Consider the following 57,509-nt stretch of genomic DNA (forward strand, 5'->3'; position numbering starts at 1 on the left):
AAGAAGACCATTTTTCTAGTATCTCTTTATTGTGACCTAATAATTGTTCAAATGGTGTAAGTCCTTCTTGTGAAAAAGTTATTCTTGCCATAGTATCTCTCCTTTATAAATATATTTTATTAACAATTAATATTATACAAAGTGTAGTAGTAATATTGTATTAGATATGAAATGTAATATAATAATAAATGTATTATTTAAAATGATAATTGAGAGGATAAGTTATAAATGAAAATTGATGAAATAGACCTATCAATTTTAGAAGAGTTACAAAAAAATAGCAGGTTATCTATAAGAGAATTATCAAAACGTATAAATCTTTCAGCACCATCTGTTGCTGAAAGAGTAAGAAGACTTGAAGATGATGGAATTATTGAAGGTTATACAATTAAAATAAATAAAAAGAAACTTGGATTGTCTATAGATTGTATAATTAAGTTAACTATGAAAAATGGAGGGTATGAAAAATTCAAGGTATTTATTAAGGATTATAAACGAAGTGAATGGTGTTACAGAATTGCTGGTGATGGATGTTTTTTAATTAAATTATCCATTAAATCTCTAAATGAGATAGAAGAGTTTATAAATGAGATATCTGAATATGCAATAACAGAAACTATCATAGCATTTTCAGAAGTAACAATAAATAATAACATTGATAAATTTTTAAGAGAATAAAACAAAATTATATATTTAAGTCTATAAAACCTAAGCAAGTGCTTAGCTGTTCTATCTTTAACAAAAAATAATACATAATATGACAGTATTATGAAAATAGATATTGACAACCTTCATATATTTTGCTATCTTTACAGTAAGAAAACCGAATATATGTATTTAAAAAGTTTTATAGGGTTCCGCAGTTTGAAATTAGAAACTGGTCTGGTCCAAGATAAAACGCACAGTTAAGCTGTGTTCACGGAAGGACAAAAGCCTGGGAGATATTTTAATATATTGTTCTAGGTTTTTTTATTTTTTGATTTTTAATGAAAGGAGAATAGTTAATTAGAATACTTAAAATTAGAAGGAGTGAAAATTATGCAATGGTTGTTTTTAATTATAGCAGGAGTTTTTGAGGTGGCTTGGGCTATCGGTTTAAAGTATTCATATGGATTTACAAAACTTGTACCAAGTGTGCTCACCATATTAGGGATGATAGCGAGTTTTTATTTTCTATCATTAGCCATGAAAAACATTCCATTAGGAACTGCATATGCAATTTGGACAGGAATCGGTACTGTTGGTACTGGAATTTTAGGAATAATATTATTCAATGAATCTATAAACCCAATTCGATTAATTTGCATTGGATTTATATTAATAGGAGCTATAGGATTGAAATTAGTATCTTCTCACTAATTTATATTTTAGTATGTGAAAATTTAATTATGCAACTCTTTTATTTGTATAAATAAAAATTATATAATTAAGATGTTGACATGAAGCTCCAATTTATTTTAGTGAAACATGTTCATATAAGCCATTTTCTAAAGAGCGAGCAATTGTAGACATTGATGGTAAGGAATTTAGATTTGCCAAGAGAAAAGCTATTTAATATGTATCTTGATGGGAGGATTAATTAAGACGTGAATTTCAAAAGTATTAGGGGAACATTTGAATCATTTGAACAATTACTAATTACCATGGAGAATTTACAAAGAAAGCAGTCAACCCTTTTGGTGGGAATAGATGGTTGTGGAGGCTCTGGTAAAAGTACATTTGCAAAAGAAATTGCAAAACTAAGCCCCCAAATAACAATTGTACACATGGATGATTTTTATTTGCCATCATATTTAAGAATAAATGGCACATCAGAAGAAAAGCCTATTGGTGCAGATTTTTATGATTTTAAAATTTTTGTTGATTGTCCAAAAGAACTGAGACTAAAAAGAGGAATTGAACGTGATGGAGAAGAAGCAAAGGATATATGGGAGAAAATCTGGATGGTAGCAGAAGATAAATATATGATGGAGCATAAACCCTTTGAAGGAGCAGATTTAGTGGTAGATGGCTGTGGAGATAATTAATGGCTATTGCTCAATATTATTAAAATATAAATTAATGGAAGTTGATAACAACTTCCATTAAAAATCTATAAATTTTCAACACTATAGAAGTACTAGGTCGAAAGCTAACTTATACAACCGGATATGTTTTTAAGCTTCGGTACGTTAAAAACTTTTAGCCAGTTTAAAGTTTTTTTATTCTTAATTAGATATTTAATTATTTTGACCAATATGTAGGTCGAGTCAGTGACATCGGTAACCTTGTATTGGAATCGCCCTTCGCCGTGTTGATCTGGGCTTGGGTAAGAAAAATACTATTTGTAAGGTTTGCACCTCTGAGGTCAGCATCTCTCAAATCAGCTCCAATAAGATCAGCTCCACTTAAATCCACTCCTCTAAGGTTAGCAGCAATAAGATATGATCCTCTTAAGTCTGCACCTCTTAGATTAGTTTTTCTAAGGTCTGCACCAATGAAGTCTAATTTTTTAGAGATAGTCTTTTGACGTTTTGAAGGAGTTTTATCTTCTCTACGGGCTTTAGTTCTTACAAGATCGCTTGTCTGTGAAAGTAGTGAGTTAACTTTGTTTCTATGTGCTACCAAATCAAGTTCTATAAGAGAGCTAGGACTAAGATGAGTAAGACGTTCCGTCTCGCTGATCATGAAGCTAATCTCATCTTTGATATGAAGGTCTGTTTGTAACGTAAATGCTTCTGCCAGATACCATAACATTTCATGGAGTTGCCTCATAATCAGGAAGACTTCAAACATTTCCTTCGCTGATTCTGGAGCTTGTCGCCAGTCATGCCCGCCATATGTAACTTGAGCAACCTTTTGTCCTGCTCCAAAGCAGTCATAAGCAGTGCAGCCCTTAAGTCCCTTATTTCTAAGATTTTTGTGAACAGAACAGCGAAAATCCGATTGTAGGTTTATGCAAGGCTTGCCAGCATCTTTGTCCTTTGGGAAGCCTTCAGAAGCTGAAAAGTACAAAGCAACACAGCACAAGCCGAAACACTTTTCGCAATCAACTCTAAGACTACGTAGACTTGTGCCCGGAAAAGATATTGAACCTCCATGATTTTCAGATAATTGTTTATCACCATTATCCCCATGTGTATATGTCATATTCATTCACCTCATAATTAGAAAATATAAATAATTTTTACTTTAAAATTATATCATAGATGCCATATTATTCAACTGATAAAGAATACTTATGCCGTAATTTAATTATATAACTCCTTTATTTGTATAAACAAAAACTATATAATTAAGGTATTGGTATAAAGTAACAATTTATTTTAGTGAGATATGGTTAATCAAAGTTATTAGCGATTATAGGTGATGGTACGTTGATTTTAGAAATAGTAGTAACGACTATTAAAGATTTGATTAGAGTTCACAAATTTAATGATTAATACAATGGTAGGACAGGCGGGTTATTTATATAAGGAAAGTGTCTCAATGGTAAAAAAGTATGAAGAAAGTTTTTTAGGAGGTATAGAATGAAACGAATGTCATTTAAGCGACCAACCAATCATTATGATGAAAGAATTAAGCAAATAGATGAAAAAATTTGCGAATTAATAAAGCAACGCAAGGAAATTTCAAACAATAACCCAGGATATCCTCCTTTTGAATACATTTCTAACTGGGTAGAAAAATTTGATTTATACGACGAACTATTAAAATCAATATTTGCTTCACTATGGGATGATAAAATATATAGACCTTTAATTGAACCAGAAGGATTTCAGAGGAATTTACCAGTACTAAAGTCAATTGAAATAGGTAACAGGCTTTTTTCTGTAGTTTCTATTCGTCAGTATTCTAACTCCAGTATTGTAAATTTTAATATAGATTGGGATAACACAAGTGATTCATCAGAACGTCAGTCACGGCATACTCATTTTGAATTGTCTATAAGTGAAAAATATGATTGTCGAATGATGAATGGAACAGGTGGAGATGGACATTTTCACTATAACTTCATTATATCACCACCACTACCAGACAATATTTCTGGAATTGAATTAGTTTTTAAAGAATATAATCCGCCATTTACAGATACATCAATAGGTCACGATGTTATAATACAGCTGTAATAGATAATTTGAGTTGGTTTAGTTCGCATCTTTCTTATTATGTTCATTAACTTTAAAATAGCGATAATTATACAATAGTAAGATTATGTGTCACAACTGTAAAAAAGTAAGAAGGTGTTAGTTATGAATAAAAAGTATCCTAATAAAGATGTTGCAATAAATGTTTTAAAAGAAGCAAATGGACTAAATAAAGGAAAATGGGTAAAACATTCAGAGTATGTGGCTTTGGCTTGTAAAAATATTTCTAAATGCTGTAATGATATGGATAGCAATAAGGCTTATATTTTAGGATTATTACATGATATAGGTCGTAGAGTTGGTGTAGTACAAGAAAGACATACAGTTGAAGGATTTAAATATTGTAGCAATCAAGGCTGGGAGGATGTAGCTAAAATATGTATTACTCATTCATATAGTATAAAGGATATAAGGTCTGTAATTGGTAAGTTAGATGTAACTAAAGAAGATTATAATTTTATAAAAAAATATATTGATTCTGTAGTTTATGATGATTATGATTTATTAATTCAATTATGTGATGCTTTAGCAGTACCAACAGGATTTTGCTTGATGGAACAACGATTAATTGATGTGACACGCAGATATGGTGTGAATAAATATACTGTTATGAGGTGGGACAAACTCTTTGAAATAAAAAAATATTTTGAAAGAAAAATGAACCGCTCAATTTATGAAGTTTTACCAAATATAATTGAGAATACTTTTTCTTATGATAAAAGATAACATATGTTAAATTATGAATATTCTAATTAAGCGTTATAACAGTAATCTATAATATTTAGACATTAGTAAGATATGACGAAGAAAGTATTATCAAAGAATGTATAGTAAAGGAAGTGAATATATGCGAAGATTTTTATTAGGCAGCACTCTTAATACGCGTGATTTAGGTGGGTATCCTATAGATTGCGGAAGAGTAACCGCATATAAGGCATTTCTGCGTAGTGATGTGCCAATTCAAGTATCAGATGATGATATAGAGCTATTATTATCAAATAATATAACAACAATTGTTGACTTGAGGAGTGATGATGAGACTCAAAGTAAACCTTGTGCTTTGAAAAATCATAAAAATTTTGAATACTATCATTGCAAAATATATGGGGATGGATATTTACCTAAAAGCATTGAAGAAGTTCCTATTTCGTACTTTAAGATGATAGACGAGCAAAAAACTATACTTAATGTCATGAGAGTATTTGCAAAAGCTAAGGGTGGAGTCCTTTACCATTGTACAGCTGGGAAAGATAGAACAGGAGTAATTTCAGCATTGCTAATGTTATTAGTTGGTGTTTCTAAAACAAATATTTTAGCTGATTATCAAATTTCACAAGTATATTTAGATTCTATGCTACAACAGTTCTGTAAAAGCAATCAGAATGTTGATATAAATATTATTACTCCTAAAATAGAGTATATGGAAAAATTTTTGGACATGTTTCAACAAAAATATAATTCAGTAGAAGAATATTTTTATCAAATTGGTTTAAATGATTATGAAATATTGCGATTAAAAAAGAAATTAATAGACCGTGTAAGATAAGCATAATATTTATAATTCAGTACACATCCTTCTTATAAAACTACATTGTAAAGGTGGATTTATATGAACATCAAGAATAAAGGTTCATTTGCTTTACCAATAATTATTATACTGTTAAATTTGATTGAATTATTTTTATTTATTTATGTTAACAATGTAATTTACTCAGGAGTAATAAGATACAGCGTATGCTTTGGTAATATTCTTGTACTGATGTTTTTTTCAATATCAAAAACCAACAAAAAGTCTAAGGAAAAAAACATCGATTACCTAATTATAACTTTATTATTAATAATTATTATTCCAGTTTTACTTTGGCATAATAAACCCGCCTACACATATAATCAAGCAATAGAAAAAATAAAAAACCAAAAATCTATTATTGTTATACCTACTAATGCTAAATCTCTTCAAATGATTAATAGCCCCAATATATTCATTAACAGAATATATTTAATTAGAGTTAAAGAATCTGGTGAAGTAAAAACTTATGGATTCAATCCAATTAATGGAAGTTGCTATCTTTCTGAAAATACTAATTAATATAATGTTTATTACAAAAACATAAAAAACAACAATTTTAGTGTTTCTATAGTTAAATAAATTTACATCTTAAAAGGAGATAACTTAAATGAGTGAAAAATTAATTGGAATTTTGGCTGGAATGGGACCAAGGTCAACAGCACCATTTGTTGATTTAGTTGTTGATGAATGTCAAATTCAATATGGAGCAAAATACGATGATGAGTTTCCTAAAATGATGATATACTCTTTACCTACTCCATTTTATATTGGCCGCCCAATAAATCATGAACTTATGAAAAAAACTATAATTGAAGGATTACAAAAGCTTGAATCAATTGGTGTGAGTTTTATTTCAATGCCATGTAATTCAGCACATATATATTTTAAAGAATTGAAAGAATCAATTAATGTTCCTTTATTAAATATTGTAGAGGAGACTGTTAAAAATTTGCCTGTAGCTTCACAAAAAGTAACTTTATTTTCAACAAGCTCAACATTTGAATCTACAATTTATCAAAAAGGTATAATAAATAGTGGCCATGAATTTATTTTTAAAGATGAATGGCAAGTAAAATTAAATAATCTTATTCAAAACATAAAAATAGATAAAGAAAATACACAGAATATTGATATTTGGAATGAACTTATTGAAGATGTAAAAAAGGAATCTATTGAAAATATAGTAATAGCTTGCACTGATTTAAATGTAGTATTAGAAAAAGCACCTCCTTCAATTAATATTATTGACTCATCAAAATGCTTGGCTAAATCAGTTGTCAGTAAATATTTAGAATTGGACAAATAAAGTAATAAGGAGTTACCAATATTCTAAGATAGAAAGAAAGTGAGTATTTTAGTGGGTTTAATGATTATAATACTATTGCCCACTAAAGATAGCTTATGAAACCTAAGGTATATATAGCAAGAAGAATTTCCAGGGAAATACAAAATTATATCTCAGAATTTATAGAATATGAAATGAATGAAAGTAATGAGATCTTACCAAGAGAGGAAATAATAAAAAAGTATAGTTACATAGATGTGCTAATAACTGCAGGAACAAAAATAGATAAAGAATTTTTACAGGCAATGCCTAATTTAAAGGTAGTAAGCAACATGTCTGTAGGTTATGATAATTTTGTAATTAAGGATATGAAAGAAAGGGGAGTTTTAAGTACTAATACTCCAGATGTTTTAAATGATACTGTAGCAGATTCAACTTTTGTACTTATACTAGCTGCAGAAAACATGGTTATGGCGCTCGCTGGTAAGGTACCTAAAAACTTAGTTGAGGAGTTAAAGTAGAATTATTGATAAATGTAGGGAAGTGAGCATCCTAAGTGCTTCACATCCCTATTTTACATAAATAATTCTAAAACTAAGCAAAAATATTCACCAAAGCAATTGCTATAAACATTAAACCACCTATTAGATCTGCTTTTTTCTTTAGTATAAGTCCAAGTTTTCTGCCGATGAGTATTCCAGTAAAAGCCGTAATAAAGAAGGTAATTGCTAGTATTACTAATACTTCCACAATGTTAACTTGGAAAAGACCAAAACTTAATCCGGCAGCAAGTTCATCAAAGCTGACCAGCAGTGCCAAAATAGGGAAAAACTTATTGTCTAACTCTTTAGATTCATAATTCTCTTTTTTTCTTTCTTTAATATATTGAAAAATCATTCTTACTCCAATAAATATTAACAGCCCAATAGCAAATAAACTGCTATACTCTGCTATATAACCTTTAAATTTTGATCCTAAAAACCATCCCAAAGCTGCTACAGTTGTTTGCACAACGCAAAAGTACATGCCTATAGAAAAAGCACTTTTCAATTTTTGCCGCTTTGTTAAAATCCCACCAGTAAAAGAAATTGTGAAACCATCAATTGATAGACCAAGTGCTGCGAGGAATATTACAAAAATACTCATAAATTTCCCCTCCGCTCATTTATTAATCTTGAGTAAATCTTTTATTAAAAAGCTTGTCTTAAAGTTCAGTTTATACTATTGAGAAATGTTAGAAAATGTTACAATATATGATGAGAAACTTTGAGCAGCTAAGGAATAAACTGGATTATAAGTAGTAACTCTAAGAAATATATTCTATTAATCATATAGGTTTTTGAATATATAAAAAGTAGTATTTATCTATTTTTTTACTAGTTTGAAAATAATGTATTTTCAAACGAAGAGTTCCAATAAGTGTATATTTATGGTAGGATATACTAGATGTATTTTTACAACCTAAGGGGGGATTCAAAATTGATGTTAAGTGATACTATAAGTCTCAATTCAAGAAACTTTATGAAACCTTTAATAACAAAATTTTTAACAATTTTAATTTTATCCTTTTTTACTGCAATGTTTATACATAATACAGTTGTAAAATATCTAAATGTATATTATACGGTTTTAGAGTTAACTTGCGTATTCATAGCTTTATCAATATTCATATCTGTATGGTACCTATATAACCGCAACTCAGTAAGCTATAATGTATTAGGCTTTGGATTTTTAGCAGTTGCTATTTTTGATGTTTTACACATCTTTTACTATTTAAATCTAAATTCAGCTTGTGATCTATACTTGGACATTTGTTCAAAATTTTGGGTATTGGGTAGGGCTGCCGAATCTATAGTCTTATTTTTATCCATAGGATTAGTTCGAATAAAATTAAAAAAGTGGATAAGTCTCTTTATTACCTTCAGTATAGTTTTAGGTGTATCCTGCTTTGTAGTCGTTTATAATGATTATTTGCCTATACTACTAACTAATCACGGAGTTACACCTATAAAGATAATACTAGAGTGTGGAGTTATATGTATGTATGCAATGAGTTTGTATGCGATAAAAGATAAGATAGATTATGAAGGCGTAATAACATATAAGTATATTTTTATATCGCTGCTTATGAGCATTTCCACTGAATTTTGTTTTACTCTAGACACCACAGTGAATTCAATTTCATGGACTATTGGGCACATATTGAAAGTTACATCTTACTATTTTCTTTTTAAGGGTATTTTTATCAGTACAATACTTTATCCCTATGAACAACTGGAAACAGAGCATAAAAATTTAGAGAAAACAACTAAAGAGTTAAAGTATACTAGTGAGACTTTAAAAGATTTACTTGACGCACTTCCAATAGCGGTAGAGGAATATGATCTCAATGGAAAAGTAAGATATGTTAATAAAAGATTTGAAGGATTATTTGCCTGTAACAGAGATGAATTATACGGACTTACAGAGGAAGAGTTTTCAAAGAAGTTTCCAAGTAAATTACTTGAGAATAGAAAAGACACAAAAAATATTGTCAGAACTTATAAAAACCTAAAGGGTGACAATATTAAGCTTTCAATAAATTCTAAAAGAGTTAGAAATGGTCTATTAGTATTTTTTAGCGAAACAAAGAAGGAGCAGGAGCTTGAAAATTTACATATACAAACGGAAACAATACTTAAATCTATAGACAACTGTATATTAATGTTTGATAAAGGTGGAAAGGTTGTTCTTTGTAATAAAGCATTGGAGGAAGTACTTGAAACAAGTAGAGAAGATATTATTGGCATGAATATAGATAAATTAAAGCAATTGGTAAAAGTTAATGTTATAGAACCTTCTGACTTGACCTTAAAAGATAACACAAAAAAACAGCTTTCTCAGGTATCATTATATTCTTTGAAAGGTAATAAAAAAGATATGCTGCTTGATTTAACTGATATTAGAAATGTTGATGGAGATATAATTGGAAGCATAAGCATAGGCACCGATATAACGGAATTTAAAAAGGAGCAGCAAAAACTAATACAACAGGAAAAGCTGGCGTTGCTTGGACAAATGGGTGCAGAGATCGTTCACGAAACTAGAAATTTTCTTACAACAATTAAAGGGAGGAGTCAATTAATAAGTGCCGTTACACAAAAACAGGATGTTAAGAAACATGCTTTAAAGATAAATGAAGAAGTTGATGAAGTGAACAGAATTATTAGCGAATTCTTATTTCTATCAAAGCCAAGAGAAACTGAGCTGATGGAAGTTTCCATGATTGATATATTTCAATCCATAAAAAGTATGGTTAAGTCATCCTCACTTGTAAAAGGCATTGATGTTGATTTTCAGTTATCCAAAGAAGAGCGTTATGTTATGTGTGATGAATCAGAATTGAAACAGGTTATATTAAATATCTGTAAAAATGCTGTAGATGCAATGACTGATAAAACCAATGCAAAACTCAAAGTTGAAACTGGTTTTAATGAATCAGCAAATGAAATGTTTATAAGAATAACGGATAACGGAGTAGGCATATCGGAAGAAAATTTAAAGAAAATAGGTACACCGTTTTTTACATCCAAAAGTAATGGTACAGGTTTAGGATTGAATGTTTGTTATAAAATAATAAAGGAACATAAAGGGAAAATAGAAGTAGAAAGTATTCTAGGAAAAGGGACAACTTTTTCTATTATATTGCCTTGCATAGAGGATATAGACGATGATGAATTGACATAAAGTTTTCCGAGACTTATCATTTAGTATGCTAAAAGAATTAAGATATCTCTTCTGAAATTAATGGATAAACTAAGTCCGGTGTATTATTATATTAAATAATGAGCATACTAGAGAATAGATGAACATCATTAACAAAAAGTTGTTCAATACAATATATAACATCGCGGGGTGGAGCAGCTGGTAGCTCGTTGGGCTCATAACCCAAAGGCCGTAGGTTCGAGTCCTACCCCCGCAACCAAAAAGTATTGATAACAAATTATAGGAAGCTCTATAGCTTAGCTGCATATTAAGGAAACACTAACAAATTGAAGATTTGAGGTGTCTACTTATATGATACTATTTGAAAGCTGTATAGAGATAAAAACACTAAGTGTATGCTTGGTGTTTTTTTATTAAATGTTCAGTCTACAGGGATATCTTTAGCGGAATATATGAGTGATTTTAATATTGGAGTATCTGTTGAAACTGTTTATGAGGTTAAGAAGATAGATATTTATTACTTTATTGAAGAATAATTTAAAAAAACACTCAGGTAAAACCTAGTGTTTTCAATATGCGACCAAGTCTATAAGCCGAGTTCTGTATTTGACAATCATCTATCTAGGCCTACTGTTACCAGTAGACTCAAGCGATACTAACGAGAAGTGGAACGGGCCGCCCCTTGATACTTCTCAATCTTGCTCCAGGTGGGGTTTACATAGCCGCAAAGTCGCCAATGCGCTGGTGAGCTCTTACCTCGCCTTTCCACCCTTACCGAAACTAGTTTCGGCGGTATATCTCTGTTGCACTTTCCTTCAGGTCACCCTGACTGGGTATTACCCAGCACCCTGCCCAATGGAGCTCGGACTTTCCTCTCCTGTGTTACCACAGCAGCGATTGTCTGACTTACTCGCAGATATTATAATACCACAGCATATATAAAATTGCAAACAGTGTTTAGTGCCAGTATTAGATAATACTAGCTTTATTTCTATTTATCTAAAATAACAATATAGCAAATTACAACTTATTTATACTCACTATGTTGAAGTGTTGTATTAGTTATTATAAAATGGGGATTAATAAGTATGAATTTAAATTAGGGAAGAGGGTAATTGTATGGATAAAGCTAAGTTACAAAGAGAGTGGTTGAAATCTAATTTTAATTTACTTAATAGTATTGAAACAGATCAAAAACAAAAACTACCACAACCGCCACTCCAAAAGTTTGTAGAAGAAGATGCAGAAATAATTGTGCTTCCGAAAGTAAATAAGGATGTAATAACTAAAGAGAATATTTTCGATTGTTTAATGGATAGGAAAAGTAATAGAATTTATACTGAAGAAAGTCTATCCTTAGAAGAACTTTCATTTTTACTATGGAGTACTCAGGGGGTAAAAAAGGTTGTTGGAAAAGTAAATTTTGCAACCTTTAGAACAGTGCCTTCAGGTGGAGCAAGACATCCCTTTGAAACTTATTTAGTGATAAATAAAGTAGAAGGACTAAGAAAAGGAGTATATCGTTATTTGTCTTTAGATCATAAACTTGTCTTTCTGTTTGATAAAAATAACATGGAAGAGGAAGTAACAGAAGCTGTTTCAGGACAAAGATTCCTTGATAGTAGTGCAGTTATATTTATTTGGAGTTGTATCCCCTACAGAAGTGAATGGAGATATGATATATCTGCTCATAAGACCATTCTTCAAGATTCAGGACATCTTTGTCAAAACTTATATTTGGCATGTGAAGCTATAGGCTGTGGAACTTGTGCAATAGGAGATTATAATCAAGAGATAATTGATAAGTTTTTGATGCTTGACGGTAAAGATGAATTCGTTATTTATGCTGCACCGGTAGGAAAGGTTAAAACTGAATGATGTAAGCAAGTGGTGCTGTAAAAGGATAGATAGGGGGAAACTTCACTATTTAACTGAAAACTAAATCTGGTGTATCATGGTGTATCATATAGAAGCTATTGCATCCAGGGATACTTCCATTGATGTTTCCAAGGTTAAAAATTTTTCCGCATGTAGATATTGGCACTCATAAAAAGCTTCCACATATAGTCACAGATAAAGACTTATAGAAACATAATTCCGAATTAGAAAGAATACGTGGTTTTTACATAAAAGGTTTATCTAGAAAGGATTTATCAAGTGATATGAACATTTTTGGTAAAATAAAATATAATATACCAGGAAGCGAACAACAAGTACGTTTCTAAGCATGCTTCATAATTAAAAAGGAGGAAATATCTATGGATTATAATATAGAGACAACTCTTCAACAACAAGGTTGCCCAGAAACAAGTCAAACACATGTGCATGAATTTGCAGAAAGCGTTAAATTAGCTGAACAAGGAGAGGATAGGCACAATCACCGTGTTGCAGGAGTTACAAGTGAAGTTATACCAATTGAAGGAGGCAGACATGTGCATGCATTTGGTATAGTTAATACAGATTTTCTTGATCACCACCATGAAATAGGAGGAACAACTGAGCCTAATGTTCCTATTCCTGGTACCAATAAACATGTACACGTTATTAGAGGAACTACAACATGTAATGATGGCCATACTCATGATTTTCTTTTTACTACTCAAATTGACAGCCCTCTTGTATAAGCTAGTTTAAAAGTGATATGTGGATGGCTATTCAAAAGCCATTCCTTTTTATGAACTGGGACTGATTAAGCAGACATTATTTAAAGAAATGTTATTTATTAAGGAAATTCATTTATTTTTCCATTACGTCATATAATATCAATTTATTTTCATAATTAATATAAAACTTATGTATTTTATAAGCAGATAGAGGTTTATTATGTTAAATAAAAGCTATGATCAGAAAAAATGGTCATAGCTTTCATATTTTTTTAGGAAAGCAAAGATCCTGTGGATAATTTATACAGCTTTGTTGTTTTAACCTCTATAGCAATGCTATAATGTATTATAAAATTGGTCAATTTTGAGGTGTTTTATGAAAGAAAAATTAAATAAAAGGTTTAAAATCTGGTTTTCCACGATTAAGCAAAAAGTTAAAAAAATAAAAAAGGAGATTGGAGCATTATATTTGGCATATAAACGACCTGACGTACCTTTTTATGCAAAATTAGTTTCAATATTAGTAGTAGGTTATGCTTTAAGTCCAATTGACTTAATACCTGATTTTATACCTGTCTTGGGATATCTTGATGATTTGATTATAATACCACTCAGTATTAATTTTGCTATAAAATTAATACCCAATGATATTATGAATGAATGCAGACAACAATCAGAAAATATTTTTAATGAAGGTAAGCCTAAAAACTGGGTTGCTGGATCCATTATAATATGTATTTGGATTATATTATTCAGCTACATTTTAATAAAGATAATTTAAAAGTTGAAACCGAAAATACGAATAATTTAATTCAAAAAGCACGAAAGTCGGATACACCTATAATCTATGTCCAGCATACTGAGAGTGATGGTTCATTTATAGCAAAGGGAACTCCATTGTGGGAAATTCACCCTCAGATTAAGCCAAAAGAGGATGATATAATAATCCTAAAATACCATGCAGATCCTTTCTATGATACAAGCTTGCATGAAAAATTAAAAGCTTTAGGTATTAATAAGTTAGTAATAACAGGAGTTCAAACAGAGTTTTGTGTAGATACTACATGTAGATGTGCATTTAGCTTAGGGTATAAAAATGTACTTGTCAGCGACGGACATAGTACTTATGATTCGGATATTCTTTCTGCCTCTCAAATTATTGAACATCATAATAGAATAATAGGCGGACAGGTTCCCTTTGCTGAATTAAAAGAAACTAGTAGTTTAATTTAATAGATCCGTTAATTAAAGAAACAGTGAAGCTGCACAATATACAAGCAGTAGTGCCAGAACAGTGTTGACGACTTTATAATTTTTTGTAAGGAACTTTTGAAATAAGGAACCAAACAACGACCAACAGCAGGTTGCTACTAAGGTAGCGAAAGCAAGAATCATAGAAAAAACTGAAAGCATTGGAACAGATTTGTAATATGGTACAACAAATGTTGAAACGGTTGTAACGCAGTAAATTATAGAATTTGGATTGACGAACTGTAAAAGCAATCCGGATAAAAATGTGTTTGTATGCTTTTGATTCACCTCCTCATTTTGAGGTTTGCTTTTATAGGTCTTCCATGCAAGCCATAGTATATAGGATGCGCCAATATAGGACATGACTGATTTGATTGATGGTATAAAGCTGTAAAGGGCCATGCTGAAAGCACTACATAGAGCGACTAGAACAAATACACCAGAGAATACTCCTACATTAAACATTAAGCTTTTTTTAAATCCGTACTTACTGGCATTTGACATTGATATAATACTATTTGGTCCTGGTGAAAAGTTTGAAATAAGGATATAGGATAAAAATGCTGCAAAATTTGGCATAAGTGTTTACCTCCCCCATCATTGTATGATATAATACACAAAAAGAACAATATATTGCATTGTGCAGTATAATAATATCATTTGTGCATTATACTGTCAATGAGTTGGAGGGAAATTTTTGGATAAACTTAATTTTATTATTGCTGAAAACTTAAAAAGGTTTCGTGATAAAAAGAAGCTTAGTCTTGATAAGGTTTCAAAGTTAACCGGTGTAAGTAAAAGTATGCTCGGCCAAATTGAACGTTGTGAGGTAAATCCTACAGTGTCAACGATATGGAAGATTGCAAATGGACTTAAAGTATCATGTACTGAGCTTATGAGTATGCCAGAAGCTGATTTAGAAGTTGTAGATAAATCTCAGGTAGAGCCACTTGTTGAAGATAACGGAAAGGTCAGAATATTTCCTGTGTTTCCTTTTGACAGTGCAAGGAGATTTGAGATGTATTCTCTTGAGATTAACACTGATGGTTATCTATCTACGGAAGCGCATCAACAAGGTACACAGGAGTTCATTACGATATTTTCTGGTAAGCTTACTATTAGTATAAATGGCGAAGATTTTGTTATAACAGCTGGTAATTCTATACGATTTAAGGCAGATAGCACTCATTCATATAAGAATAATGATGATACGACTTGCTCATTAACTATGGTTATTTACTATCCAGTATAGAAGTTCATTGACAAAATTAATTTGATAGGGAAGTGAGTTGATTACTTTGAACTATAGGTTACTTGAAAAGTCAGAACTTAAACTATTAGGTGAAATTGATAGGAAAGAAATAGTAAATGAAGTTTATTACTTTAAAAATAACAAGCTCCAAATAGTAAATGAATTTTATAATATAGAGGGTTGGAATTTAGAGGAACTTAATGATTATATCAATAGATTACACGATATATATGAGAGAAATGGAACTGTATATGGTGCATTTAATAATAATCAAATGGTAGGCTTAGGGGCTTTGGAAAGTAAATTTATTGGCAGAAATAATGATCAACTTAAACTTGATATGTTGTATATAAGCAGCAATTATCGGAAAAAAGGTATAGGTAAAAATTTAGTGAATTTGCTATCTAAAAAAGCAGAAGAATTAGGTGCTAAAAGTCTATATATATCGGCTACACCCTTCAAAAATACAGTAGAGTTTTATTTTGCAGTAGGTGCAAAATTAACAGATGAAATAAATGAAGAATTGTATAAATTAGAACCCTATGATATACATATGGTGTTGGAATTATAAGAAGAGAGTGTCGCATTTAGTTATGATGAGACACTCTCTCTTTAACTACATTATTTAGCGATAAAAGCTCTTCGATAAAACAAAATTACTAAAGGCATAAGTGCCAAAAGACAAAAATAACACAACAGCGATTAAAAATAGACTTATAAGATCATATTTTACATACATTTTTTGTTTTATTGCCAAGCTATTCAGTGACAGTATTTCGATGCCTAAAGATATAAGAATCAAAGGCCAAAATTTTAAAATTTCTCCTTCAAAGGATAAATTAAAAAAGGTGGATAAAAAGAATATTACTCCTATAGAGATTAATACAATGCCTAGAGTCAAAGTTCCTACTCTTCTTGACTGCATAATTTATCACCACTCTTCTTCACGTTGACTTTTTTACTCTTTAGAAGCGTAAAGCCAATAACAATAAAGATGAAAGATATTATGAGAGATTTAACATACATAATTATTTGATAATCGAAATAATCTCTCAATATAGGCAGTGCAATATTGTTTATTAGTGAAAGAACTCCCATAAGGATTAAGATATAAGCAATATATTTCTCAGCAGGTTTATTTTTAAAGATGTCATCCATAGAATTTACATCAGAAAAAATAGGCAGATTAGTGTTTGGTAAAGGATCTTCACTTAAACTTTTGCTTCTTGTATCAAAAATACTGTAAAACCAAATTACAGGAAGAAAAACTGCTAAAAATTCTAAATCAAAAGAAGCAGCTATAAAAAAAGTAGAGAAGAATAATACCATAAGTTGAATGCCTTGACGTGTAAGACCTAAATACATATGGCCTGCTCCTGGCACTAATGAAAAAAATGTGGCAACCCTTTTTGAATGTTTCAAATTAAATCACTCCTTGTATTAAATAATTCCTAATCACATAATTAAGTTTACTAGGGAAATCTTAAAATAAATGTAAGTAATTTCTTAAATTATTCTTAAATTCTAAACCAGTGCATATGTTTACACAAAATTGCAAATTAAGTAAAATGAGTATTAGAGATGGAAATCAAGGAGAGAAAAATAACATGAGGATTGGATTAATTGGATATGGTGGAGTAGGTAAAGCTTTTACAAAACTAATTGTAGATAAGAGTTCTACACTGAAAGAAGAAGGTATTGACATTGAAGTAATATATATTATGAATTCTAAAGGGGGAATTTATAATCCAAAGGGAATAGACTATGATAAATTATTAGCTTTTGCGAATGAAGGAAAAAGTATAATTAAAGACAATAATGAAAATAAAAAAATTACCCCTGATTTTATGTTAGAAAGAAAAGATATAGATTTAATGATAGAGTTAACATCTACAAATAAGGAAACTGGGGAACCAGCGTTGACCTATATTTTAAAAGCATTAGAAAATAAAATACATGTGGTGACAGGAAATAAAGGACCAATTATACATGGTTATAAAAAACTAGAAAAGATAGCGAGAAAAAATAACGTACATCTGGGAATTGGATGTACTTGTGGAGGAGCATTGCCTTCTATCAATGGAGGGGTAATAGAGATGGCTGGTTCTGAAATTTCTTCAATAGAAGGTATTTTAAATGGCACAACAAACTACATTCTAAAAGAGATGGAGGACACTGGTTGTACTTATGATATTGCACTGAAAAAAGCAAAGGATTTCGGAATAGCAGAAGCCAACCCTAGCTTTGATGTAGAAGGATGGGACACTGCATTTAAACTGCTTATACTTACGAATGTAATTATGAAAGAAGAAAAAAATTTGTCTGATATAAAAATAGATGGAATTACAAACTTGAAGCCATATGATATAGAAAGTGCTTTAAAAGAAGGAAAGAGATACAAGCTTATTGGACGAACATCTAGATCTGGAAAAGAATTAAATATGCTTGTTAGATTAGAAAAGGTAGATAAAGAACATTCTTTTTATAATGTAGATAGTAAAAATAAGGCAGTTAGATATATTTCAGATACATTAGGGGAACTAACATTGATTGGGGGAGCTTCAGGTACTACAGCTGCAGCAGCTTCTATATTAAGAGATATAATATATATCAATAGGGTAGCTGGAGTATAATATAATACTCAACGTAAATACAATAAAAGACACTAAGTTAACACTTGGTGTCTTTTATTGCTTTGAGTTAGTTTTATTATATAGAAATATATTATTTCTGATTACTGGCATTTATATAAACTTGCATTACTTTTTTTGAAATATAATTTCATAATTTTAAATTTATATTGAAATGATATTTCAAAAAGTGTATAATAGAATCATGAAGTAAATCAGAAACAGAGGTGGTAGCATTGAAAAGGATTAACCTTGAACAATTAGTCACAGAAGGAGTCAATGAAAATACTAACAATATAGACAAAGTTTCTACATTAGAAATGCTAACTATGATAAATGAAGAGGACAAGAAGGTAGCCTTCGAAGTTCAAAAAGAACTGCCGAATATAGCAAAAGCTGTTGATGAAATATCAAAGGCTTTTGAAAAGGGTGGAAGACTTATATATATAGGTGCAGGGACAAGCGGAAGATTAGGTATACTAGACGCTTCGGAATGTCCACCCACTTACGGTGTATCTGAAGATATGGTTCATGCAATCATAGCTGGTGGATATGAGGCTATATTTAGGGCGAAGGAAGGAGCTGAAGATAACTTAGAGCTTTGTGAAGAAGATCTAAAAAACATCGATTTTTCAGCAGATGATGTCTTAGTTGGACTTGCAGCCAGCGGAAGAACCCCTTATGTTATAGGAGGACTCAAATATGCAAAGGAATTAGGAGCTGTAACTGTAGGAGTAACTTGTAATCCTAATTCAGAAATATCTAAACTTGCAGATATCTCTATAGCCCCTGTTGTAGGACCAGAAGTAATTACAGGTTCTACAAGAATGAAATCAGGAACTGCACAGAAAATGGTATTAAATATGCTGACAACGGGATCAATGATTAAAATAGGAAAAGTATTTAATAACCTTATGGTAGATGTAAAGGCTTCTAATGAAAAACTTGTAGAGAGAGCTAAGAGAATAGTTTCTTTAGCAACAGGAGCAACAAGAGAGAAGGCTACAGAAGTGCTAGAACAAACTAGCTATAATGTAAAGCTTTCCATATTGATGCTTGAGTCAGGACTTTCAAGAGAGAAAGCTTTAGACTTGTTAGAAAAAAATAAAGGGTATATATCAAAGGCTTTGGATAGTATAAATAAATAATTATTAAGATAGGGGGATTAGTTATGTCACAAAAATTATCACCAAAAGATATTGCTCAGCAAATTTATCAAGTAGTTGGAGAGAAGCAGAACTTATCACAGGTTGCTCACTGCATGACACGTTTAAGACTTAATATACTAGATATGGGACTTGTAAAGATAGAGGAAATCAAGAAGATTGATGGGGTAATGGGAGTAGTAGAGCAAGGTGGACAACTTCAGATTATACTTGGACCAGGAAGAGTAAATAAAGTTGCATATGAATTTGGTCTACTTTCCGGTATAAGCATAGGTGAAATGGATGAGGCAGCTGCGAGAAAGTCAGAAGTAAATGCAAAAAATGCTACACCATTTAAACTGTTCCTTAAAAAAGTATCAAATATATTTATTCCACTAATACCTGCTTTTATAGCATGTGGTCTTGTAACTGCTATATTAAATATTGTTCTTAAATATAATCCAGGCTTTGGAGCAGGAACTGTTGGAGGAATATTAAAGGTTGCAGGTAATGCTGTGTATTTTGGATTAAACCTATTTGTAGGTATAAACGCTGCCAAGGAATTTGGCGGATCAGCTGCACTTGGTGGAGTAATGGCTGCTGTTATCACTCATCCAGATTTAGCAAAGGTAATGCTTGGTGGAAAAGCACTAGTACCTGGTAGAGGCGGTATTATCGCAGTATTACTTGTTGTTGCATTCTCAAGCTGGCTTGAAAAGAAATTGAGAAAGATTGTACCTGAAGTATTGGATTTATTCCTTACACCACTTATAGTATTGCTTGTTTCAAGTTTTGTAGCAATTTTCGCACTTCAACCTGCTGGTGGAATTATATCTGACGCTATAGGAAATGCTACGAAAGCAGCTATTTCTGGTGGAGGAGCTGTAACTGGTTTTATACTTGGTGGAACATTCTTACCTTTAGTACTTACTGGATTACACCAGGGATTAACTCCAGTTCATGTGGAATTACTTAAATCAACAGGATTGAATCTCCTATTACCTATACTAGCTATGGCTGGAGCAGGCCAAGTTGGATCAGCAATGGCAGTATATGTAAAAACTAAGAGCAAGAAAATGAAGAAGACAATTATTACTGCATTACCAATAGGAATCATGGGAGTAGGAGAGCCATTGATATATGGTGTTACTTTACCTCTTGGTAAACCATTTATTGGAGCATGTATAGGTGGTGCATTTGGTGGTGCTGCACAAGCATTATTTAAGGTTGGATCTACAAGTATGGGGCTTTCTGGTATTCCACTTTCAGCAATAACTAACACTCCATTATTATATATAGTAGGTGTTTTAATAGCATATGGAGCAGGCTTTATGGCCACATTAATATTAGGTTTCGATGATATAATAGAATAGTTCATATAAGAGAGTCTTTCTTTATGGGGAAGGCTCTTGTTAATTAAGAATTAAGGGTGGAGGTTTAACAATTATGGGAAAAGGTATTTCTATATTTATGGGTTTAAACTATAGTCTAGAGGACAATATTAGATACATAAGGGTTGCTAGAGAAAAGGGGTATGACAGAATATTTACTTCACTTCATATTCCTGAAGCAAATTATGATATAATTATAAATGAATTTACCTCAGTAATAAGAGAAGCAAAGACTTTAGGTATGGAAGTAATAGCAGATATCTCTCCAAAGGGTTTTGAATATTTAAATATACAGCAAAATGATCTAAAGAAGATTAAAGAATTTGGAATTGATGTACTTAGAATTGATTATGGGTTTTCGCCAGAGGAAATAGCTGAGTTCACAAAAAATGAGTATGGACTTAAAATTGAGATAAATGGAAGTACTGTAACAGAAAAGTTTTTGAGAGAGCTTGAGAGTTACGGCCCTTGCCTTGAAAATATGCAGGCATGTCACAATTATTATCCTAGAATGAATACAGGTATATCTATTGAGGGTCTTCTTAGAAAAAATGATATGTTAAAAAAATTTGGTATGGAAATATCCGCATTTATACCATCTTTAATAAATAAGAGACCTCCTCTTCAGGAGGGGTTGCCTACACTTGAAATGCATAGATTTTTAAAACCGGAAATAAGCGCCAAGCATCTTTATGCTTTAGGAGTAGATAACGTATTTTTTGGAGATAGTATACCATCTGATGAGGAAATATATGAGGTCGGTTCAATACCAGAGAATATTATTGAGTTACAGGTGAAGCCTAAGGTTTCTGATAACATGTCCATGAATATGCTGAACTATGAAAGTTATACTAATAGAAGTGATGGTGCTGAGGATCTAGTTAGAGCTGTTGAAAGTCGAATGTGCATGAACTTCGGTGTAGTTAAACCTGGATATATAACTCATAGAAAAAAAGGCTCAATTACTGTAGATAATGAAGGCTATCTAAGGTATATGGGTGAATTACAGATATGCAGGCGAGATTTAAAGGAAGATAGCAGAGTCAATGTGATTGGAATGGTAATTGAAGAAGAATTATTCTTGCTGGATTATATAAAAGATGAGAGTAAATTTAGATTTAAAATAGTATAGAAGGGGAAAATGTATGAACTGTTCGCTAATAATAAAACAAAGTTTTGAGAGTATGACTGATTCGGAGAAAAAAATAGCGGAGTATGTTTTAAATAATACAAGTGAAATTTATAAGCTTTCTGCTGCAGAATTAGCTTCTTTCACGGATACCAGTGGAGCTAGTGTCATTAGATTTGTAAAGAAAATAGGATTTGAAGGTTTTCAAGAATTTAAAATTGCTCTTGCCAAGAATGATGTTGAGGAAAAAGGCGAAGAAGTAGATTATGATTATATAGATGTGAAAGATACAGTTAGAGAGGTAATGTCTAAAACGGCAAGAAAGAATATTAAAACCATTGAAGATACTCTCGAATTACTGAATGAAAAACAAGTTGAAGAAGCTATTGATGCTATTCAAAAGGCGAAGCATATTTATCTCTTTGGAGTAGGTGCTTCAGCGTTAATAGCACTAGATTTTCAATACAAGTTACTGAGAATAAATAAAAATGCATTTATGCATTTAGATAGTCATATGCAGCTTTCAATAGCTGCACACATTGAGGCTGAGGATGCTGCTATTGCAGTATCCTATGCCGGGAAAACAAAGGAAGTTTATAGTGCTTTATCGAAGGCAAAAGAAAAAGGAGCAAAGTGTATATCTATAACAAAATACGGCTCCAATCCTGTATCTTCAATAGCAGATATAAAACTTCAGGTGCCAAGTATAGAAAAGGATTTGAGAGTAGGGGCCATATCTTCAAGAATAGCGCAGTTAACATTAATTGATATATTATTTATTGGAGTAGCAAAGAATAACTTTGGACAGATTGACAGGTCTTTGAGAGAAACTAGAAAAATGGTAGAGGAACTTAAATTTAAATAATAACGGGAGAACGTATTGGAGAAAACCAATACGTTTTTTTATTTTATAAAATTAAATTAAATAATTTAAGATATTCAAATTATCGCTAATTATGGCTCTAAAGTATAATTTAATAAAGCTTAGAGCATATTAAACATACAAATAATTATCAGTTACATAAGGCGTCTTCAAAAAAATAACTAGTCAGTATACTAGTCTATTTTAAGCCATACTACGTCAGCAGAACCCGATAGGATTCACTATCTGCGGAACCTGCTTCCTTGTCTGGCACAAAATATCCGTCACATCTTTGACTTGCTATTTTCTTTCAGATGCCTAAGCAAAATTTACGTATGCAAAGACATAAAAATAGCAACAATAAAATAGAAAATTGAAAAATATAATAATTACGCTAGAAGGTGATAAAATGTCTAATCAGAAAAAAAATCAGTTTACTAAAGAGCAGCAAGAATATCAAAAGTTTGCAAAGGATAGAGAGCCAAAAAGGCAAGTTTTAAAAAACTGTATTAGAGCATTTATATCAGGAGGATTTATATGTCTCATTGGGCAGGGACTGCAGTGGATTTATGTCAATTATTTTCACTTCAAAGAGGAAGCAGCAGGTAATCCAACTTCAGCAACACTAATTATAATTTCAGTTTTACTTACCGGTTTTGGAGTTTACGATCACATTGCACAATGGGCTGGTGCAGGAACAGCCATTCCTGTTACTGGTTTTGCTAATTCAATGGCTTCTGCAGCTATTGAACACAAAAGTGAAGGATATGTGCTTGGAGTAGGTGGAAATATGTTTAGAATAGCCGGTTCAGTAATTGTCTTTGGGGTTTTTTCCGCTTTTGTTATGGCTATTCTAAGAATTACTATGGAATGGTTAGGTGTGATGTAGATGCTTATAGGTAATCAATCTTGGATATTTAACTCTAAACCTGTAATTTTAAGTTCAGCAGCTGTTGGAGGCCCTTTTGAAGCAGCTGGAGCTATAGCTAAAGATTTTGATATCTTGCATAAAGATACATGGATTGGTCAAGATAGCTTTGAAAAGGCAGAAAGAAGGCTCTTGGAAGAAGCAGCAGAAATAGCTATACAAAAATCCGGTTTAAAAAAACAGGATATTCAGTTTTTTATAAGTGGAGACCTTTTAAATCAAATAATTAGTAGTAGCTTTACTGCAAGAACGCTAGGATTGCCTTTTTTAGGTGTATTTGGAGCCTGCTCTAGCTCTATGGAAGGATTAGCGCTAGCTGCAATGATGGTAGATGGCAATTATGCTAAACATGTTATCTCAGGTGCTTCCAGTCATAATTCAACAGCAGAAAAACAATTCAGATATCCTACTGAATATGGTGGACAGAAACCACCTACTGCTCAATGGACTGTTACTGGAGCAGGAGTATCACTTTTAGGTAGAAGTGGTAAGGGTCCTAGAGTTACATCAGCAACTATTGGAAAAGTTATTGATATGGGAATTTCTGATCCTTTTAATATGGGAGCAGCTATGGCTCCAGCAGCTGCAGATACTATAAAAGCGCATTTTAAAGATCTAAATATTGATCATTCATATTATGATATTATTGCAACAGGGGATTTAGGCTCAGTAGGATATAAGATAGCAAAGGATTTATTACAAGAACAAGGTATAATTATTCCGGAAAATAAGTTTACAGATTGCGGAATGTTGATATATAAGCCAGAACAACCAACTATAGCAGGTGGAAGTGGCTGTGGTTGCTCTGCAATAGTAACATATGGACATTTTTTAAATCGTATGATAAAAGGCGAGTTAAAAAAGATTTTGATTGTGGCGACAGGGGCTTTGCTATCTCCATTGTCATATCAGCAAAAAGAGAGTATACCCAGCATAGCGCATGCTGTATCCATAGAAATGTAAAAGAGGTGTCATTAGTTATGGTAAAATTTATTTGGGCATTTATAATTGGTGGAGGAATTTGTGTAATAGGGCAAATTATGATGGATGTATTTAGACTTACTCCAGCTCATACAACATGTACATTAGTTGTAATAGGTGCTATCTTAGGTGGATTTGGATTATATGAGCCATTAATAAAATTTGCAGGTGCAGGTGCATCTGTACCAATTAGCAGCTTTGGTAATGCATTAGTAAAGGGTGCATTATTAGAAGCAAAAAGAGACGGTATCATAGGAGTGCTTACTGGAATTTTTGAGGTTACAAGTGCAGGTATATCATCGGCATTAATTTTTGCATTCCTGGCTTCTTTAATATTTAGACCCAAAGGTTAGGTTGCTAGAATTGTAGAAAATAAGTAAGATAATTACAAATTTGGCAGCGTGAAAAACAATGAAGATATATAGACAATATATGCACAATGTGGTATAATGTACACTGTAGCAATACAGAGGGATTTAATATCATGATAACATTCTCCGATTTTATTTTGGAAAATGGTTGTTTGTGAGTTGTTAGATACCCAATATAGAATACGGAGGTATGTTCAAATGGCAGATAAGACATTAAACTGTAAAGATTGTGGAAAGGATTTCATATTTACTGAGGGAGAACAAGAATTCTACAAAGAAAAAGGATTCGAAAATGAACCAGTAAGATGTCCAGATTGCAGAAGAGCAAGAAAGCAACAACAAAGAAATAACAGAAGATAATTAAATTTATTTATATAGCTATCGAATTGTCGATAGCTATTTTAAATTCCATGATTTTCAAGTGAAATTAAGTTATGAATTCATATAATTAAATTGATAGCTGTAAGATAAGAACTTTATTGATTGATGAAAAGTGATATAAGTTAATGGAGGTGAATTTATATGAAAACTAACAACAGTAATTGTACATCTGATACTTTATTTTTTATGCAAAAATATAGAATCAAGTTAGTAAGTGAAGGTATTGTGGTAGGCTTAATATCTGGTTTATTAGTTGTATTTTATAGACTAGCCTTAGATAAAGCAGGTTTACTAGCTAAAAGTATTTATAAAACTCAAGTAGAAAATATTTGGTTGATTCCTATATGGATTATAGTACTAATAATTGCAGGATACATTGTAGGAACTATGATAAAGAAAAATCCTATGATCAGTGGAAGTGGAATACCTCAAGTAGAGGGAATATTAATGGGACACCTTAATATGAACTGGTGGAGAGTTATAGTTGAGAAATTTGTTGGCGGTGTTATATGTATTATAGCTGGATTATCTTTAGGAAGAGAAGGCCCGTCAATTCAACTAGGAGCGGCTGTAGGTCAAGGATTTAGTAGAATATTTAAGCGAATAAAAATAGAAGAAAAATATCTTATTACTAGTGGTGCAAGTGCTGGTTTAGCAGCAGCTTTTAATGCACCTTTAGCCGGAGTAATTTTTGCTCTGGAGGAAGTACATAAAAACTTTTCACCCTTAGTGTTGATCTCTACAATGTCAGCATCTTTAGTGGCAGACTTCATATCAAAAGAATTTTTTGGGCTAAAGCCAATATTTCAATTTGAAAGTTTTTCTGTGCTTCCACTAAAATATTATGCTTTTATTATTATATTTGGAATAATAATAGGTATGTTTGGAGTTTTTTATAATTATACTTTGCTTAAAACGCAAGATTTATATGCAAATCAGAAATGGCTGAAGGTACAGTTCAGACCAATTATTCCATTTGTTTTAGCAGGTATTCTTGGATTGTTTTTACCAGAAGTTCTAGGCGGTGGTCATGAACTTATAGTATCAATAATTAATGGCAATAACACATTAAGATTTTTATTTATTTTACTATTGATAAAGTTTGCTTTTTCAATGGTTAGTTTTGGCTCAGGTGCACCAGGTGGAATCTTCTTTCCTTTACTAGTAATAGGAGGAATGACTGGAGCTATTTATGGGACTATTTTAGTTAAATTTGTTCATTTTCCACCTCAATATGTAAATAACTTTATGATACTAGGAATGGCAGGGTATTTTACAGCAATAGTAAGAGCTCCGATTACTGGAAGTATTTTAATTACTGAAATGACAGGCTCCTTTAATCACTTATTATCTTTGGCATTAGTATCTATCATTGCATATATTATAGCTGATTTGATGGGCTCAAAGCCGATTTATGAATCACTGCTCGAGAGAATATTAGCAAAGAATGGTTGCAAAAAGTTATCAGAAGATAACAATGCGAAAACAATTTTAGAAGTTGTAGTGCATCACGGCTCCTATCTTGAAGGCAAAAAGATTAAGGAACTGAATATGCCAGAGAAGTGTTTGTTAGTATCAATAAAAAGAGGAGAGAATGAAGTTATTCCAAGAGGGAATACCAGTATTTATGCAGGTGATTATTTAGTTGTTCTAACTAGTGAACATAGTGAAATAAGTATAAGAGAAAACTTATTGAAAATGGCAGAAAGTTCTTATGCTATTAATAATGCCTAAATGGTTTAACCATAGACAAACTCCACCTAATGCTAAGAACTCTGTTTATATGTTATAATAAAGTAAAATATGGGAAAACTTATTTTAGATATGAATAGAAATTAGTTATATAGAGGTAAAGGACGGTCAGTTAACTTATACTTCGGAATATATTTACAGTTCCTGTTTTCGTAAATATATCCCTTCATATAAATTAACTTTCTAGTAAATATACCTATATATAATCTAACAATATTATAGCTTTAAAATTGATAAAGGGGAGATTGTAATGTCAGAGGTTAAAAAGATTAAAACTAGAGATGAAATACCACAGGAGTACAAATGGAAAGTTGATAAAATATATAAGAACGAGGAGCAGTGGGAAAAGGATTTTGAAAGTTTAAAGTTAAGGGTTCCTAAACTTATAGAATTCTCTGGCAAACTAGGAAATGGAAAGTACTTATTAGAATATCTTAAGTTAGATGAAGAGGTATCTAGACTTGCTGGTAAGTTAGCAGTTTATGCTCATTTGAAAAGTGATGAAGATACTGCTAATCCAACATATCAAGCCCTAAAAGATAAGATATTTACGTATATTGCAGAAATAGGAAGAACCCAAGCATTTTTTGTTCCAGAAATTTTGAGCCTTCCTGAAGGAACCATAGAAAAAGAAATAGAAAATAATTCAGATTTAAAAATGTATACTTTTTTACTGGAAGATATATTAAAAAGAAAACCTCACACCTTGACAAAAGAAAAAGAAGAGCTTATGGCTTCAGTTTCAGACTGTCTAAATGCACCAGATAGAATTTTTAGTATGTTATCAGATGCAGATATGACTTTTACTATAATCAAGGATGAGGAAGGCAATAATGTAGAATTAACGGAATCTAATTATGGAAGCTATATTCAATCTAAAGATAGAAGAGTAAGGAAAGAAGCATTCAAAGGATTATTTGACACCTATAATAAATACAGGAATACCTTTGCAGCATCTTTGACTTCATCAATTAAAAACTTCATCTTTATATCTAAAACAAGAAACTATAGTAGTGCCTTAGAGTGCTCATTAAAGCCTAATAACATACCATTAGAGGTATATGAAAATACCGTTGATACTATAAATAAAAATTTAAGCTCACTTCATAGATACGTTAAAATTAAGAAAAAGCTTTTGGGATTAGATGAGATTCATATGTATGATTTATATGTACCTATTATCGATACACCAAAGGAAAATATAGAGTTTGACGATGCAATAAAGATTGTAAAAGAAGGTATAAAGCCATTAGGAGAAGAGTATTTAAAGATTTTTAGTGAAGGAATAGAAGAAGGTTGGATAGATATATATCCTAACAAAGGTAAAAGAGGTGGAGCATATTCTTCAGGAGATTATGATACTATGCCTTATGTACTTTTAAATTACGATTTTAAGCTAAATGATGTTTCAACTCTTGCACATGAGATGGGTCACTCAATACATTCTTACTATTCAAGAAAAAATCAGCCTTATGTTTATGCTGATTATTCGCTATTTGTTGCTGAAGTTGCATCAACTACAAACGAAAGTTTATTGATAAGATATTTGATAGATAAGGAAAATGATAAAAATAAGAAACTATACCTTATAAATCAACAATTAGAGCAAATAAGGACTACAGTATTTAGGCAAGTTATGTTTGCTGAATTTGAGAAAACTACTCATGAGAGCATAGAAAATGGAAAGCCTCTTACTGCAGAAGACTTAAGCAAAATCTGGCATGAGTTAAATGTAAAATACTTTGGACCAGACATGGTTATAGATGATGAGATAAATATAGAGTGGACTAGAATACCACATTTTTATAGAGATTTCTACGTATATCAATATGCTACCGGATATGCTGCGGCAAATTCTTTTGCGAAACAAATAATTGAAAATGGGGAAGAAGCTGTAGAGTTATATAAAGGATTCTTGAAAAGTGGTTCTAGTGATTATCCAATAAATGTGCTTAAAAAAGCTGGAGTAGACATGATAACACCTAAACCATTAGAAGATACCATAAAAAGATTTGACGAATTACTGGATATGTTGGAAAATAATTTAAATTAAATTATATTATTATGATGTATAAAATAGGTGCGAATTAAAATTCGTGCCTATTTTTGCATTTACTATTTAAAATTTTGTCTAAATATTGTATTATTAGTAGGTGGTCTATTTACGTATTAGTTCCAAAAATTATAAGTTTATCCGGTGGTGGCAAGTAAAATCTGTTTAAAGTATATAATATAGATTTGAATAATATGGACTATAAGGAATAAATGTTTTGCGTTGCCATAAAAAAATAAAAAAAATGCTGGATATAATATTAAAATATATAGAAATAAATGATATAATGGGTTTACTTAGTTTTTTGACATAAAGATACAAAATTTTTGAAAAGGGGAGATGATGTTGAATAAACTATTTAAATTTGCTGTTGCTACCTGCACTGGAGTGTTAATGTTCAGCAGTTCAGTTTTAGCAAATCCTGCAGCAAATAATAATCAGACTTCAACAAATGAAAGTATTGAAAGAAAGATAGAAATGTTGGACAACCAGATAGAAGACACCATGAGTAAAATAGAAAGCAACAAGAAAGAATTAAACAGTACGGAAAGTCAAATAAAAAATTTACAAAAGGAAGTATCTGATACTGAAAAAGATATAGCGCTTCGCGAAGATATATTTAAAAAAAGAGCAAGAGCAGCATATATCAGCGGTGTAGATAGTTACCTCGATATCATATTAAACTCAGAGAATATGCAGGATTTTGTTTGGAGACTGGAAGCGGTTAAAAAAATTGTACAGTTTGATAATAAGGTAATGGCCGAATTAGGCAGTAAAAAAGAAAAGATGCTTGCAGATCAAAAACAACTAAAGGATAAAAGTGATAAGTTGTCCGCATTAAAATCAGATAATGAAAAAAAGCTATCTAAGCTTAAAATAGATAAAGAAAATCAGAAGAGAATGCTAGCACAGGCGCAAGCCTCACAAAGAAACTATGCATTAGCAAGCACATCTGGTACTAGAGGCAGCTTATCTAGAGGATCAGTGTCTATTTCAGCTGGTTCTAATAGCGATGTTGTATCTTATGCCTATAATTTTCTAGGTACTCCTTACCTTTGGGGAGGAACTTCTCCATCAGGATTTGACTGTTCTGGATTTACGCAATATGTATATGCTCACTTTGGAGTTGGACTAGGAAGAACTACATATGAACAGATAAATGACGGTTCGCCTGTATCAAGAGATCAGCTGCAACCGGGAGATTTGGTTTTATTTGGATCCTCAAGTAATCCACATCACATGGGAATATATGTTGGAAACGGAATGTACATACATGCTCCACATACAGGTGATGTAGTAAAAGTATCACCTGTTGATAGGGGAGACTTTTTAACTGGTCGTAGAGTTAAATAATTAAATAGTTTACATAAAATAAGCTCAATTATTGAGCTTATTTTTTCGATTAAGCGGGCATCGAAAATCTTAAGCAGGCATCCAAAATCTCTGATTTTGAGATGATCGCTTAAGCAGAGAACCCAAATCTTTGATTTGGTGATAGTCACATTACACAGAGTGCTGATTTGGAGTGAATCGCTTACTCAATGAGTACTCATTCGACGGTAGGAGAAGAAGTTTCATATTTAAAAAAATTTAAATATAAAATAGGGGGATAAAATGGATAAGATTGTTTGTTTAGTAGGTGAAAGTGGATGCGGCAAGAGTAGTGTTGCTGAAATATTGGAGAAAGGTGGATATAACTATATATTAAGTTACACTGACAGAAAAAAGAGAAATATTAATGAGAAAGGACATATTTTTATAGATGTAAGTTATGAAACGTGGCTTTCTATGCATAAAGATTCTGAAATAATAGCTGGAACCTTTTTTGATAAACATCATTACTGGTCAACAAAAGAGCAGTATAAGAATAAAGGTGTAAGCGTATATACGGTAGATCCAAGAGGAGTAAGAGATTTAAAGAAGCTAACTAATGATGCAGAAGTTATAGCTATCTATTTAAAATGTGATGAAATCAATAGGATTTCAAGAATGAAAAAAGATAATAGAACCTTAGATAGTATAAATGATAGAATAGAGAATGATAGAGAGGCTTTTAGGATAGTAGAATGTGATTATGTTATTGATGCCAATAAAGAGCTTGAAGACGTAGTAAAAGCAGTGAGAGAGGTAATAAAGCTCAGCTAAAGTGAAACTTGAATTTACAATAAAAAATGTTCAGTATAAAATTTTGTAATCAAGAGCAAAATATATTCTGTAGTTAATACATTATTTTTGAAAGAGGTGTTTTTTAAATGAATGCTACAATAATGGCTCCTAACGCAGAATATCAAGCTTGCCTTGATGCTTGTCATAAGTGTGCGCAAATCTGTCAGGAATGTTTCAAATTATGTTTAGAAGAACAAGACGTTAAGTCAAGAGAACACTGCATACTAGATTTAATGGATTGTGCTGATGCTTGTACAATGGCTGGTTGTGCAATGTCGAGAAGAAGTAAACATTTAAAACAAATATGTGAAATGTGTGCTAATATTTGTGATGAATGTGCAAATGAATGCAGTAAATTTAATGACGATCACACTAGAATGTGTGCGGATGCCTGTCGTAAATGTGCAGATGAATGCAGAAAAATGGTAAGTATGTAGTAACATATTTTACTGAGGCGCATAGTATAAATTGGACAAAGGATAAAACAAAATGAATACCGGTACAAATTTTGCATGAATATTAGGAGCAGAGGTGTCATTTAACCTCTGCTTTATTTAGTAATTATTTTAAATATGAAGTTGCGATATAAAATCTTTAAGAGAAGCAGCGGATTTCATTAGGTTTTCCTCTTCATAAGAGTTTAATGGTACTGAAAGAGAATCTATTATGCCAGTTCGTCCGATTACTGAAGGAATGCTCATATAAACATCTTCTATTCCATATTGCCCTGTAAACATTTTTGAAACCGTTAGTATAGAATTTTCATCACCTAATATTGCTTCAATGATTCTTCTTATAGATAGAGCTATGGCATAATTTGTATAACCTTTTCCTTGGATAATGCCTTTAGAAGTATTTTTAACTTCCTCAGCTATTGAAATTCTAAAATCACCACCGCATTTTTTACAAATATGATTGCAGTATTGTTCTACCTTCATTCCAGCAATACTGGTTAAACTCCAGGCAGCGATTTCTGAATCACCATGTTCGCCAAGTATATAGGTATGTATATTTCTAGAGTCTATATGGAAATGTTTTGCAAGCATATATTTGAATCTTGATGTATCAAGAACAGTACCAGAGCCAATAACTCTTGATGATGGGAAACCAGAAAGCTTATATGTTATATAGCTAAGTATATCCACTGGGTTTGAAACCACAATTATTATACTATCTGGACAGTATTTGGCGATCTCAGGAACGATTGCTCTAAATACTTGAAGATTATTGTTTATTAAATCTAATCTAGATTGTCCTGGCTTTCTTCCTACGCCAGCAGTAATAATTACAATGTCAGAGTCCTTGGTATCAGCATAATCTCCAGATATAATTTCTACAGGTTTTACAAAGGATACACCATGTGATAAATCCATCGTTTCCGCTAGAGATTTTTCCTTGTTTATATCAACTATTACTATCTCTGATGCAAGCCCTGAATTCATTATAGCAAAGGCTGTTGTAGAACCTACAGCGCCAGCTCCTATTATTGATATCTTTACATTTCCAGCATTCATATACATTCCTCCTTTTAGTCGGAACACTGGGTAATTTTGCCCGTTTCCACCAGCAAAATTACTCGTTAAAGTCCATTTAGGACTTTAACCTCCAAGTATTAAAATAAAATTATCAAAACATATATTTTAAAGTTATTTCTATAGGCTATTATATCCTATTTAAATAAAAGGTATTAATATAAAATAAAAGCCATAGGGCAAATTTTTATGACTCTTATTTGTTCTATATTAATTAATTGAGCTTAGTATTTTAGTTAATTCATCTTCAGGCAGATTTCCTATAATAGTATATTGTATATTATTATTTACCCATTTAATTTCTGTTATTGTTAAGCTTGGATTATTTGCATCTTTACTTTTAGAAATATATGCTTTCGAGCCTTTAATATCAACACCTGTGCCAACATAGCTTGTATAAGTAGTGCTTTTGTTTTGAACTATTTTAAAATAAATGTTTTCAAAACTATAGTTTAACTTTACGCATATTTCTTTAGAGTTATCTTTAGGTACAGATATATCTGTAAGCTCGAAGCCTTTTGGTACATATGAAGGCATAAGAATTTTTCCTCCCCAGAAACTTTCTGCGTCAGCTATACTTGCAGACTTAGGTGCGTCTAGTGATGCTTTTGTTGAAGGAGTATCTTTGCTCGAAATACTATTTGTAGAAACATCATTACTTTTATCGTCATTGGTATTTATTGTTGAGTTTTCTGACATGCTATTTGATGTCTTATTTTCTGGCAAATTACTGGAGAGTTTAGTTTCTTCTGTTATGTTTGAAGTTTTATTTTTAGCGGAATCCATCAATTTGCCATCATTGCTATTATTAGATGAAGTAATTTTTTCTCCGCTTTGATTATTTTTAGCAATGGTATCATAATTCTTTTGCTGTACTGTGGCTTCAGGTTGGTTTTCGTTATTGATAACATTGTTTTTTAATTTATCTTGATTAGCTATATTGCTTTTATCCGAAGACTGATTATTATTAAGGTCATTAAGGCTAACTGATTTATGGGATACTTCCTTACTGTTTTTGTGTGACAAATTAGGATTATGTAGTATAAATTTATAGCTAAAAACTGAAAATGCCATAATAGCTGCAGATGCAGCAGTTACAAAAATAGGTTTAATATTATGTTTCTTTTCTTCCTTGCATTTTTTTAGAGTTAATGACTTCAACTCATCAGTAACTTTAATATCTTCAAGAACAGAATCTGTAATTTCTCTCAAATTATTGATATCTTTATTCATAGCTTATCTTCCCATCTAAATTATATTTTAAAATTTCCCTAGCTCTAAATAACCGACTTCTTACTGTTCCCTCAGGTATGCTTAGTATTTTACTTATTTCAGAAGTTGAAACTTCTTCATAATAAAAAAGGATAATTACTTCTTTATACTTTTTAGGAAGCTTCATGACTTCACTTAATAACTCATTATATTGAAGTTGTTTTATAACCTCTTCAGCGGGATTGTCCACAATATTATTACTGCAATTAATAAGTTTCTGATCTTGGCTAAATACTATTCTTTTTAACCAAGAACTTCTTAATATATCTTTGCAAGTATTCATAGTAATAGCTAAAATCCAAGTTTTCACGCTGCTGCTTCCTTGAAACTTATTAAAGTTCTTATATACTTTCACAAATACTTCTTGAAATGCATCTTCTGCGAGGTATTTGTCCTTTAAGTATATGTATGCAATTCTGAGTACGTCATTCCCATATTCATCAATTAGTCTCTCAATCTCTTTATCCATATACGCAATAATATCTTATGTCAAGATATTTTCCTCCTTCCAGCATATTAGACGTATTATAAACATCTTATGCTTCAAAAAACAAATAAAGAATTCAAAAAAAATTTTGTTATAGGATAAATCCTATAACATTCCATAATCAAGAACATATAAATTATTATTTTCATCATATCCAAAGGAATTAATTTTGCAATATTCATTTTGAAGTTCAGGAGAATTAGTAACCCAGGAACTTTTAAACTTTTCTAAAATAGGAAAAAATTTGTCTTCATTTGCAAATTTGAATCCTTTTTCAATATAGGTATATATTGTTTCTGTAGATTCATTGCTTGTATCCAGTGCATTTAAAAGCTTATGGACAGTCAAATATAGAAATTTACTTTCGTATATTGCATACACAGGACACAATATCTCTTTGAACTCTTGCAGTCGCTCGTCATCTGATGTATATAAATCGAACTCGTTAAGACATTGATCTGCTCCAATTGGTAAACGAAAGCCTGTAGCATCAGATGAGGCTTTAATTATAAAGTTATCTATTTTATATACACAACGCATAGATCGTGCTATAATATTTTGTCTAGTTAATTGTCGCAATAAGTGACTGCTTGTCCTCTTATTACGACCTAATGACATACCATACTGATTTAAAAATTTCTTAGCTTGTTGTAATTCTGTAGTCATAAATCAGTCCCCCTTTTTATCTAGTATATATTCTTTAAAGTAAATATTTTTAGAAAAAGTTATTCAAGATTAGAAGTTATCTATTCAATAAGTTGACAATTGAATAAATACAAAAATCATTATTCAATTATTGAATTGTTTTGATAAATAAGAATATTATAATTTATAATAACATAAAAAGAGGGCATTTTAAAAGCCAAAATCTTAACTTTATAAATAATCTTATCCGATGGATATTATCTTCTCTATATGAAGATGATGGATGATAATTTAATTTCATATTATAGTATAACTGAAAAAATAATATATGCAACAATAAATTTATTTATAAATTAACTCAAGATATCTCATTTGTACAAAAAATAAAAAAGAGGCTTGGATTTAAATACATCCAGGCCTTAAAATTATAAATATATAGCTAGAGGTGAATTTGGATGTTAACTATTAAGCACCATAATGAGTTAAGGTTTTACCATGAATAAGTCTATTTACGGAGAAATCGTATTTTAACATTCTTATAGATTGATGTTTTGCTATCATATTTCCTATTGTTAGTTTTTCTATATCATAATAGTCAAGGCTGTGAGTATCAGAACCTACAGACATTAATATGTTATTTTTCTTAAGTTTCTTTAGTAATCTGCTTGTTTTCCAAGAATCTATAGAGTTTACTACTTCATCAAAGTAGTTATATCCTTCATTTACGTTTAATTCCCAAAATAAATTGTGTTCTTTTAATGTATTTATAACACACCTTAAACCATATATTTTACAAGAGTTTAATAAGTTTGTATGGGCAAGTCCTATTTTACAAGTTAACTTTGAAGTGTATTCTCCGATTTCACTAAGTTTAACACTGTGTTTGAAGTAATCTATATATTCTAAAAGTACATAGTCTAATTTATTAAGTTCTTCATAAGGTAGATTGTCCAAGTCGCTTAATTCTTTATTCATACATATTTCAATTCCTGCAAGTACTTGAATCTTGTCTTTGTACTTTTCTTTCAACTGGTTAATATTTATTATATAATTTTTAATATCTTTTTTTAGCACTGATTGACATTTATCTGTATCGAAGTGATCTGAAATACCTATTGTAGTTACAGAATTAACAATTGCATTTTCTATAATTTTTTCAGGTGTGTGTATACCGTCAGACCAAATAGTGTGATTATGCAAGTCCATAAAAGAGATTTCGCTTAGATCCATATAGTTGACCTCTTTTCAATTTAAAATATATTCTGAAAATTATCATTTATAATAATATAATATATCAAATCATCTAAATTGTAAATAAATTTTGAACAGTTAATACAATAGAATATTAAATGATATAATTCTTTGTTAAAGTATTAATGAATTTTATAATTCGCATTGAGGAATTTATGCAAGATTTCATATTTTATATTTCAAAATATGATTTAATGTAGCAATTTTAGTAGTTATGAATAGTATAGTATTAAACGGGGGATGAAAATAAAAGTTTACCGGTAATATTTTTATTATAATATATGAGCAGGGGATATTAGCCCCTGCTCTCTAACATACATACAAATTTTAGAGCTAAAGTCTTGTTTTTCGGAACATAAAAATAAAAGTAGAATATACTGATTATTGGTAGTATGTATAAAAGAGGTTAGAGTCTTGAAAATATACGTGGTTAAGCCAGGGGACTCCATATGGACTATTGCAAGAGAAAATGGAGTCAGCACCGATAGCATTATTAGTGCTAATGGGCTTCAAAATTCCACTAAGCTAGTGGTAGGTCAAACTTTAGTTATACCATCAACAGAAAGTGCATATAGAGTTAGACCAGGAGATTCTATATGGTCCATTGCTAGAAAATTTAACGTTTCTGTAGAAAGCATAGCTGAACTTAATAATATATCAAGTCCATATAACATCTATCCAGGTTTAGTATTGAGAATTCCAGAGAAGTCTAAAAATTACGGATACGTTGAAGTTAATGCATTTATTCAGCCTAGCACTCCTGAAAAAGAAAGAAGAGTTCTAGGGGAAGCTATTGATTACTTAACTTATGTTGCTCCATTTAGCCATCATGTAACTGCAGAGGGAGGTTTAACACCATTAAATGACGATAACATTATACAAATAGCTAAAGAAAACAAAGTTGCCCCAATGATGTCTGTTACTAATATTTCTGGTGCTAACTTTGATACGCAGCTTATTAACAATATTATGAATAATAATGATTTGCAGCAGACTTTAATTAATAACATTCTCAAAGAGATACAAAATAAAGGGTATTATGGAGTAATAATAGACTTTGAAAGAATTGCACCGGAAAACAGAGAAAAATACAACAATTTTTTAAGAAAGTTAGTAGCTAAGCTCCATCCTAATTATATTGTTGCTACAGCTTTAGCGCCTAAGACCTATGATGTAACCACTGGAGCTTGGCATGGGGCACATGATTATAAAGCTCATGGAGAAATTGTAGACTTTGTTATAATAATGACCTATGAATGGGGCTGGTCTGGAGGCCCTCCTATGGCCGTCGCACCAATAAATGAAGTTAGAAAAGTAATTAACTATGCAGTATCTGTTATACCTCCTGATAAAATTATGATGGGAATGCCTTTATATGGATATGATTGGACACTGCCTTATACACCAAGAGGAGAATTTGCAGAAAGCATAGGAAATCAAGCGGCCATTGATAGAGCTGCAGCTCGTGGTGCGGCAATAAAATATGATGAGACAGCACAATCGCCTCATTATAACTACTTTGACGACAATGGAAAAGAACACGTTGTATGGTTTGAAGATGCCAGAAGTGTTGAGGCTAAATATAAGTTAGTTAATGAGTATGGTTTAAGGGGAGTAAGCTACTGGGTATTAGCACAACCTTTCCCACAGAATTGGCAAGTCTTAGATGATATGTTCCATATTACTAAGGTTATAAAATAATATAGGGGTAAAAGTCCGAAAGTTAACTTATACAACCGGATATGTTTCCAAGCTTCAGCACGTTAAAAACTTTTAGCCGGTCTAAAGCTTGTGTTTTAAGCAGAGAACCAAAATCTGTGATTTTGCGTGAATCGGTTAAGCAGACATACAAAATCTTTGATTTTGATATGGTCGCTTACTCAGTGAGTACTCCTCTGACATAAGGAAGAGGAGCTTCATATAACATTAAGGCGCTGTGCTCAGTTCGGACCAACATATCAATTACCATTAATACGTTGCTCGTGAAAAGCCATTCAGGCTTTTCACCAACTTAAAGTTCTAAGGTTCTCTTAAAACCCATCGCTAAGATTGACACAAAGTTTTTAAATCTACTTTAGCTTTGGAAACATATCCCACTGTATAAGTTAACTTTCTAGCCAATTTCCCTATATAGAATAAAGAACAAGAAGTATAATAAAAAGGTTACTGCACGCACAGTAACCTTTTTATTTTACAATATATACCTAATCTGTATTATGTTTAATTATAGTAAGAGAACACCATATTATCTACTCTTAATGCTACAGTTTTTGACCAAAGCCATGTATTTTTTGTACTATCATCAAAATAGTATAAAGCTCCATTCGTTGGGTCAGCACCATTTAAAGCCTCATAAGCTGCTGTTATTGAGTCTTGAGTAGCAGGTTTATTAATCCATCCATTTAAAACTGGTGAAAACTGGTAGTAACCAGCATCTTTTTGATATATTACATCGTTTATGCTCTTAGGGAAACGAGAATCTTGAACTCTGTTTATTACAACAGCACCAACAGCTACTTTTGCAGTATATGGCGCACCTTGAGCTTCAGCAGTAATTAATCTTGCCAAAAGATCTACGTCACTAGCAGTATATGAAACTACAGGTGTAGATACTGCAGGCTTTGATGGTGTAGATACTGCAGGCTTTGAAGGTTGAGCCACGGTACTTGATGCAGTTCCTGGTATATTTAATGATTGTCCAGGGTAAATTAGGTTGTCCCATTTGTTGTTAGCTTGTCTTAAAGAAGACAATGAAACCCCATATTTTTGTGCTATTAAGTAAAGACTGTCCCCAGATTGTACAGTATAAGTTTTTGCTGAAACGTTTAATACCTGCCCTGGATAAATAGTGCTGCTTGAAAGTCCATTATTCTGCATTATTATGTTAGCAGTGGTGTTAAAAAGTTTACCTATTTGATATAGTGAGTCACCATAGGTAACCGTATAACTAGCAGCATGTACAGATTTAGCAGATACAAGTGATAATGATAAAGTTAGCAACAATGCTCTTAATTTTTTTGATTTAAACATATTCTTCCTCCTCTTTTGCCTCCGAGGTTAGCTGACGGGTTCGGGTTGAGGTCCCCTACTTTTAAATCTAAAAGATTCACCCCTAAAATTAAATCCCCCGTACTCCAAATGGAGATTCGGCTTACTTGCAAGTGTTATTGTAACAATATTCGAGGAGTAATTCCATATAGGATTAATGGGATTAAGGGATAAAAAATCCATTATGGGAATTTACCAAGGGTCTTAAATTTACATATTAGACATCAAAATGTAAAATAGGTATTTAAGATAAGTATCAAATCTATTTATATAGAAAAATTGACCAGAAAGTTAACTTATAGGTCAGGATATATTTACAGTTCTGCAGTAAGATTAAATACTTTTTCTATGAGTCTTAGCGAGGAATTGCAGAAAAGACTTAGAACTTATATAGTGGTGAAAAGCCTAAATGGCTTTCCACGAGCGACTTATCAATGCTAATTGATAAGTTGGTCCGAATAGGGAGACTAAATATTATTTAATTTTGGATATGACCCAATGTTTATCGGACTTTTCGATAGTTAATTCAGCATTTACATATCCAGCATCAAGTTTAGCAGTCATTAGATGAAAATTTATTATTGCTTTATATGTGATGCGGTTGATTTTTTTATACTCAGTTATCTTATAACTTTCTATCCATGGACTGGAAGCACCAGTTATCCAGCTTGTATTATTAAGAGATTTCTCCATTTTAGCTTTTAGACTTTTACTAAGTACAGCATATTGTAAGGCACCATTTCTCGTCTTTACACCTTTAGCCCATATGTCTACAGCATCTTCAGGGGAAGCAGCACCAAATTCATTAATGGATTCTTTAAATAAGGTAACAACACCTTGTAATATATTTACAGTATTATTAGATTCATTTTCTTTATAATTTAAATAAGTATGCACTGTCTTTAATGATTTTAGATTAAACATTACAGTATTACCTCTTATAAAAATAGTTATTATTCATTATATTCATATAATAAACATAAGTGAAAAGGCAAAAGAAGGTAGGGCAATAATAGTAGTAACTCATGAAATGGGATTTGCTAGAGAGGTTGTAAATAGAGTGCTTTTTATGGCTGATTTTCTTCTACTATGCTTTAGAATCTATAATTTAATAGGCCTATAAATCAATTTTAAACTTTTGTATATCATCTAATCCTCGATAAATTTCTTTTCTTGGAAAATTGCTTTTATTTAATTCTTCATCACTCTTTTTAAGCAGTGAATTATAAAATTCAATTGCGACTTCATATACTTCAGGTGAATTATTCTTTTCTAATTCATCAAAAATTAAATCTTCTGCTTTATTATAATTTCCATCATGAAATAACTTGTTAAAAATTATTTTGAATGTATCTACTGAACTCATTTGGTGAATATTAACCTTCTCACTATACTTTTCTTTTTTATTAAAAATAATTTTTCCAAAGGTTTTCCCAAATTGTTCAATAAGCTTTTCGATATTCATAATACTCCACCTTAATTCTTTTATTAATGCCTGTGACAAGTGTATATTTATTATAACATAATTTATCCGATGTCTACCGCCACTAACACCCCAACGTACTCTGTGAAAGTGATTCGCACCAAATAGAAGATTTAGGCTCTCTGCTTTTCTTAAAGTTGGGGGTAAGTGGCGCTACGCCCCTGGATAACGGCTTCTAAGCTTCAGATGGAGTTTAAAACTACATCTGAAGCCAAGAATCCTGTTTATACAACCTTTCATACTTCTGAAATATTAAGTTAGGGGAATTAAAAAATTACTTTTCTAATATATATATAGGGAAACTAACTAGAAAGTTAACTTTTGGACAAGTAGTCCTATATTAAACGTATATTTAGGAGGGATTCATTATGCAAAGATACTTCTACAATTATCCATACTTAAAATATCCAAATACAAATGTTAAAAATAATCTTATGACTTTATATGGAAAGGGGAATATAAAGGTTAAGCCTGATATAGCAGTAGCTAGCATAGGAGTTATAGTAGAAAATAAAGATTTAAAAGTAGCTCAAGCAGAAAGCATCGAAAAAGCCAACAGAATATTAGATACACTTAGAAGAATGGGCATCAAAGAAAGGGATATAAAAACTGAAAATTACACCATAACCCCAGAATATGATTACATTGAAGGAAAGCAGGTGTTTAGAACATATAAAATTACGAACACATTTAGAGTTACACTAAGAGACTTAAGCAGAATTGGTGAAATCATTGATGCAGCTGTAGCTAGTGGAGCTAATGTTGTAAATAACATTACTTTCACCATTGACAATCCAGAAAAATACTATATCCAAGCATTAAAAATTGCTGTAAGAAATGCTTTAGAAAAAGCAAGAGAACTTGGAGAGACATTAAATGTTATTGTTAACAATACCCCAATTAGAATAATAGAAGAAAAGAAGGAACCTAGACCTGTATACCGCCAAGCTGTACTAGCAGCGTCAACTGAAGCTACACCTATAATGGAAGGGGTAATTGAAATTAATGCAGAGGTGAAGGCTATTTTTAATTATTTAGCTAAAACATTTTAAAGTACAGCTTGAATTATATTATCGACTTTAGATAAGCTAATACTAAAGGAGTGATAATAGATGAAGAAAGATGAAGTTCCAAAACCTAACAATGAAGAACTATTAAAAAAATTGAGCCCTACTCAATATAAAGTAACGCAGGAAAATGCCACTGAAAGACCTTTTGAAAATGAATTTTGGAATCATAAAGAAGCAGGATTGTACGTAGATATAGTATCCGGTGAGCCTCTTTTTAGCTCATTGGACAAATTTGATTCAGGTTGTGGATGGCCTAGTTTTGTTAAACCATTAGAAAAACAAAATATAAAGGAAAAGGCAGATTTTAGCCATAATATGCACCGCATAGAAGTTAGAAGTAAAAATGCTGATTCTCATTTAGGTCATGTATTTAATGATGGTCCACAGGATAAAGGTGGGCTTAGATATTGTATAAATAGTGCTGCATTAAGATTTATTCCTTTTAATGAACTTGAAGAAAAGGGATATGGAGAGTACGTAAAATTATTTAAAAGTAAATAGTTTAAAAAAAACAATTTGCAATTAAGTATTGTAAATTGTTTTTTTATTATAGTTGTACTAGGCCGAAAGTTAGTTTCTCTATATAGATATTCACCTGGATGTTTGACTTATTGTAAGTATTTATAGTTGTACCTCTTCTGTACTGTCAATAATTTTAGAATAGATATTGATATTATACATATAAAATGATATTATAAAATAAAAAACCGTCTGGTCGGTTTTGGAGGTTTGTTATGTCTCCTAAAATTAGTGAAGAATCTAAAACACAGAAAAAAAGCTATATAATTGATAATGCCATGAAATTGTTTTCACAAAAAGGCTTTGTGGAAACCTCAATGGAGGATATCGTAAAAGCTACAGGAATGAGTAAAGGGGGAATATATAATTATTTTAAGAGTAAGGAAGAGATATTTTTAGCAATTGCTGAGGACAGGTTTAATAAAAGACATAGCTTGATAGAGAGCTTTGAAAAATCTGCTAAAAGTACTGAGAAATTAAAGAAATATATTCAGTGGGTTCTAGGTGAATTGTTTGACGAAGATACATTGTTGAATGCCAAATTTACCTTTGAATTTTGGTCAGTAGTTTCAAGAAATCCAGAGACTTTAGTTGCAGCCCAAAAAAGATATACATTATTTCATAATGATTTAGCAAGTATATTGAAACAGGGGATTGACGACGGAGAATTTAATTCTAAATTGGATATAGATTCAATGATTTACATTATATTATCATCCACAGATGGAATTGGATTTTTCAATAGTGTTATGGGCATTTCTCTTACAGAAGCTATAATAGAAAACCATATTGATATGATATTAAGAAAACTTATTGGGGGAAATGAATATGATAATTTATAAAAAATGCTCAGAAGTAGATATTGACTTAGTTTTTAATGCTTTTAACAATGGATTTGAAGATTATATAATAAAAGTACAAATGTTACAGGAGTTTTTTATAAAAAGATTTTTTGGCTCAGAGGGAAATAGCTTAGATTTGTCCTTTATTGCATTAGATGAAGATAAACCTATTGGTGTAGTTCTTGGGGGAGTCAAAGTTTATGAAGGTATAAAAACTATGAGATGTGGTACATTAGCAATACAGAAGGGATACAGAGGATTAGGAATAAGTCAACAGTTAATGAAGCTTCATAAAGAAGAAGCTGTCAAACAAGGCTGCAGACAGTTGTTTTTAGAGGTTATTGTAGGAAATGATAGGGCTGTAAATTTTTACAAAAGATTAAATTATGAAAAAATATATGATTTAAGTTACTATATATTAGACGACATAAGTAAAATACAGAAGAATAACAAAATAAATTTAATCATAAAGCCAATGGATACTGCTGGATTAAAAGTTATACGAGAAAAAATATTAGATGTGCACATTAATTGGCAAAATGATGTAGATTATTTAGAGAAGTCAGAAGAGCAATTGACTTTAGCTGCATGCACTGAAGATAGATTAGCTGGAGTTATAAGTATGAATAAGAATGGCAAAATAAATTTTTTATGGGTAAATAATTCTTTTAGAAACAAAGGTGTTGCAAAAGAGTTAATATTGGAAGGAAGTAAAATCTTAAATTTATCTAAGGTCACGTTAGGTTTCCCAAATAATTCATCTATTCAAGGATTTGTAAATCATATTGGGTTTACACAGGATAAAATAGCACAATATGAAATGTACTATACATTATAAAAAATTTAATATAAGCCACAAAAAATAAAAAAATTATAAAATTTTCAAGTTTTTGTGGCTATTTTTATAAAAAGAGGTATATAATAATTCATTTTTCTTATAATATTGAATTTCTCCCTCATGTAGAGGTGGCTTTAAGTAATGTTATCGGCAATTTAGTTTTAGAATTACATAGAAGTAGAAATTTTTTGAAAAATTATTTTGCTATTGAATATTAATCCATAAGATGATAACTTTATTTTATTGTACAAAAAATAAATACTAATACAGTTTTGTGACAGATGTATTAATAAATTAAAGGAGGGACATAAATGGATACTTTAAAGAAGTTTATAGGATACTATAAGCCTTATAAAAATATGTTTTTTATGGACATGTTTTGTGCTCTTACACTTTCAGCAATTGATCTTGTGTTTCCAATAATAGTAAGATATATGCTGAATGATGTATACACAAATAAAACTAGTGATCAAATAATTAAATTTGTAGCTCTAATTGGAGTTGCTCTGCTAGCAATGTATATAATAAGATATTTTTGTCAATATTATATAACTTCATGGGGACATATAATGGGAGCTAAAATGGAAGCGGATATGAGAAGTGATATTTTTAATCATCTTCAAAAGTTATCTTTTTCATATTACGATAACAATAATACAGGCAAGTTGATGTCTAGAATAATTACTGACCTTTTTGATATATCGGAATTAGCACATCATGGCCCAGAAGATTTGTTTATTTCTATAATTAAAATATTAGGTTCATTTATAATACTTATGAATATAAATGTTAAGATTACTTCGGCATTATTCTTTTTAACTATGGTTATGTTATATTTCTCATACTTCTATAATAAAAAAATGAAGTTTATCTTTATGAAAAATAGACAGAAGATAGCAAATGTTAATGCTCAAATTCAAGATAGTCTTTCTGGTATTAGAGTAGTAAAATCATTTTCAAATGAGGAAGTTGAAAATAGTAAGTTTAAAAAAGGAAACATGGAGTTTTTAGAAACCAAAGAAGCAGGATATTTTATTATGGGAAAATTCTTTAGCGGAAATGGTTTCTTTCAAGGTATCTTATATCTTACTGTTATATTATTAGGTGGAATATTCATTAGTAGGGGAGAAGCAAAGGTATCGGACCTAGTTATATATATTTTATATATAAACATATTTTTAAGCCCTATAGACAAACTAGTGAATTTTACAGAGCAGTTTCAAAAAGGTATTACTGGCTTTGCCAGATTTTTAGAAGTAATTAATACTGTACCAGATATAATGGATAAGCCTAATGCTGTAGAATTAGAAAAAATTAAGGGTGAAATAGAATTTAATGATGTATCCTTCAGCTATGATGATAAAAGTACAATATTAAATAATGTAAATATAAAAATTAATGCAGGAAGAAATATTGCACTAGTAGGACCATCAGGAAGTGGTAAAACTACCTTCTGCAGCCTTATACCTAGATTTTATGAAATAGATAGTGGCTCTATAAAAATAGATGGAAAAGATATTAGAGAGATAAAATTAAAATCTCTAAGAAAGGTTATAGGTATTGTACAGCAGGATGTATATATGTTTTCAGGCACTATAAAAGAAAATATTGCATACGGAAAACCTGGGGCATCTGATAAAGAAATAATTGAAGCAGCTAAGAAGGCAAATGCTCATGAATTTATAATGAATTTAGAAGATGGGTATGATACTTTTGTTGGAGAAAGAGGAGTTAAACTCTCTGGTGGACAAAAGCAAAGAATATCTATTGCTAGAGCGTTCCTTAAAAATCCACCAATTTTGATCCTCGATGAAGCAACATCTGCTCTCGATAATGAAAGTGAAAAATATATTCAAAAATCTTTAGAAGAGCTTTCAAAAAATAGGACTACTATAGTCATAGCTCATAGATTAAGTACTATAAAAAATGCGGATGAAATATTAGTATTGACAGAGGATGGTATTAGAGAATCAGGAACTCATGAACAGCTTATGCATAAGAAGGGTATATATGCTTCTTTATATAGTTTACAATTTGAACAAGTTTCGTAATCAAAACTATAAAGGAATGCAAAAATATTTGTTTGTACAAGTACTAGAGGAAATTAATTTAAGGTTGGTTATTTTCATAAATAACCAACCTTAAATTTTTCAATTAAATTATGACAATTATATTATATACGACAATCTAAATATAATTACATACGCATTGCCATTGGGAGCATGAATAGTATTATATTTATAATAGCTAATACCAGAATTAATACTCCATATACTATAGAAGATCCTTGAGACTTACTATTCTTACCGCCATAATTGCTCTTAGAAATTCTGTATGCAGTATATATTGAACCAATAGCACCAAGAACAATTAAAGCATACTGAAGAACTTGTATTGTGGCAGTATCTAAAATAGCAGCTGAACCATGCATTTCCTGTCCGAACAATGCCATGAAAGTAAATAAAATTGATTTGCCTTCTGCTAGTAAGTGGAATAAGTTGTGAGCTATATGAGCAGTCATATCTAGCGGGATGATGGCATATCCAAATTTAGCAAAGTTTTGTTTAACGGAATCTCCATTAAATTTCTTAGCAATTAATCCTGTTAATGATAGCATTGCTATAGGAATTAACATTGCTATAATAAATGTTATAGTGAAGGTTACGTAGTAGCTATCAGTACCAGTAACTTTTTCAAGCCAATTTAGAATAGACTGCCATATACTAAGCATAGTTATATTTTGTACAAATACGATACCCATAATAACAACAGCAAGGAATGATTCTTCCAGTTTAGGTTTACGAATAAACCATAATTCTCTGGTAGGTATACGTCTTGATATTCTAATAGAATTATTTGGACAACTCTTTACGCAGTTTCCGCAGAAGTTACACTCCGCATTAGTATCCATAATTCTTGGAAACTCAAACATAGGACAGCCTGCTGCTTTATCATTTCCTTTATAACAAGCAGCCACATTACATTTAGCACATTTTTCAGGAGTAGCTCTAAGTTCCATCATACCTGCTCTAGTATAGTTAGCGGATAACCCGCCTAAAAAGCAGATATACCTACACCAAGTTCTACGTTCGAATATAGCGCCAGAAGCAATTACACCAAGAGTAATTAATAGGAGTAGGTTACCAGAACCTCTTGGTGATTCAACAACACCAAAAATATGATCACTCCATGTAATTAAGATGAATATTGCATCAATAATCCAAATTCCATATTTCTTTAAAAACTTAGGTACGGGACGATTATTACCAACAAATTTTTGGACTAAATCATTAAGTGTTCCAAAAGGACAAATTGTACACCAGAATCTACCTAATAATAGCATTATAATTGGCAGTACAGACCACCATAATACCCATGTAGCAGCGGTACCGAAATTATCATGTGCACTGGTAGAACCGAATAGAAGTTCATAGACTATAAATGCAAATATTATTGCGACTGGCCATTGAAAAACACCAGGATACCATTTACTTTTCATAAAACTTGCAAACTTTTTGTTATCTAAGAGGTTTATATCATCTGATGAGGATGTTTTTTCTTCATCGATTAAAGATGTCTTTTTTTCTGCCATAAAACATTACCTCGCTTTCTATGCTTTTGCAGTTTTTTTATTCTTTTTCTTTGTTATCCCAGCAGTTACTATAATTAAAGTAGTTACTACTAAGAAGCCTCCAACCACAAACCAGTTAGGACCAGAACTTATTACGTCTAAACTAAAATCAGCCATTTTTTCTCCATTATTTGTTGTAAAGTCTGCTTTAACTTTCCAGTGTCCTTTATCGCTAAATTTTACAGTCCCAATATATTCGCCCTCTTCATGACCTGCTTTAAATTGGATTACTTCAGGTTTATCATCTTTCATATTGTGACCACTCATATCACTATCTGCTTCCATCTCGGCAGTAACTTTTACATTTGCATTAGCCATAGGTTTATCTTTATCATCGTATAATTTCAATGTTAACTCATTTTCGCCTGTCTTAGCCTTATCTTCTGCTAGAATAAGGGTTGCTTTAACTCCATCAACTCGCTGTTCTATCTTTTTTCCACCACCATCAGCTAATACTGATGTAGATAAAGTTAAAACTAATGCTGAAATAACTGTTAAGTTTTTTAGTAATCTTCTTTTCATTTTTTAAATCCTTCCTTTACTATAGTCTAATATTTTGTCTTTTGAAATTGGCAGTAGTAATGAACCTATGTCACTGCCTTTACAGTAGAGTTTTTATTGAAAAGTTTGCTTAATTTAGGCAAGATAAATCTATCAAGGCCAAATAAGTAAGCATTTGCTCCAGCTGCCATAAGTAAAATTGCTGCAGTATATAAATTAGGGTTTGTACTAGTTGTTCCAGCTAGCATATAGTTCAAGTTCATAAAAGCTCCGGCAAGAAGACCTACAATAGTTAGGGCACCTAGAATTAGAGAAATACCTACTAACACCTCACCATAAGCTACTAAATAGCTGAAAACTTTTGCATTAGGTAAAGCAACACTTTGAATAAAGCTAGCATACCAACCCTGTACTAAAGGATGATCACCGGTTGCCTTAGCAAGTGCTCCTTTTAGAAAACCTGTAATTGCTACTCCAGCTTTGCTGCCCACCCAGGCTGGGTTAGATATCTTTTCAATGCCTGCAGATATCCATTGATAACCAAGCCAAATTCTAAGGATTGTCCATAGAATGGCAAATCTTTTGTCTCGAAAAATTTTCATATTTATACACACTCCTGTCCCTTAACTTTGAATTTTATTTGTTGTAATATGAATAAGTAATATTACTGTCATAACTATGATTCATTTTGCACATTAGGACTGTAGAAATCCAAAACATAGTCTACTAACATAATTAAATTTCTCTTATATATTGAGTCTTTTAAAGTCTCAATAGAAGATTTGGCAGCATATGCAAATTGAAAACCTTCTTCAATAGTTACATTTTTCATTGCAACAGGGTCTCCGTCAATATAATCATCTAGTATTTGATATGCCATACCAAGGTTTTCGCCGTATTTGGAAAGCATATTTGATTCCTTTTCACTTGCACTCACTATAGTAGCACCGAGACTACAACAAGCACTCATGAAAACTGCTGTCTTTCCTGAAATTATTTTTAGGTATGTTTCACGATCTGGAAAAGGGTTTTTAGCATTTAATATTTCTGATATAGACATTGCTTCAGTAACTCTTCCTATTGTCTGTGAAAATTCTCCTGGTAGGGTGTCTGAGAAAATAGTAAAGGCTCTTGAATACAATGCATCACCAGCCAGCACTGCTATTTTATTTCCAAAGGTCTTATTTAAGGTTTTTTGACCACGTCTTTCTAAATCACCATCTATGATATCATCGTGGATTAAACTAGCACTGTGAATAAGTTCTATACCCACTGCTAACTGAACTAAGCTATGATTTATAGATGAAGTAAGTTGGTTATTTATGGCGCCTGCAGATAAAAATGTTAACATAGGTCTTAGACGTTTACCTGGAATTGAAAAAAAGTAGGCAAAAACATCATTTAAAGTACTATCATCTAATTTTGTCGTAACATTTTTTAATTCTAATTCAAGTTGATTAAGTTCTTTTATTATTGGAACTGAAATTTCATTAAATTTCATTTTTTCACCACCTATATATAAATTCTAATTAATAAATGATTTTCAACATTTAACACCATATTTGTTATTATAGAGATTTGCTATGAAGAAAATATGAAGATATAATTTAAAATTAAAAATTAAAAATGTATTGTATAGTAAAGACCCGTATTCAGCTAAATATCAATAACTAAATACAGGTCTTTTTATTTAACTTTAAAATAGTCTACCATATTATTTAAACTCTCTGTCATAGTCAATAGCTGCTCAGAGGTTGAAGATATCTCTGCTATAACAGATACTTGAGATTCAACATTTGAGCTTATTTCTTGAGAAGCAGAGCTTACTTCTTGAACATTTGTAACTATAGAACTCATGGACTTAGAGATTTTTTGTGATGTTTCAGCTTGGTTAAAAACTTGTTTAGATATTAAATTTAGTTCGTTAACTAATGAGGTAACATTACTAATAACAGTTTTAATATGGGAAGAAGTGTTTTTAGCCACAGAGGTTCCCTCGTTAACTTTAAGTTCAGTTATAGTGATATTATTAACAGCTAGTTCAGTTTTACTTCGTACCTCTAAAATCATAGATTCAATTTTATCAGCTGCAGCAGCACTTTCTTCAGCAAGTTTTCTGACCTCTTCTGCTACAACAGAAAATCCTTTTCCATGTTCCCCAGCTCTGGCTGTTTCAATTGCAGCATTTAGAGGCAGCATATTTGTCTGCTTTGCAATACTTGAAATCATTGATATAATCTCTTCTATTTTTTTTGAGAGAATATCTAGATCATTAATAGAACGCTTTACCTCTCTTGTTGCATTGTCTATATCTTCCATAGAACTTACAGCTATATCTACAGAAGCCATTCCTTTATCAGCATATTCTTTAAGAGATATCGAATCATCCTTAGCTTTTTCTGTTAAAGTAGATACTTCATTTGAACTAGATGCAATATTTTGAAGGTTTGTATCTATTTCTTCTACAGAGAAGGCTATATTCTGTATATTTCCAGTGATAGCTAATATCTTTTGGCTTATTTCATCCATTACAGAATTTGTATCCTCAATGGCAGAAGCTAGTTGATTGCTTCCTGATGTAACTTCAGTAGAATTAAACTTTATATGAGAAACTATATCCTTTAGTTTTTCGCCAGTATGGTTTAAAGAATTTATAAGTATTCCTAGTTCGTTGTTTAGTTTTAAATTCATTTTATTTTTTAAGTCACCAGCAGCCAATTTTTTAGCAAACTCTATACTTTTGTTTATAGGACTTATAATTGAAGAAGCTATACTAATTGATGTTGCTAAACCAATTATAAATGCCACTGCAACAAATCCAATGACCATTTTAATGTCTCTGTTATATATTTTCAAACTTTCGTCATAATCATTTTTAGCTTCTTTTAATTTATCTTGGGCTATCTCATTTGTAATTTTTTCTATTTGCTGAAATTTATCGTTAGTACTGTTTGATAAAGCAAGTGCTTCTTTAGTTTGGCCGTTTATACTTTTAGATATAACATCTAACTGAATTTTTTTAACTTCATTTATTTTATTAATTAAACTATCAACCTTTACTGTGTCCTCGGTATGAGATATTTTCTTAAACTTATTTAAATTTTCTATAATTCCATTAGAATAGAATTCTTCTAAGTGCATGGAATGTTCCTTTTTTTCTTCTAAGGTTGGCGCCAATAGCACACTTTTTTCTGCCTTTTCAACTCTAACTATATAATATTCAGCTTCTTTAATATAGTTAATGCCATTTAGTTGTTGATTATATATATGGTCAACATTATAATTTATTTTTTTCATTTCATATAATCCTATTGTACCTAAGGTAATAAATAAGATTAAAACAAGACTGAAGACTCCAAATAGCTTTTTCTTAATGGTATTCATATGTAATATTCCTCCTAAACTAATCTATGGTATATATTTCTATTTTCTATATTTTACTAGATGATTATGAAGAAATATGATGATCGAATAAAATTTTATAGTTAATGAACAATAGCGTACTGATAAGAGTGTTTTATCAGTACGCTATTGTTATATAGTAAAAAGATGGATCTTTTATTTATATATTTATGAAGCTTTTTTCGATTCTTCTAACTTAATATTAGTGTATATTTTTTCAATCTGCTCATCTATATCATTAAGTTTGTGTACCAATTGTCTTGAATATTCTTCTCTGAATTTTTTACTGAAAAGGTATTTAAATATACTCATTATAAATCTCCTCTCATAAACCCTTAATATTTTCTATATATTGATTATATTTTTAAGATATAAAGAAATTATGAAGAAATTAATTCCAAAATTATAAGTAACATATTTTATCTTTTTACTCCATAGTGAATTGATGTAATTCCTCCGGTTAAAGATATATAACCGGTATTTACAAAACCAGAATCATCAAAGAAAAGCTTTAGTTTCTTTTTTGACATAAAGCTTCTTACAGAATCTTTAAGATACATATATGCTCCTTTGTCTTTTGTACCTATATAGCCAATAGTAGGTAAAACAAAATTCAGATACGCAGAATGTAGTTCTCTAAGAATAGGTATTTCTGGGTTAGATAACTCTAAACAAACAAGTTTCCCACCAGGCTTTAAAACTCTATACATTTCCGACAATGCTTTATTTTTATCCTTAATATTTCTAAGACCAAATGCGATTGTCACACAGTGAAAACTATTATCTTCAAAAGGCAATTTTAAAACGTCACCTTTTATTAATCTAAACTTATAATCTTTTATGCTTTGATTAAGTCTTTTATATCCAACATCAATCATTTCTTGATTGAAATCCAGTCCTACAACCTCAGTATTTTTTCCTACTTTTTTACAGGCATAATTAATCATCTGTCCTGTACCACAGCATAAATCTAAAACTTTGTTACCAGCTTTTAGATCACATACTTTTATAGCTTTCTTTCTCCACATTTTATCTATGTTAAAAGTTAGAATTGAATTCAATTTATCGTAGCTTTCTGCAATAGAGGAGAAAATATTTTGTACATCTAAAGTATTATTCATCATGTGCAGTGTCCCTCTTTTCATAAGCGAATTTATAATATTTTTATGGGTTATTATTTAAGGAGAGAACTCATTAGTGTTGTTGAGTCTCTCCTCCTCCATAGTTCTATTTCTATAAATCTATATTACTTCCTTATTATCAGTATTCGATTTTTTAGTATCACAACAACTTCCATTTTTATTATTACTTATCATCATTGGTATCATAAAAATCATCATTATTGGACATATAAATGGTGCTATTCTCCCAATTACATTACCAGCACTAGGGCTAAATCTTGTTATAACTGGCAATAATCCTATAATAATTATAGGTAGTCCACAGCAGACAATCATATGCAACATATGCTTTAATGGACTATGCTTGTGATTTCCTTGGTTTTGTTTTTTATCTTCATGACAATTCATACTTATCCCTCCAAAATGCTTTTATTAATTTAAAAATAATTATATTTTAATTGAATTATATATTGTGTATATAAAGAAATTATGAAGAAATTCAAAATCTATAAACAGGCTTCTAAGCTTCAGGTGGAGTTTTAAACTCCATCTGAAGCTTAGAAGCCGTTATCCAGGGTCGTAGCGCCATTTATCCCCAACTTTAAGAAAAGCAGAGAGCCCAAATCTCTGACTTGGTGCGAATCGCTTTCACAGAATGCGTTGGGGTGTTAGTGGCGATAGACATCGGATAAAAGTTTACTATTCTTATATTTTCATTAGTTCTCATTTTCTAAAAGATATAGAAGTGCTTTGTAATAAGATTGAGATATTTAAAAAGGAGATTAAAGAAAAAAGTATAGTAGGTATGCGTGCCACTATACTTTTTTTAGACAAGTTATTTATCTAGAGTTTTAATATATTCCTTCATCAGAAATTTGAACCTATTATTATATCTAAAAGTGCAAAATTGGTACTAACCATATCTACAATAGTGCTTGTTGGTCTTGGAATTTATCCAAATCAGGCAGTAAATATGGTTTTAGCAGTTTCCAAAGCCTTTTTGCCTTAATACAAGTCTACTTTTCTGCCTCGTACTGGGATAGGTCAGATTACATTACTGCACGTAGAGTTAAATAATTTTATCTATTATAAGTATAAATCTATATTGAAAATTATCCGTGAAAATTTTTGTTAATATTATCTCTTTCATAATTTCTTCACAATCAGGTCTTATAATAAAAGCATAAGGAAGAGAAAATAAAATTATAAATAACTTAACAGATGAAGACTATAACAAAATGATTGATATAATGAAAAATAACGGATATGCTTCAATGGCAAAGATGATGGAATCTGTTAGCAGGCAAGATATGATAAAAATGCATCAAACAATGATGAGAAGTAATGGAATGATGGTAGTACAATAATAGAGGAGTGATATCTTTGAAAAGTCACAAGGTTAAATTTAAACAAGATAACATGCTTTGTCATAGATGTGTGATGAATGCTGTAAAAACACTAAATCAATTAAGAGAGATAGATGAGTTAAGTGTAGATTTTAGTTCTAAAATAGTTAAGGTTGTGTATAGGGATGATAAAATTTCAAGAGAAATGATTAAGGAAGCAGTTAATGAATCTATAGTTAGAGGAAAAATAAAAAACTTCAAATTTTAAGATTAAAATAAGAAAGTGTATTGGTAAGAAATGGTCAATACACTTTTGCTTGTTAGGATAAATGCTTGTTATAATTAAGCAAAACAGGATTAATTCTTAGTTATTTTAAAAGTTAGGGGAGTTACATAATGAAAATACAAAGCCTAATTGAACTAGCAAGGCATTATAAAAAATAATACTTTCGGAAATGACTTCAAAGGATCACCATTAGAATTTGTTTTGAATTGTATAACTGAGCAAAAACAAGTCTTTGAAGGGGCAGCTCATCCTTTTTATTGGAAACCTAAGCTTAGGATACCCGATATTTATGAAAATGAAGAAAATAAAAGGATATTTGGACAATTCCTTGAAAGTTGTATGTCCGCTAATACTGCAGATAAAATAATAAAGGAAATTATAAAATTAGATGAATATAAGATTAAAGGGTTAGGCCCAGCTGTTGCAAATATTCTTTATTTCTTACATCCAACCTTAATGCCTCCATTTAATACGGCTATGATAAAAGGCTTTAATGCCGTGTTTTCAGATAAAAAGAAGTTAGGCTCTTGGCAACATTATTTAGAGATGAGAGAACTTATCATAAAGGCAAACGAAGATATTGGTCCAGAGCTATCAAAGGATTTAGGAGCAATATCTGGATTGTTATTTGATGTTGGTATAGGAAAAATTGCACTTAATGAAAACTGGGAAACGACATTAAAATTTGAGAAAGATAAACTAGAAAAGGCGCTTAAAAAGAGACACAAAGAGGTGTTAAATGAATTAAAAGAAGAGTCAGAGCATTTGAGAATTCAAATTATGCTAACAGAGCTTGGTAGAAGTCTTGGATATAACGTTTTTGTTGCTACAAATGATCGTACAAAATCCTTAGAAGGCAAGAGTCTTGAATTTATGGCAGTACCAGCATTACCAGATTTAAATCTTCCTAAGGATGTAGCAAAAACAGTTTCTTTAATTGACGTTATTTGGATAAACAAGAATACTGAACAAATTGAATGTGCTTTTGAAATAGAAAAAAGTACATCAATATATTCTGGTATCTTAAGACTAGTCGATCTTGCATCTTCTCTTGGAGATAAGCAGTATAACTTTTTTCTAGTTGCTCCAAATTCTCGTGAAAGAGAAATTATAGCTCAACTTAAAAGACCATCATTTTTAAATATGGATTGTATATCTTTAAGATATATATTATTTTCTGACTTATATGAACATTGCAGTGTATTAGGTAAGTTTGGAGATAATTATAAAATACTGTTTAAGATAGCTAATGAAGCAATTATGTGTAGATAGGATCAGTTTTGGACTGTTGCTAATTTTTAATAATATTAAAATCAAATTTCAATATTTTTTCTTCTTCATATGTACTTCATAACTTATCGTTATAATAAATTAAGGATTTTGTGAATAAATTAGAAGCTTTAATTTAATCTTAACCTTTAATAAGTTATGGAAGGAGAAATTTTATGGTTGAACTATTTAAGATAGGGAATTTTACAATTTATCTTTTTGGAGTAATGATAGCAATTGGAATGCTTGTTGGAATATATTTAATGCAAAGTGAAGCTAAGAGAAAGGGATTAGATACAGATAATATGCTTGAATTAGCTATGTATACATTAATAGCTAGTGTAGTTGGAGCAAGACTTTATTATATACTTGTCTTTAATCCTAATACATACATCCAAAATCCAGCAGAAATATTTTCATTTAGAGATGGTGGCTTATCTATACAGGGAGGATTAATTGGAGGGATTTTATTTGCATTTTGGTGCACAAAAAGAAAGAAAATATCCTTTTGGACTGCTGCAGATGCTTTTGCTCCTGGTATAGTTGCAGGTCAAGCTATAGGAAGAATAGGCTGTGATATTTTTGGAATTCCAATGAAGACCAGCTATCCTTGGGGAATAGTGATTAATTCTCAATTACTTCATCCAGCTCAGATGTATGAAATGATTTTAGATCTTATTTTATTTGTATATCTTTGGAATCGTAGAGGTAAGATAAAATATAATGGGCAATTGTTTATAAATTATATTATAGGTTTTTCAATAAATAGATTTATTATAGAGTTTTTCAGAACAAATCCTGTGGTAATAAAACCTTTTACAGTTGCTCACATTACCAGCATTGTAATAATTATAGTGGCTTTGATTATAAGAAATGTTATTAAGAGTAAGGAGAAAATGGAGGAAACAGATTTAGAAGATAATAATGTTAAGATTTATGTATATGAGTATATACTTGTGGTGCTTGTGGGAGTAATTGGAATGTTTATTTATTATAATGTTCATAGTGCTTTTTAAAAATTGGGAGATAAGGGATTTTGTGGATAAACAAACTGAAAAAATCAGAAGAAGATATAATAGAGCAGCTAAAATTTATGATATTCTTGAAAACCCAATGGAAATTATGGCGCTGAGACAATGGAGAATAGAATTAATGAAAGATCTAAGGGGAAGGGTTTTAGAAGTAGGTGTTGGAACTGGGAAGAATATAGAGTACTATCCTGATGATATAGACATAGTAGCTATTGACTTCAGTGAAAAAATGTTAGAAAAAGCTAAGGAAAAAAAGAAAAGGTTCAATAAAGATGTTATTTTGCTTAATATGGATGCTCAAAACATACAATTTGAAGATAACACATTTGATACAGTATATACTACCTGTGTAT

General features: G+C 31.0%; 63 protein-coding genes, 1 tRNA gene, 1 other RNA gene, 1 pseudogene and 2 riboswitches (2 of these 68 running past the window's edge). Of the genes and pseudogenes, 43 read left to right on the forward strand and 23 right to left on the reverse strand.

The features are described from left to right. Nucleotides 1–91 carry the beginning of a carboxymuconolactone decarboxylase family protein gene (locus ACZ5N4_RS11290; RefSeq protein ID WP_464209970.1) on the reverse strand. The gene continues 326 nt to the left of window position 1, outside the view, so 91 of the gene's 417 nt are visible here — the first part of the coding sequence; it begins with the start codon at nt 89–91; the stop codon falls past the left edge of the window. A gap of 137 nt (nt 92–228) precedes the next feature. Here ACZ5N4_RS11290 and ACZ5N4_RS11295 point away from each other — a divergent pair, with 137 nt between their 5' ends. From ACZ5N4_RS11295 to ACZ5N4_RS11305, 3 genes are all read left to right on the forward strand, one after another. Further along, nucleotides 229–678 (forward strand): Lrp/AsnC family transcriptional regulator, encoded by a 450-nt coding sequence (locus ACZ5N4_RS11295; protein WP_464209971.1) that lies wholly within the window; start codon nt 229–231, stop codon nt 676–678. Between the two features lie 160 nt (nt 679–838). Beyond that, nucleotides 839–943: riboswitch (guanidine-I (ykkC/yxkD leader) on the forward strand. A 95-nt stretch (nt 944–1,038) separates the two neighbouring features. Further along, nucleotides 1,039–1,359 (forward strand): quaternary ammonium compound efflux SMR transporter SugE, encoded by a 321-nt coding sequence (gene sugE, locus ACZ5N4_RS11300; RefSeq protein ID WP_308037835.1) that lies wholly within the window; start codon nt 1,039–1,041, stop codon nt 1,357–1,359. Nucleotides 1,360–1,643: 284 nt separating this feature from the next. Further along, a complete protein-coding gene (locus tag ACZ5N4_RS11305) occupies nt 1,644–2,027 on the forward strand; it encodes a uridine kinase family protein (protein ID WP_464209973.1) in 384 nt (127 codons plus the stop codon). Nucleotides 2,028–2,223: 196 nt separating this feature from the next. On the opposite strand, the gene ACZ5N4_RS11310 is transcribed toward ACZ5N4_RS11305, so the two are convergent. After that, complete coding sequence (locus ACZ5N4_RS11310) at nt 2,224–3,129, reverse strand: pentapeptide repeat-containing protein (RefSeq protein ID WP_464209975.1); 906 nt, start codon at nt 3,127–3,129, stop codon at nt 2,224–2,226. Between the two features lie 380 nt (nt 3,130–3,509). On the opposite strand from ACZ5N4_RS11310, the gene ACZ5N4_RS11315 reads away from it, so the two are divergent. From ACZ5N4_RS11315 to ACZ5N4_RS11340, 6 genes are all read left to right on the forward strand, one after another. Next, nucleotides 3,510–4,109: a hypothetical protein gene (locus tag ACZ5N4_RS11315; RefSeq protein ID WP_464209977.1), complete on the forward strand. Its 600-nt coding sequence runs from the start codon at nt 3,510–3,512 to the stop codon at nt 4,107–4,109. 123 nt (nt 4,110–4,232) lie between these two features. Then, nucleotides 4,233–4,853, forward strand: coding sequence for an HD domain-containing protein (locus ACZ5N4_RS11320; RefSeq protein ID WP_464209979.1), 621 nt, complete (start codon nt 4,233–4,235; stop codon nt 4,851–4,853). A gap of 121 nt (nt 4,854–4,974) precedes the next feature. Then, the gene (locus tag ACZ5N4_RS11325) at nt 4,975–5,673 is read left to right on the forward strand and encodes a tyrosine-protein phosphatase (protein ID WP_464209981.1); all 699 of its coding nucleotides are present in this window, start codon (nt 4,975–4,977) and stop codon (nt 5,671–5,673) included. 63 nt (nt 5,674–5,736) lie between these two features. Further along, nucleotides 5,737–6,216 (forward strand): hypothetical protein, encoded by a 480-nt coding sequence (locus ACZ5N4_RS11330; protein ID WP_464209983.1) that lies wholly within the window; start codon nt 5,737–5,739, stop codon nt 6,214–6,216. An 88-nt stretch (nt 6,217–6,304) separates the two neighbouring features. Next, a complete protein-coding gene (locus tag ACZ5N4_RS11335; protein ID WP_464209984.1) occupies nt 6,305–7,003 on the forward strand; it encodes an aspartate/glutamate racemase family protein in 699 nt (232 codons plus the stop codon). Between the two features lie 95 nt (nt 7,004–7,098). Next, a complete protein-coding gene (locus ACZ5N4_RS11340) occupies nt 7,099–7,503 on the forward strand; it encodes a Rossmann-fold NAD(P)-binding domain-containing protein (protein ID WP_464209986.1) in 405 nt (134 codons plus the stop codon). A gap of 73 nt (nt 7,504–7,576) precedes the next feature. On the opposite strand, the gene ACZ5N4_RS11345 is transcribed toward ACZ5N4_RS11340, so the two are convergent. Then, nucleotides 7,577–8,128 carry a manganese efflux pump MntP gene (locus ACZ5N4_RS11345; protein WP_464209988.1) on the reverse strand — a complete coding sequence of 184 codons (552 nt, stop codon included), beginning with the start codon at nt 8,126–8,128 and terminating at the stop codon, nt 7,577–7,579. A gap of 336 nt (nt 8,129–8,464) precedes the next feature. On the opposite strand from ACZ5N4_RS11345, the gene ACZ5N4_RS11350 reads away from it, so the two are divergent. The 3 genes from ACZ5N4_RS11350 (at nt 8,465) to ACZ5N4_RS11360 (ending at nt 11,223) form a co-directional block, all read left to right on the forward strand. Further along, on the forward strand, nt 8,465–10,708 hold the full coding sequence (locus ACZ5N4_RS11350) for an MASE3 domain-containing protein (RefSeq protein ID WP_464210907.1): 2,244 nt from the start codon (nt 8,465–8,467) through the stop codon (nt 10,706–10,708). A 162-nt stretch (nt 10,709–10,870) separates the two neighbouring features. Further along, nucleotides 10,871–10,946 (forward strand) — tRNA-Met (locus ACZ5N4_RS11355). Between the two features lie 136 nt (nt 10,947–11,082). Next, a complete protein-coding gene (locus tag ACZ5N4_RS11360; protein ID WP_464209990.1) occupies nt 11,083–11,223 on the forward strand; it encodes a hypothetical protein in 141 nt (46 codons plus the stop codon). Nucleotides 11,224–11,260: 37 nt separating this feature from the next. On the opposite strand, the gene rnpB is transcribed toward ACZ5N4_RS11360, so the two are convergent. Beyond that, an RNA gene (gene rnpB / locus ACZ5N4_RS11365) (RNase P RNA component class A) lies at nt 11,261–11,600 on the reverse strand. Between the two features lie 206 nt (nt 11,601–11,806). Between rnpB and ACZ5N4_RS11370 the strand changes: the two genes are divergently transcribed. From ACZ5N4_RS11370 to ACZ5N4_RS11385, 4 genes are all read left to right on the forward strand, one after another. Beyond that, nucleotides 11,807–12,565, forward strand: coding sequence for a SagB/ThcOx family dehydrogenase (locus tag ACZ5N4_RS11370; RefSeq protein ID WP_464209992.1), 759 nt, complete (start codon nt 11,807–11,809; stop codon nt 12,563–12,565). A 380-nt stretch (nt 12,566–12,945) separates the two neighbouring features. After that, complete coding sequence (locus tag ACZ5N4_RS11375; RefSeq protein ID WP_464209994.1) at nt 12,946–13,311, forward strand: YmaF family protein; 366 nt, start codon at nt 12,946–12,948, stop codon at nt 13,309–13,311. 355 nt (nt 13,312–13,666) lie between these two features. After that, nucleotides 13,667–14,071: a YkvA family protein gene (locus tag ACZ5N4_RS11380; RefSeq protein ID WP_464209996.1), complete on the forward strand. Its 405-nt coding sequence runs from the start codon at nt 13,667–13,669 to the stop codon at nt 14,069–14,071. Then, nucleotides 14,023–14,523 carry a cysteine hydrolase family protein gene (locus ACZ5N4_RS11385; RefSeq protein ID WP_464209998.1) on the forward strand — a complete coding sequence of 167 codons (501 nt, stop codon included), beginning with the start codon at nt 14,023–14,025 and terminating at the stop codon, nt 14,521–14,523. Before ACZ5N4_RS11380 ends, ACZ5N4_RS11385 begins: the two co-directional genes overlap by 49 nt. A gap of 12 nt (nt 14,524–14,535) precedes the next feature. Here the strand turns inward: ACZ5N4_RS11385 and ACZ5N4_RS11390 are convergent, their stop codons facing one another. Further along, entirely contained in the window at nt 14,536–15,120 is a 585-nt protein-coding gene (locus ACZ5N4_RS11390) for a LysE family transporter (RefSeq protein WP_464210000.1), read from the reverse strand. A gap of 118 nt (nt 15,121–15,238) precedes the next feature. On the opposite strand from ACZ5N4_RS11390, the gene ACZ5N4_RS11395 reads away from it, so the two are divergent. Next, nucleotides 15,239–15,793: a helix-turn-helix domain-containing protein gene (locus ACZ5N4_RS11395; protein WP_464210002.1), complete on the forward strand. Its 555-nt coding sequence runs from the start codon at nt 15,239–15,241 to the stop codon at nt 15,791–15,793. 46 nt (nt 15,794–15,839) lie between these two features. Further along, on the forward strand, nt 15,840–16,364 hold the full coding sequence (locus tag ACZ5N4_RS11400) for a GNAT family N-acetyltransferase (RefSeq protein WP_464210004.1): 525 nt from the start codon (nt 15,840–15,842) through the stop codon (nt 16,362–16,364). A gap of 54 nt (nt 16,365–16,418) precedes the next feature. Here the strand turns inward: ACZ5N4_RS11400 and ACZ5N4_RS11405 are convergent, their stop codons facing one another. Beyond that, complete coding sequence (locus ACZ5N4_RS11405) at nt 16,419–16,718, reverse strand: LiaI-LiaF-like domain-containing protein (RefSeq protein WP_464210006.1); 300 nt, start codon at nt 16,716–16,718, stop codon at nt 16,419–16,421. Beyond that, the gene (locus ACZ5N4_RS11410; protein ID WP_464210008.1) at nt 16,700–17,215 is read right to left on the reverse strand and encodes a hypothetical protein; all 516 of its coding nucleotides are present in this window, start codon (nt 17,213–17,215) and stop codon (nt 16,700–16,702) included. The genes ACZ5N4_RS11405 and ACZ5N4_RS11410 overlap by 19 nt, the downstream gene beginning before the upstream one ends. Before the next feature lie 146 nt (nt 17,216–17,361). On the opposite strand from ACZ5N4_RS11410, the gene ACZ5N4_RS11415 reads away from it, so the two are divergent. The 14 genes from ACZ5N4_RS11415 (at nt 17,362) to ACZ5N4_RS11480 (ending at nt 32,019) form a co-directional block, all read left to right on the forward strand. Beyond that, nucleotides 17,362–18,426, forward strand: a complete 1,065-nt coding sequence (locus ACZ5N4_RS11415) for a homoserine dehydrogenase (protein WP_464210010.1) — start codon at nt 17,362–17,364, stop codon at nt 18,424–18,426. A gap of 233 nt (nt 18,427–18,659) precedes the next feature. After that, nucleotides 18,660–19,571, forward strand: a complete 912-nt coding sequence (gene murQ, locus ACZ5N4_RS11420; protein ID WP_464210012.1) for an N-acetylmuramic acid 6-phosphate etherase — start codon at nt 18,660–18,662, stop codon at nt 19,569–19,571. A 23-nt stretch (nt 19,572–19,594) separates the two neighbouring features. Beyond that, nucleotides 19,595–20,941, forward strand: a complete 1,347-nt coding sequence (locus ACZ5N4_RS11425) for a PTS transporter subunit EIIC (protein WP_464210014.1) — start codon at nt 19,595–19,597, stop codon at nt 20,939–20,941. Between the two features lie 73 nt (nt 20,942–21,014). Further along, nucleotides 21,015–22,091 (forward strand): DUF871 domain-containing protein, encoded by a 1,077-nt coding sequence (locus tag ACZ5N4_RS11430; protein WP_464210016.1) that lies wholly within the window; start codon nt 21,015–21,017, stop codon nt 22,089–22,091. Nucleotides 22,092–22,104: 13 nt separating this feature from the next. Then, nucleotides 22,105–22,953, forward strand: a complete 849-nt coding sequence (locus ACZ5N4_RS11435) for a MurR/RpiR family transcriptional regulator (protein ID WP_464210018.1) — start codon at nt 22,105–22,107, stop codon at nt 22,951–22,953. A gap of 406 nt (nt 22,954–23,359) precedes the next feature. After that, nucleotides 23,360–23,839, forward strand: a complete 480-nt coding sequence (gene spoVAC / locus ACZ5N4_RS11440; protein WP_464210020.1) for a stage V sporulation protein AC — start codon at nt 23,360–23,362, stop codon at nt 23,837–23,839. Beyond that, nucleotides 23,840–24,841 carry a stage V sporulation protein AD gene (gene spoVAD, locus ACZ5N4_RS11445; RefSeq protein ID WP_464210022.1) on the forward strand — a complete coding sequence of 334 codons (1,002 nt, stop codon included), beginning with the start codon at nt 23,840–23,842 and terminating at the stop codon, nt 24,839–24,841. 17 nt (nt 24,842–24,858) lie between these two features. Further along, complete coding sequence (gene spoVAE / locus ACZ5N4_RS11450) at nt 24,859–25,212, forward strand: stage V sporulation protein AE (RefSeq protein WP_211142171.1); 354 nt, start codon at nt 24,859–24,861, stop codon at nt 25,210–25,212. A 216-nt stretch (nt 25,213–25,428) separates the two neighbouring features. Continuing rightward, the gene (locus ACZ5N4_RS11455; protein ID WP_211142170.1) at nt 25,429–25,590 is read left to right on the forward strand and encodes a zinc-ribbon domain-containing protein; all 162 of its coding nucleotides are present in this window, start codon (nt 25,429–25,431) and stop codon (nt 25,588–25,590) included. Nucleotides 25,591–25,752: 162 nt separating this feature from the next. After that, the gene (locus tag ACZ5N4_RS11460) at nt 25,753–27,345 is read left to right on the forward strand and encodes a ClC family H(+)/Cl(-) exchange transporter (RefSeq protein WP_464210025.1); all 1,593 of its coding nucleotides are present in this window, start codon (nt 25,753–25,755) and stop codon (nt 27,343–27,345) included. A gap of 268 nt (nt 27,346–27,613) precedes the next feature. Continuing rightward, a complete protein-coding gene (gene pepF, locus ACZ5N4_RS11465) occupies nt 27,614–29,416 on the forward strand; it encodes an oligoendopeptidase F (protein WP_464210027.1) in 1,803 nt (600 codons plus the stop codon). Nucleotides 29,417–29,758: 342 nt separating this feature from the next. Then, nucleotides 29,759–30,769 (forward strand): C40 family peptidase, encoded by a 1,011-nt coding sequence (locus ACZ5N4_RS11470; protein WP_464210029.1) that lies wholly within the window; start codon nt 29,759–29,761, stop codon nt 30,767–30,769. A gap of 261 nt (nt 30,770–31,030) precedes the next feature. Continuing rightward, nucleotides 31,031–31,561 carry an AAA family ATPase gene (locus ACZ5N4_RS11475; protein WP_464210031.1) on the forward strand — a complete coding sequence of 177 codons (531 nt, stop codon included), beginning with the start codon at nt 31,031–31,033 and terminating at the stop codon, nt 31,559–31,561. A 107-nt stretch (nt 31,562–31,668) separates the two neighbouring features. Further along, complete coding sequence (locus tag ACZ5N4_RS11480; RefSeq protein ID WP_464210033.1) at nt 31,669–32,019, forward strand: four-helix bundle copper-binding protein; 351 nt, start codon at nt 31,669–31,671, stop codon at nt 32,017–32,019. A 129-nt stretch (nt 32,020–32,148) separates the two neighbouring features. On the opposite strand, the gene ACZ5N4_RS11485 is transcribed toward ACZ5N4_RS11480, so the two are convergent. The 5 genes from ACZ5N4_RS11485 to ACZ5N4_RS11505 form a co-directional block, all read right to left on the reverse strand. Then, entirely contained in the window at nt 32,149–33,096 is a 948-nt protein-coding gene (locus tag ACZ5N4_RS11485; RefSeq protein WP_464210035.1) for an L-lactate dehydrogenase, read from the reverse strand. Nucleotides 33,097–33,324: 228 nt separating this feature from the next. Further along, nucleotides 33,325–34,347 (reverse strand): DUF4367 domain-containing protein, encoded by a 1,023-nt coding sequence (locus ACZ5N4_RS11490; protein ID WP_464210037.1) that lies wholly within the window; start codon nt 34,345–34,347, stop codon nt 33,325–33,327. Beyond that, nucleotides 34,340–34,855 carry a sigma-70 family RNA polymerase sigma factor gene (locus ACZ5N4_RS11495; protein WP_178910340.1) on the reverse strand — a complete coding sequence of 172 codons (516 nt, stop codon included), beginning with the start codon at nt 34,853–34,855 and terminating at the stop codon, nt 34,340–34,342. The genes ACZ5N4_RS11490 and ACZ5N4_RS11495 overlap by 8 nt, the downstream gene beginning before the upstream one ends. A gap of 123 nt (nt 34,856–34,978) precedes the next feature. Continuing rightward, the gene (locus ACZ5N4_RS11500) at nt 34,979–35,539 is read right to left on the reverse strand and encodes a hypothetical protein (protein WP_464210039.1); all 561 of its coding nucleotides are present in this window, start codon (nt 35,537–35,539) and stop codon (nt 34,979–34,981) included. A 444-nt stretch (nt 35,540–35,983) separates the two neighbouring features. After that, nucleotides 35,984–36,748 (reverse strand): CpsB/CapC family capsule biosynthesis tyrosine phosphatase, encoded by a 765-nt coding sequence (locus ACZ5N4_RS11505; protein WP_464210041.1) that lies wholly within the window; start codon nt 36,746–36,748, stop codon nt 35,984–35,986. 435 nt (nt 36,749–37,183) lie between these two features. Here ACZ5N4_RS11505 and ACZ5N4_RS11510 point away from each other — a divergent pair, with 435 nt between their 5' ends. Next, on the forward strand, nt 37,184–38,470 hold the full coding sequence (locus ACZ5N4_RS11510) for a glycoside hydrolase family 18 protein (RefSeq protein ID WP_464210043.1): 1,287 nt from the start codon (nt 37,184–37,186) through the stop codon (nt 38,468–38,470). A gap of 519 nt (nt 38,471–38,989) precedes the next feature. Here the strand turns inward: ACZ5N4_RS11510 and ACZ5N4_RS11515 are convergent. Both ACZ5N4_RS11515 and ACZ5N4_RS11520 read right to left on the reverse strand, forming a co-directional pair. Continuing rightward, nucleotides 38,990–39,799: a cell wall hydrolase gene (locus tag ACZ5N4_RS11515; RefSeq protein WP_464210045.1), complete on the reverse strand. Its 810-nt coding sequence runs from the start codon at nt 39,797–39,799 to the stop codon at nt 38,990–38,992. Between the two features lies 1 nt (nt 39,800). Then, nucleotides 39,801–39,931: riboswitch (cyclic di-AMP (ydaO/yuaA leader) on the reverse strand. A 360-nt stretch (nt 39,932–40,291) separates the two neighbouring features. After that, nucleotides 40,292–40,741, reverse strand: a complete 450-nt coding sequence (locus ACZ5N4_RS11520; RefSeq protein ID WP_464210047.1) for a hypothetical protein — start codon at nt 40,739–40,741, stop codon at nt 40,292–40,294. A gap of 58 nt (nt 40,742–40,799) precedes the next feature. On the opposite strand from ACZ5N4_RS11520, the pseudogene ACZ5N4_RS11525 reads away from it, so the two are divergent. Further along, a pseudogene (locus ACZ5N4_RS11525) lies at nt 40,800–40,895 on the forward strand (peptide ABC transporter ATP-binding protein); the annotation flags it as partial. 39 nt (nt 40,896–40,934) lie between these two features. On the opposite strand, the gene ACZ5N4_RS11530 reads toward ACZ5N4_RS11525, so the two are convergent. Next, nucleotides 40,935–41,282 (reverse strand): DUF6483 family protein, encoded by a 348-nt coding sequence (locus tag ACZ5N4_RS11530; protein ID WP_464210049.1) that lies wholly within the window; start codon nt 41,280–41,282, stop codon nt 40,935–40,937. 386 nt (nt 41,283–41,668) lie between these two features. Here ACZ5N4_RS11530 and ACZ5N4_RS11535 point away from each other — a divergent pair, with 386 nt between their 5' ends. The 5 genes from ACZ5N4_RS11535 to ACZ5N4_RS11555 all read left to right on the forward strand — a co-directional run bounded on the left by ACZ5N4_RS11535 (nt 41,669) and on the right by ACZ5N4_RS11555 (nt 46,620). After that, on the forward strand, nt 41,669–42,352 hold the full coding sequence (locus ACZ5N4_RS11535; RefSeq protein WP_464210051.1) for an SIMPL domain-containing protein: 684 nt from the start codon (nt 41,669–41,671) through the stop codon (nt 42,350–42,352). Between the two features lie 60 nt (nt 42,353–42,412). After that, complete coding sequence (gene msrB, locus ACZ5N4_RS11540) at nt 42,413–42,871, forward strand: peptide-methionine (R)-S-oxide reductase MsrB (protein WP_464210053.1); 459 nt, start codon at nt 42,413–42,415, stop codon at nt 42,869–42,871. 233 nt (nt 42,872–43,104) lie between these two features. Next, nucleotides 43,105–43,731: a TetR/AcrR family transcriptional regulator gene (locus ACZ5N4_RS11545; protein WP_464210055.1), complete on the forward strand. Its 627-nt coding sequence runs from the start codon at nt 43,105–43,107 to the stop codon at nt 43,729–43,731. Beyond that, nucleotides 43,718–44,569, forward strand: coding sequence for a GNAT family N-acetyltransferase (locus tag ACZ5N4_RS11550; RefSeq protein ID WP_464210057.1), 852 nt, complete (start codon nt 43,718–43,720; stop codon nt 44,567–44,569). Before ACZ5N4_RS11545 ends, ACZ5N4_RS11550 begins: the two co-directional genes overlap by 14 nt. A gap of 311 nt (nt 44,570–44,880) precedes the next feature. Beyond that, complete coding sequence (locus ACZ5N4_RS11555; protein ID WP_464210059.1) at nt 44,881–46,620, forward strand: ABC transporter ATP-binding protein; 1,740 nt, start codon at nt 44,881–44,883, stop codon at nt 46,618–46,620. A gap of 146 nt (nt 46,621–46,766) precedes the next feature. On the opposite strand, the gene ACZ5N4_RS11560 is transcribed toward ACZ5N4_RS11555, so the two are convergent. The 8 genes from ACZ5N4_RS11560 to ACZ5N4_RS11595 all read right to left on the reverse strand — a co-directional run bounded on the left by ACZ5N4_RS11560 (nt 46,767) and on the right by ACZ5N4_RS11595 (nt 53,632). Beyond that, nucleotides 46,767–48,161, reverse strand: coding sequence for a 4Fe-4S binding protein (locus ACZ5N4_RS11560; protein ID WP_464210060.1), 1,395 nt, complete (start codon nt 48,159–48,161; stop codon nt 46,767–46,769). Nucleotides 48,162–48,179: 18 nt separating this feature from the next. Next, nucleotides 48,180–48,722 (reverse strand): FixH family protein, encoded by a 543-nt coding sequence (locus ACZ5N4_RS11565; protein ID WP_464210062.1) that lies wholly within the window; start codon nt 48,720–48,722, stop codon nt 48,180–48,182. A gap of 65 nt (nt 48,723–48,787) precedes the next feature. Continuing rightward, nucleotides 48,788–49,303: a TQO small subunit DoxD gene (locus ACZ5N4_RS11570; protein ID WP_464210064.1), complete on the reverse strand. Its 516-nt coding sequence runs from the start codon at nt 49,301–49,303 to the stop codon at nt 48,788–48,790. A gap of 74 nt (nt 49,304–49,377) precedes the next feature. Continuing rightward, the gene (locus tag ACZ5N4_RS11575; RefSeq protein WP_464210066.1) at nt 49,378–50,202 is read right to left on the reverse strand and encodes a polyprenyl synthetase family protein; all 825 of its coding nucleotides are present in this window, start codon (nt 50,200–50,202) and stop codon (nt 49,378–49,380) included. 185 nt (nt 50,203–50,387) lie between these two features. Then, nucleotides 50,388–52,085 carry a methyl-accepting chemotaxis protein gene (locus ACZ5N4_RS11580; RefSeq protein WP_464210068.1) on the reverse strand — a complete coding sequence of 566 codons (1,698 nt, stop codon included), beginning with the start codon at nt 52,083–52,085 and terminating at the stop codon, nt 50,388–50,390. Between the two features lie 186 nt (nt 52,086–52,271). Continuing rightward, on the reverse strand, nt 52,272–52,415 hold the full coding sequence (locus tag ACZ5N4_RS11585) for a hypothetical protein (RefSeq protein WP_464210070.1): 144 nt from the start codon (nt 52,413–52,415) through the stop codon (nt 52,272–52,274). Between the two features lie 107 nt (nt 52,416–52,522). Then, complete coding sequence (ubiE, locus tag ACZ5N4_RS11590) at nt 52,523–53,227, reverse strand: bifunctional demethylmenaquinone methyltransferase/2-methoxy-6-polyprenyl-1,4-benzoquinol methylase UbiE (RefSeq protein WP_464210072.1); 705 nt, start codon at nt 53,225–53,227, stop codon at nt 52,523–52,525. Nucleotides 53,228–53,344: 117 nt separating this feature from the next. After that, nucleotides 53,345–53,632: a hypothetical protein gene (locus ACZ5N4_RS11595; protein WP_464210074.1), complete on the reverse strand. Its 288-nt coding sequence runs from the start codon at nt 53,630–53,632 to the stop codon at nt 53,345–53,347. A gap of 975 nt (nt 53,633–54,607) precedes the next feature. Here ACZ5N4_RS11595 and ACZ5N4_RS11600 point away from each other — a divergent pair. The 4 genes from ACZ5N4_RS11600 to ACZ5N4_RS11615 all read left to right on the forward strand — a co-directional run. Beyond that, nucleotides 54,608–54,838 (forward strand): heavy-metal-associated domain-containing protein, encoded by a 231-nt coding sequence (locus ACZ5N4_RS11600; RefSeq protein WP_464210076.1) that lies wholly within the window; start codon nt 54,608–54,610, stop codon nt 54,836–54,838. A gap of 219 nt (nt 54,839–55,057) precedes the next feature. Continuing rightward, nucleotides 55,058–56,128, forward strand: a complete 1,071-nt coding sequence (locus ACZ5N4_RS11605) for a hypothetical protein (RefSeq protein WP_464210077.1) — start codon at nt 55,058–55,060, stop codon at nt 56,126–56,128. A gap of 173 nt (nt 56,129–56,301) precedes the next feature. Beyond that, nucleotides 56,302–57,141, forward strand: coding sequence for a prolipoprotein diacylglyceryl transferase (lgt, locus tag ACZ5N4_RS11610; RefSeq protein ID WP_464210079.1), 840 nt, complete (start codon nt 56,302–56,304; stop codon nt 57,139–57,141). A 22-nt stretch (nt 57,142–57,163) separates the two neighbouring features. Next, a protein-coding gene (locus ACZ5N4_RS11615; protein ID WP_464210081.1) for a class I SAM-dependent methyltransferase crosses the window boundary here: on the forward strand, nt 57,164–57,509 show its 5' portion. The gene runs 275 nt beyond the window's last position; 346 of the gene's 621 nt are visible here — the first part of the coding sequence; the start codon lies at nt 57,164–57,166; its stop codon lies beyond the right edge, outside the window.

The sequence above is a fragment of the Clostridium nitrophenolicum genome (assembly GCF_055391695.1).

Bases quoted from the DNA above. Each gene is read 5' to 3' on its own strand.
- ACZ5N4_RS11320 (WP_464209979.1), top strand. From the start codon at position 4,233: ATGAATAAAAAGTATCCTAATAAAGATGTTGCAATAAATGTTTTAAAA.
- ACZ5N4_RS11380 (WP_464209996.1), top strand. From the start codon at position 13,667: ATGAAAGAAAAATTAAATAAAAGGTTTAAAATCTGGTTTTCCACGATT.
- ACZ5N4_RS11295 (WP_464209971.1), top strand. From the start codon at position 229: ATGAAAATTGATGAAATAGACCTATCAATTTTAGAAGAGTTACAAAAA.
- ACZ5N4_RS11340 (WP_464209986.1), top strand. From the start codon at position 7,099: ATGAAACCTAAGGTATATATAGCAAGAAGAATTTCCAGGGAAATACAA.
- ACZ5N4_RS11415 (WP_464210010.1), top strand. From the start codon at position 17,362: ATGAGTATTAGAGATGGAAATCAAGGAGAGAAAAATAACATGAGGATT.
- ACZ5N4_RS11430 (WP_464210016.1), top strand. From the start codon at position 21,015: ATGGGAAAAGGTATTTCTATATTTATGGGTTTAAACTATAGTCTAGAG.
- ACZ5N4_RS11345 (WP_464209988.1), bottom strand. From the start codon at position 8,128: ATGAGTATTTTTGTAATATTCCTCGCAGCACTTGGTCTATCAATTGAT.
- ACZ5N4_RS11555 (WP_464210059.1), top strand. From the start codon at position 44,881: ATGGATACTTTAAAGAAGTTTATAGGATACTATAAGCCTTATAAAAAT.
- ACZ5N4_RS11310 (WP_464209975.1), bottom strand. From the start codon at position 3,129: ATGACATATACACATGGGGATAATGGTGATAAACAATTATCTGAAAAT.
- ACZ5N4_RS11550 (WP_464210057.1), top strand. From the start codon at position 43,718: ATGATAATTTATAAAAAATGCTCAGAAGTAGATATTGACTTAGTTTTT.
- ACZ5N4_RS11330 (WP_464209983.1), top strand. From the start codon at position 5,737: ATGAACATCAAGAATAAAGGTTCATTTGCTTTACCAATAATTATTATA.
- ACZ5N4_RS11480 (WP_464210033.1), top strand. From the start codon at position 31,669: ATGAATGCTACAATAATGGCTCCTAACGCAGAATATCAAGCTTGCCTT.
- ACZ5N4_RS11490 (WP_464210037.1), bottom strand. From the start codon at position 34,347: ATGAATAAAGATATCAATAATTTGAGAGAAATTACAGATTCTGTTCTT.
- ACZ5N4_RS11530 (WP_464210049.1), bottom strand. From the start codon at position 41,282: ATGAATATCGAAAAGCTTATTGAACAATTTGGGAAAACCTTTGGAAAA.
- ACZ5N4_RS11360 (WP_464209990.1), top strand. From the start codon at position 11,083: ATGCTTGGTGTTTTTTTATTAAATGTTCAGTCTACAGGGATATCTTTA.
- ACZ5N4_RS11435 (WP_464210018.1), top strand. From the start codon at position 22,105: ATGAACTGTTCGCTAATAATAAAACAAAGTTTTGAGAGTATGACTGAT.
- sugE (WP_308037835.1), top strand. From the start codon at position 1,039: ATGCAATGGTTGTTTTTAATTATAGCAGGAGTTTTTGAGGTGGCTTGG.
- ACZ5N4_RS11390 (WP_464210000.1), bottom strand. From the start codon at position 15,120: ATGCCAAATTTTGCAGCATTTTTATCCTATATCCTTATTTCAAACTTT.
- ACZ5N4_RS11325 (WP_464209981.1), top strand. From the start codon at position 4,975: ATGCGAAGATTTTTATTAGGCAGCACTCTTAATACGCGTGATTTAGGT.
- ACZ5N4_RS11460 (WP_464210025.1), top strand. From the start codon at position 25,753: ATGAAAACTAACAACAGTAATTGTACATCTGATACTTTATTTTTTATG.
- ACZ5N4_RS11335 (WP_464209984.1), top strand. From the start codon at position 6,305: ATGAGTGAAAAATTAATTGGAATTTTGGCTGGAATGGGACCAAGGTCA.
- ACZ5N4_RS11535 (WP_464210051.1), top strand. From the start codon at position 41,669: ATGCAAAGATACTTCTACAATTATCCATACTTAAAATATCCAAATACA.
- ACZ5N4_RS11375 (WP_464209994.1), top strand. From the start codon at position 12,946: ATGGATTATAATATAGAGACAACTCTTCAACAACAAGGTTGCCCAGAA.
- ubiE (WP_464210072.1), bottom strand. From the start codon at position 53,227: ATGATGAATAATACTTTAGATGTACAAAATATTTTCTCCTCTATTGCA.
- msrB (WP_464210053.1), top strand. From the start codon at position 42,413: ATGAAGAAAGATGAAGTTCCAAAACCTAACAATGAAGAACTATTAAAA.
- ACZ5N4_RS11475 (WP_464210031.1), top strand. From the start codon at position 31,031: ATGGATAAGATTGTTTGTTTAGTAGGTGAAAGTGGATGCGGCAAGAGT.
- ACZ5N4_RS11370 (WP_464209992.1), top strand. From the start codon at position 11,807: ATGGATAAAGCTAAGTTACAAAGAGAGTGGTTGAAATCTAATTTTAAT.
- spoVAE (WP_211142171.1), top strand. From the start codon at position 24,859: ATGGTAAAATTTATTTGGGCATTTATAATTGGTGGAGGAATTTGTGTA.
- ACZ5N4_RS11495 (WP_178910340.1), bottom strand. From the start codon at position 34,855: ATGGATAAAGAGATTGAGAGACTAATTGATGAATATGGGAATGACGTA.
- ACZ5N4_RS11520 (WP_464210047.1), bottom strand. From the start codon at position 40,741: ATGTTTAATCTAAAATCATTAAAGACAGTGCATACTTATTTAAATTAT.
- ACZ5N4_RS11580 (WP_464210068.1), bottom strand. From the start codon at position 52,085: ATGAATACCATTAAGAAAAAGCTATTTGGAGTCTTCAGTCTTGTTTTA.
- ACZ5N4_RS11515 (WP_464210045.1), bottom strand. From the start codon at position 39,799: ATGTTTAAATCAAAAAAATTAAGAGCATTGTTGCTAACTTTATCATTA.
- ACZ5N4_RS11350 (WP_464210907.1), top strand. From the start codon at position 8,465: ATGTTAAGTGATACTATAAGTCTCAATTCAAGAAACTTTATGAAACCT.
- ACZ5N4_RS11585 (WP_464210070.1), bottom strand. From the start codon at position 52,415: ATGAGTATATTTAAATACCTTTTCAGTAAAAAATTCAGAGAAGAATAT.
- ACZ5N4_RS11545 (WP_464210055.1), top strand. From the start codon at position 43,105: ATGTCTCCTAAAATTAGTGAAGAATCTAAAACACAGAAAAAAAGCTAT.
- ACZ5N4_RS11485 (WP_464210035.1), bottom strand. From the start codon at position 33,096: ATGAATGCTGGAAATGTAAAGATATCAATAATAGGAGCTGGCGCTGTA.
- ACZ5N4_RS11405 (WP_464210006.1), bottom strand. From the start codon at position 16,718: ATGCAGTCAAGAAGAGTAGGAACTTTGACTCTAGGCATTGTATTAATC.
- ACZ5N4_RS11305 (WP_464209973.1), top strand. From the start codon at position 1,644: ATGGAGAATTTACAAAGAAAGCAGTCAACCCTTTTGGTGGGAATAGAT.
- ACZ5N4_RS11470 (WP_464210029.1), top strand. From the start codon at position 29,759: ATGTTGAATAAACTATTTAAATTTGCTGTTGCTACCTGCACTGGAGTG.
- ACZ5N4_RS11565 (WP_464210062.1), bottom strand. From the start codon at position 48,722: ATGAAAAGAAGATTACTAAAAAACTTAACAGTTATTTCAGCATTAGTT.
- ACZ5N4_RS11500 (WP_464210039.1), bottom strand. From the start codon at position 35,539: ATGACTACAGAATTACAACAAGCTAAGAAATTTTTAAATCAGTATGGT.
- ACZ5N4_RS11455 (WP_211142170.1), top strand. From the start codon at position 25,429: ATGGCAGATAAGACATTAAACTGTAAAGATTGTGGAAAGGATTTCATA.
- ACZ5N4_RS11575 (WP_464210066.1), bottom strand. From the start codon at position 50,202: ATGAAATTTAATGAAATTTCAGTTCCAATAATAAAAGAACTTAATCAA.
- lgt (WP_464210079.1), top strand. From the start codon at position 56,302: ATGGTTGAACTATTTAAGATAGGGAATTTTACAATTTATCTTTTTGGA.
- ACZ5N4_RS11385 (WP_464209998.1), top strand. From the start codon at position 14,023: ATGTATTTGGATTATATTATTCAGCTACATTTTAATAAAGATAATTTA.
- ACZ5N4_RS11425 (WP_464210014.1), top strand. From the start codon at position 19,595: ATGTCACAAAAATTATCACCAAAAGATATTGCTCAGCAAATTTATCAA.
- pepF (WP_464210027.1), top strand. From the start codon at position 27,614: ATGTCAGAGGTTAAAAAGATTAAAACTAGAGATGAAATACCACAGGAG.
- ACZ5N4_RS11595 (WP_464210074.1), bottom strand. From the start codon at position 53,632: ATGAATTGTCATGAAGATAAAAAACAAAACCAAGGAAATCACAAGCAT.
- ACZ5N4_RS11560 (WP_464210060.1), bottom strand. From the start codon at position 48,161: ATGGCAGAAAAAAAGACATCTTTAATCGATGAAGAAAAAACATCCTCA.
- spoVAC (WP_464210020.1), top strand. From the start codon at position 23,360: ATGTCTAATCAGAAAAAAAATCAGTTTACTAAAGAGCAGCAAGAATAT.
- spoVAD (WP_464210022.1), top strand. From the start codon at position 23,840: ATGCTTATAGGTAATCAATCTTGGATATTTAACTCTAAACCTGTAATT.
- ACZ5N4_RS11315 (WP_464209977.1), top strand. From the start codon at position 3,510: ATGAAACGAATGTCATTTAAGCGACCAACCAATCATTATGATGAAAGA.
- ACZ5N4_RS11505 (WP_464210041.1), bottom strand. From the start codon at position 36,748: ATGGATCTAAGCGAAATCTCTTTTATGGACTTGCATAATCACACTATT.
- ACZ5N4_RS11570 (WP_464210064.1), bottom strand. From the start codon at position 49,303: ATGAAAATTTTTCGAGACAAAAGATTTGCCATTCTATGGACAATCCTT.